General features: G+C 68.5%; 63 protein-coding genes and 2 tRNA genes (2 of these 65 cut by a window edge). 27 read left to right on the top strand and 38 right to left on the bottom strand.

Features of this window, described 5'->3' with window-relative positions:
• From KF941_RS00565 to KF941_RS00545, 5 genes are all read left to right on the top strand, one after another.
• Positions 1 to 1171: the 3' portion of an alpha-2-macroglobulin family protein gene (locus KF941_RS00565; RefSeq protein ID WP_214272296.1), read on the top strand. Its footprint begins 4331 nt before the window's first position; only the last 1171 of its 5502 coding nucleotides appear in the window; the start codon falls outside the window, past its left edge; it ends in the stop codon at positions 1169 to 1171.
• Between the two features lie 125 nt (positions 1172 to 1296).
• On the top strand, positions 1297 to 2295 hold the full coding sequence (locus tag KF941_RS00560; RefSeq protein ID WP_036757076.1) for a GAF domain-containing protein: 999 nt from the start codon (positions 1297 to 1299) through the stop codon (positions 2293 to 2295).
• Between the two features lie 106 nt (positions 2296 to 2401).
• Positions 2402 to 3928, top strand: a complete 1527-nt coding sequence (adh, locus tag KF941_RS00555; RefSeq protein WP_072461760.1) for an aldehyde dehydrogenase — start codon at positions 2402 to 2404, stop codon at positions 3926 to 3928.
• A 96-nt stretch (positions 3929 to 4024) separates the two neighbouring features.
• The gene (gene adhP, locus KF941_RS00550) at positions 4025 to 5059 is read left to right on the top strand and encodes an alcohol dehydrogenase AdhP (RefSeq protein WP_214272295.1); all 1035 of its coding nucleotides are present in this window, start codon (positions 4025 to 4027) and stop codon (positions 5057 to 5059) included.
• Between the two features lie 2 nt (positions 5060 to 5061).
• Positions 5062 to 5418, top strand: a complete 357-nt coding sequence (locus KF941_RS00545; RefSeq protein WP_036757070.1) for a DUF779 domain-containing protein — start codon at positions 5062 to 5064, stop codon at positions 5416 to 5418.
• Between the two features lie 275 nt (positions 5419 to 5693).
• Here the strand turns inward: KF941_RS00545 and KF941_RS00540 are convergent.
• The 5 genes from KF941_RS00540 to KF941_RS00520 all read right to left on the bottom strand — a co-directional run bounded on the left by KF941_RS00540 (position 5694) and on the right by KF941_RS00520 (position 7640).
• Positions 5694 to 5767 (bottom strand) — tRNA-Cys (locus tag KF941_RS00540).
• Positions 5768 to 5863: 96 nt separating this feature from the next.
• The gene (locus KF941_RS00535; RefSeq protein ID WP_214272294.1) at positions 5864 to 6883 is read right to left on the bottom strand and encodes a tyrosine-type recombinase/integrase; all 1020 of its coding nucleotides are present in this window, start codon (positions 6881 to 6883) and stop codon (positions 5864 to 5866) included.
• Positions 6880 to 7083, bottom strand: a complete 204-nt coding sequence (locus KF941_RS00530; protein WP_214272293.1) for a hypothetical protein — start codon at positions 7081 to 7083, stop codon at positions 6880 to 6882. Before KF941_RS00530 ends, KF941_RS00535 begins: the two co-directional genes overlap by 4 nt.
• A gap of 123 nt (positions 7084 to 7206) precedes the next feature.
• The gene (locus KF941_RS00525) at positions 7207 to 7413 is read right to left on the bottom strand and encodes a hypothetical protein (protein ID WP_214272292.1); all 207 of its coding nucleotides are present in this window, start codon (positions 7411 to 7413) and stop codon (positions 7207 to 7209) included.
• On the bottom strand, positions 7410 to 7640 hold the full coding sequence (locus tag KF941_RS00520) for a hypothetical protein (RefSeq protein ID WP_214272291.1): 231 nt from the start codon (positions 7638 to 7640) through the stop codon (positions 7410 to 7412). Before KF941_RS00520 ends, KF941_RS00525 begins: the two co-directional genes overlap by 4 nt.
• A gap of 333 nt (positions 7641 to 7973) precedes the next feature.
• Here KF941_RS00520 and KF941_RS28265 point away from each other — a divergent pair, with 333 nt between their 5' ends.
• Complete coding sequence (locus KF941_RS28265) at positions 7974 to 8318, top strand: Arc family DNA-binding protein (protein ID WP_214272289.1); 345 nt, start codon at positions 7974 to 7976, stop codon at positions 8316 to 8318.
• A 3-nt stretch (positions 8319 to 8321) separates the two neighbouring features.
• On the top strand, positions 8322 to 8555 hold the full coding sequence (locus KF941_RS00505; protein WP_104492729.1) for a hypothetical protein: 234 nt from the start codon (positions 8322 to 8324) through the stop codon (positions 8553 to 8555).
• 721 nt (positions 8556 to 9276) lie between these two features.
• On the opposite strand, the gene KF941_RS00500 is transcribed toward KF941_RS00505, so the two are convergent.
• The 22 genes from KF941_RS00500 to KF941_RS00395 form a co-directional block, all read right to left on the bottom strand.
• On the bottom strand, positions 9277 to 9792 hold the full coding sequence (locus tag KF941_RS00500; protein WP_214272288.1) for a hypothetical protein: 516 nt from the start codon (positions 9790 to 9792) through the stop codon (positions 9277 to 9279).
• Positions 9789 to 10142, bottom strand: a complete 354-nt coding sequence (locus KF941_RS00495) for a hypothetical protein (RefSeq protein WP_214272287.1) — start codon at positions 10140 to 10142, stop codon at positions 9789 to 9791. Before KF941_RS00495 ends, KF941_RS00500 begins: the two co-directional genes overlap by 4 nt.
• Entirely contained in the window at positions 10142 to 12574 is a 2433-nt protein-coding gene (locus KF941_RS00490) for a phage tail tape measure protein (RefSeq protein ID WP_214272286.1), read from the bottom strand. Before KF941_RS00490 ends, KF941_RS00495 begins: the two co-directional genes overlap by 1 nt.
• A 10-nt stretch (positions 12575 to 12584) precedes the next feature.
• Positions 12585 to 14189, bottom strand: coding sequence for a terminase TerL endonuclease subunit (locus KF941_RS00485; RefSeq protein ID WP_214272285.1), 1605 nt, complete (start codon positions 14187 to 14189; stop codon positions 12585 to 12587).
• Positions 14189 to 14623: a phage terminase small subunit P27 family gene (locus KF941_RS00480; protein WP_116223015.1), complete on the bottom strand. Its 435-nt coding sequence runs from the start codon at positions 14621 to 14623 to the stop codon at positions 14189 to 14191. Before KF941_RS00480 ends, KF941_RS00485 begins: the two co-directional genes overlap by 1 nt.
• Positions 14620 to 14937: a head-tail adaptor protein gene (locus tag KF941_RS00475; protein ID WP_214272284.1), complete on the bottom strand. Its 318-nt coding sequence runs from the start codon at positions 14935 to 14937 to the stop codon at positions 14620 to 14622. The genes KF941_RS00480 and KF941_RS00475 overlap by 4 nt, the downstream gene beginning before the upstream one ends.
• Positions 14934 to 15350: a DUF3168 domain-containing protein gene (locus tag KF941_RS00470; protein WP_214272283.1), complete on the bottom strand. Its 417-nt coding sequence runs from the start codon at positions 15348 to 15350 to the stop codon at positions 14934 to 14936. Before KF941_RS00470 ends, KF941_RS00475 begins: the two co-directional genes overlap by 4 nt.
• Positions 15347 to 15757, bottom strand: coding sequence for an HK97 gp10 family phage protein (locus tag KF941_RS00465; RefSeq protein ID WP_346428952.1), 411 nt, complete (start codon positions 15755 to 15757; stop codon positions 15347 to 15349). Before KF941_RS00465 ends, KF941_RS00470 begins: the two co-directional genes overlap by 4 nt.
• Positions 15758 to 15774: 17 nt before the next feature.
• Positions 15775 to 16083 (bottom strand): head-tail connector protein, encoded by a 309-nt coding sequence (locus KF941_RS00460; protein ID WP_214272281.1) that lies wholly within the window; start codon positions 16081 to 16083, stop codon positions 15775 to 15777.
• 1 nt (position 16084) lies between these two features.
• Positions 16085 to 16537, bottom strand: a complete 453-nt coding sequence (locus tag KF941_RS00455) for a hypothetical protein (RefSeq protein ID WP_214272280.1) — start codon at positions 16535 to 16537, stop codon at positions 16085 to 16087.
• A gap of 3 nt (positions 16538 to 16540) precedes the next feature.
• A complete protein-coding gene (locus KF941_RS00450; RefSeq protein WP_214272279.1) occupies positions 16541 to 17020 on the bottom strand; it encodes a hypothetical protein in 480 nt (159 codons plus the stop codon).
• Entirely contained in the window at positions 17017 to 17409 is a 393-nt protein-coding gene (locus KF941_RS00445) for an HNH endonuclease signature motif containing protein (protein ID WP_214272278.1), read from the bottom strand. Before KF941_RS00445 ends, KF941_RS00450 begins: the two co-directional genes overlap by 4 nt.
• Complete coding sequence (locus KF941_RS00440) at positions 17409 to 18560, bottom strand: phage major capsid protein (protein WP_104492716.1); 1152 nt, start codon at positions 18558 to 18560, stop codon at positions 17409 to 17411. Before KF941_RS00440 ends, KF941_RS00445 begins: the two co-directional genes overlap by 1 nt.
• Entirely contained in the window at positions 18560 to 19063 is a 504-nt protein-coding gene (locus KF941_RS00435) for an HK97 family phage prohead protease (RefSeq protein WP_214272277.1), read from the bottom strand. The genes KF941_RS00440 and KF941_RS00435 overlap by 1 nt, the downstream gene beginning before the upstream one ends.
• Positions 19063 to 19452, bottom strand: a complete 390-nt coding sequence (locus tag KF941_RS00430; protein WP_214272276.1) for a hypothetical protein — start codon at positions 19450 to 19452, stop codon at positions 19063 to 19065. The genes KF941_RS00435 and KF941_RS00430 overlap by 1 nt, the downstream gene beginning before the upstream one ends.
• Positions 19439 to 20641, bottom strand: coding sequence for a phage portal protein (locus tag KF941_RS00425; RefSeq protein WP_214272275.1), 1203 nt, complete (start codon positions 20639 to 20641; stop codon positions 19439 to 19441). Before KF941_RS00425 ends, KF941_RS00430 begins: the two co-directional genes overlap by 14 nt.
• Positions 20642 to 20723: 82 nt before the next feature.
• Positions 20724 to 20969 (bottom strand): DNA-binding protein, encoded by a 246-nt coding sequence (locus KF941_RS00420; protein ID WP_240540179.1) that lies wholly within the window; start codon positions 20967 to 20969, stop codon positions 20724 to 20726.
• Between the two features lie 134 nt (positions 20970 to 21103).
• Positions 21104 to 21364 carry a hypothetical protein gene (locus KF941_RS00415; RefSeq protein ID WP_104492713.1) on the bottom strand — a complete coding sequence of 87 codons (261 nt, stop codon included), beginning with the start codon at positions 21362 to 21364 and terminating at the stop codon, positions 21104 to 21106.
• Complete coding sequence (locus tag KF941_RS00410; protein WP_104492712.1) at positions 21361 to 21660, bottom strand: hypothetical protein; 300 nt, start codon at positions 21658 to 21660, stop codon at positions 21361 to 21363. The genes KF941_RS00415 and KF941_RS00410 overlap by 4 nt, the downstream gene beginning before the upstream one ends.
• A gap of 135 nt (positions 21661 to 21795) precedes the next feature.
• On the bottom strand, positions 21796 to 23286 hold the full coding sequence (locus KF941_RS00405) for a phage/plasmid primase, P4 family (RefSeq protein WP_214272274.1): 1491 nt from the start codon (positions 23284 to 23286) through the stop codon (positions 21796 to 21798).
• A gap of 263 nt (positions 23287 to 23549) precedes the next feature.
• Entirely contained in the window at positions 23550 to 24812 is a 1263-nt protein-coding gene (locus KF941_RS00400; RefSeq protein ID WP_214272273.1) for a class I SAM-dependent methyltransferase, read from the bottom strand.
• Positions 24813 to 25086: 274 nt separating this feature from the next.
• Positions 25087 to 25161, bottom strand: a tRNA-Gly gene (locus KF941_RS00395).
• 199 nt (positions 25162 to 25360) lie between these two features.
• Here KF941_RS00395 and KF941_RS00390 point away from each other — a divergent pair.
• Together KF941_RS00390 and KF941_RS00385 are read left to right on the top strand one after the other, a co-directional pair.
• Positions 25361 to 25981 carry a DUF5671 domain-containing protein gene (locus tag KF941_RS00390; RefSeq protein WP_072461738.1) on the top strand — a complete coding sequence of 207 codons (621 nt, stop codon included), beginning with the start codon at positions 25361 to 25363 and terminating at the stop codon, positions 25979 to 25981.
• Positions 25974 to 26408, top strand: coding sequence for a hypothetical protein (locus tag KF941_RS00385; protein ID WP_214272272.1), 435 nt, complete (start codon positions 25974 to 25976; stop codon positions 26406 to 26408). Before KF941_RS00390 ends, KF941_RS00385 begins: the two co-directional genes overlap by 8 nt.
• 5 nt (positions 26409 to 26413) lie before the next feature.
• Here the strand turns inward: KF941_RS00385 and KF941_RS00380 are convergent, their stop codons facing one another.
• Together KF941_RS00380 and KF941_RS00375 are read right to left on the bottom strand one after the other, a co-directional pair.
• Positions 26414 to 26878 carry a GNAT family N-acetyltransferase gene (locus KF941_RS00380; RefSeq protein ID WP_214272271.1) on the bottom strand — a complete coding sequence of 155 codons (465 nt, stop codon included), beginning with the start codon at positions 26876 to 26878 and terminating at the stop codon, positions 26414 to 26416.
• Positions 26879 to 26936: 58 nt separating this feature from the next.
• Positions 26937 to 28286, bottom strand: coding sequence for a condensation domain-containing protein (locus KF941_RS00375; RefSeq protein WP_214272270.1), 1350 nt, complete (start codon positions 28284 to 28286; stop codon positions 26937 to 26939).
• A 187-nt stretch (positions 28287 to 28473) separates the two neighbouring features.
• Between KF941_RS00375 and KF941_RS00370 the strand changes: the two genes are divergently transcribed.
• On the top strand, positions 28474 to 30096 hold the full coding sequence (locus tag KF941_RS00370; RefSeq protein WP_214272269.1) for a (2,3-dihydroxybenzoyl)adenylate synthase: 1623 nt from the start codon (positions 28474 to 28476) through the stop codon (positions 30094 to 30096).
• 8 nt (positions 30097 to 30104) lie between these two features.
• Positions 30105 to 30350 carry a phosphopantetheine-binding protein gene (locus tag KF941_RS00365; protein WP_036757053.1) on the top strand — a complete coding sequence of 82 codons (246 nt, stop codon included), beginning with the start codon at positions 30105 to 30107 and terminating at the stop codon, positions 30348 to 30350.
• Here the strand turns inward: KF941_RS00365 and KF941_RS00360 are convergent.
• The 3 genes from KF941_RS00360 to KF941_RS00350 are packed head-to-tail and all read right to left on the bottom strand — an operon-like array spanning position 30347 to position 32972.
• A complete protein-coding gene (locus tag KF941_RS00360; protein WP_214272268.1) occupies positions 30347 to 31117 on the bottom strand; it encodes an SDR family oxidoreductase in 771 nt (256 codons plus the stop codon). The genes KF941_RS00365 and KF941_RS00360 overlap by 4 nt on opposite strands.
• Entirely contained in the window at positions 31108 to 31764 is a 657-nt protein-coding gene (locus tag KF941_RS00355) for an isochorismatase family protein (RefSeq protein ID WP_214272267.1), read from the bottom strand. Before KF941_RS00355 ends, KF941_RS00360 begins: the two co-directional genes overlap by 10 nt.
• The gene (locus KF941_RS00350; protein WP_240540178.1) at positions 31764 to 32972 is read right to left on the bottom strand and encodes an isochorismate synthase; all 1209 of its coding nucleotides are present in this window, start codon (positions 32970 to 32972) and stop codon (positions 31764 to 31766) included. The genes KF941_RS00355 and KF941_RS00350 overlap by 1 nt, the downstream gene beginning before the upstream one ends.
• 377 nt (positions 32973 to 33349) lie before the next feature.
• Here KF941_RS00350 and KF941_RS00345 point away from each other — a divergent pair, with 377 nt between their 5' ends.
• Both KF941_RS00345 and KF941_RS00340 read left to right on the top strand, forming a co-directional pair.
• Positions 33350 to 34312, top strand: a complete 963-nt coding sequence (locus tag KF941_RS00345; protein WP_214272266.1) for a diacylglycerol kinase family protein — start codon at positions 33350 to 33352, stop codon at positions 34310 to 34312.
• Positions 34309 to 35097, top strand: a complete 789-nt coding sequence (locus KF941_RS00340; protein ID WP_116221983.1) for a metallophosphoesterase — start codon at positions 34309 to 34311, stop codon at positions 35095 to 35097. Before KF941_RS00345 ends, KF941_RS00340 begins: the two co-directional genes overlap by 4 nt.
• A gap of 90 nt (positions 35098 to 35187) precedes the next feature.
• On the opposite strand, the gene KF941_RS00335 is transcribed toward KF941_RS00340, so the two are convergent.
• Positions 35188 to 35985, bottom strand: coding sequence for a VOC family protein (locus tag KF941_RS00335; protein ID WP_240540177.1), 798 nt, complete (start codon positions 35983 to 35985; stop codon positions 35188 to 35190).
• Between the two features lie 161 nt (positions 35986 to 36146).
• Between KF941_RS00335 and KF941_RS00330 the strand changes: the two genes are divergently transcribed.
• Both KF941_RS00330 and KF941_RS00325 read left to right on the top strand, forming a co-directional pair.
• On the top strand, positions 36147 to 37346 hold the full coding sequence (locus KF941_RS00330; RefSeq protein WP_240540176.1) for a class I SAM-dependent RNA methyltransferase: 1200 nt from the start codon (positions 36147 to 36149) through the stop codon (positions 37344 to 37346).
• 97 nt (positions 37347 to 37443) lie between these two features.
• Positions 37444 to 38193 carry an SDR family NAD(P)-dependent oxidoreductase gene (locus KF941_RS00325; protein ID WP_214272265.1) on the top strand — a complete coding sequence of 250 codons (750 nt, stop codon included), beginning with the start codon at positions 37444 to 37446 and terminating at the stop codon, positions 38191 to 38193.
• Between the two features lie 22 nt (positions 38194 to 38215).
• Here KF941_RS00325 and KF941_RS00320 read toward each other — a convergent pair whose 3' ends face one another.
• Positions 38216 to 38752 carry a L,D-transpeptidase family protein gene (locus tag KF941_RS00320; protein ID WP_258551878.1) on the bottom strand — a complete coding sequence of 179 codons (537 nt, stop codon included), beginning with the start codon at positions 38750 to 38752 and terminating at the stop codon, positions 38216 to 38218.
• The gene (gene ribA / locus KF941_RS00315; protein ID WP_214272264.1) at positions 38749 to 39810 is read right to left on the bottom strand and encodes a GTP cyclohydrolase II; all 1062 of its coding nucleotides are present in this window, start codon (positions 39808 to 39810) and stop codon (positions 38749 to 38751) included. Before ribA ends, KF941_RS00320 begins: the two co-directional genes overlap by 4 nt.
• A 133-nt stretch (positions 39811 to 39943) precedes the next feature.
• Between ribA and KF941_RS00310 the strand changes: the two genes are divergently transcribed.
• The 9 genes from KF941_RS00310 (at position 39944) to der (ending at position 48435) form a co-directional block, all read left to right on the top strand.
• The gene (locus KF941_RS00310) at positions 39944 to 40630 is read left to right on the top strand and encodes a response regulator transcription factor (RefSeq protein ID WP_036757032.1); all 687 of its coding nucleotides are present in this window, start codon (positions 39944 to 39946) and stop codon (positions 40628 to 40630) included.
• A gap of 318 nt (positions 40631 to 40948) precedes the next feature.
• Complete coding sequence (locus tag KF941_RS00305; protein ID WP_214272263.1) at positions 40949 to 41734, top strand: exodeoxyribonuclease III; 786 nt, start codon at positions 40949 to 40951, stop codon at positions 41732 to 41734.
• A gap of 109 nt (positions 41735 to 41843) precedes the next feature.
• Positions 41844 to 42755 (top strand): co-chaperone YbbN, encoded by a 912-nt coding sequence (locus KF941_RS00300; protein ID WP_214272262.1) that lies wholly within the window; start codon positions 41844 to 41846, stop codon positions 42753 to 42755.
• 1 nt (position 42756) lies between these two features.
• Positions 42757 to 43395 carry an LON peptidase substrate-binding domain-containing protein gene (locus tag KF941_RS00295; protein WP_214272261.1) on the top strand — a complete coding sequence of 213 codons (639 nt, stop codon included), beginning with the start codon at positions 42757 to 42759 and terminating at the stop codon, positions 43393 to 43395.
• 35 nt (positions 43396 to 43430) lie between these two features.
• On the top strand, positions 43431 to 43586 hold the full coding sequence (locus KF941_RS00290) for a Trm112 family protein (protein ID WP_116171088.1): 156 nt from the start codon (positions 43431 to 43433) through the stop codon (positions 43584 to 43586).
• Positions 43587 to 43918: 332 nt separating this feature from the next.
• Positions 43919 to 44830 carry an EamA family transporter RarD gene (gene rarD, locus KF941_RS00285; RefSeq protein ID WP_072461725.1) on the top strand — a complete coding sequence of 304 codons (912 nt, stop codon included), beginning with the start codon at positions 43919 to 43921 and terminating at the stop codon, positions 44828 to 44830.
• Between the two features lie 41 nt (positions 44831 to 44871).
• Entirely contained in the window at positions 44872 to 45567 is a 696-nt protein-coding gene (locus KF941_RS00280) for a tetratricopeptide repeat protein (RefSeq protein WP_116221979.1), read from the top strand.
• An 82-nt stretch (positions 45568 to 45649) separates the two neighbouring features.
• The gene (locus KF941_RS00275; protein WP_116221978.1) at positions 45650 to 46972 is read left to right on the top strand and encodes a PQQ-binding-like beta-propeller repeat protein; all 1323 of its coding nucleotides are present in this window, start codon (positions 45650 to 45652) and stop codon (positions 46970 to 46972) included.
• Positions 46969 to 48435 carry a ribosome biogenesis GTPase Der gene (gene der / locus KF941_RS00270; protein WP_036757010.1) on the top strand — a complete coding sequence of 489 codons (1467 nt, stop codon included), beginning with the start codon at positions 46969 to 46971 and terminating at the stop codon, positions 48433 to 48435. Before KF941_RS00275 ends, der begins: the two co-directional genes overlap by 4 nt.
• A 15-nt stretch (positions 48436 to 48450) precedes the next feature.
• On the opposite strand, the gene KF941_RS00265 is transcribed toward der, so the two are convergent.
• From KF941_RS00265 to KF941_RS00255, 3 genes are all read right to left on the bottom strand, one after another.
• Positions 48451 to 49290 (bottom strand): hypothetical protein, encoded by an 840-nt coding sequence (locus KF941_RS00265; protein ID WP_240540175.1) that lies wholly within the window; start codon positions 49288 to 49290, stop codon positions 48451 to 48453.
• 77 nt (positions 49291 to 49367) lie between these two features.
• Positions 49368 to 50660 carry a serine--tRNA ligase gene (gene serS / locus KF941_RS00260; protein WP_214272259.1) on the bottom strand — a complete coding sequence of 431 codons (1293 nt, stop codon included), beginning with the start codon at positions 50658 to 50660 and terminating at the stop codon, positions 49368 to 49370.
• An 81-nt stretch (positions 50661 to 50741) separates the two neighbouring features.
• Positions 50742 to 51101 (bottom strand): SoxS protein, encoded by a 360-nt coding sequence (locus KF941_RS00255; RefSeq protein ID WP_214272258.1) that lies wholly within the window; start codon positions 51099 to 51101, stop codon positions 50742 to 50744.
• Positions 51102 to 51240: 139 nt separating this feature from the next.
• On the opposite strand from KF941_RS00255, the gene meaB reads away from it, so the two are divergent.
• From meaB to rpmB, 3 genes are all read left to right on the top strand, one after another.
• Positions 51241 to 52251, top strand: coding sequence for a methylmalonyl Co-A mutase-associated GTPase MeaB (gene meaB / locus KF941_RS00250; protein WP_214272257.1), 1011 nt, complete (start codon positions 51241 to 51243; stop codon positions 52249 to 52251).
• Entirely contained in the window at positions 52248 to 52838 is a 591-nt protein-coding gene (locus KF941_RS00245) for a methylated-DNA--[protein]-cysteine S-methyltransferase (protein WP_072461720.1), read from the top strand. The genes meaB and KF941_RS00245 overlap by 4 nt, the downstream gene beginning before the upstream one ends.
• Positions 52839 to 52993: 155 nt before the next feature.
• Positions 52994 to 53186 carry the 5' portion of a 50S ribosomal protein L28 gene (gene rpmB / locus KF941_RS00240; RefSeq protein ID WP_011748713.1) on the top strand. The gene runs 83 nt beyond the window's last position, so 193 of the gene's 276 nt are visible here — the first part of the coding sequence; its start codon is at positions 52994 to 52996; its stop codon lies off the right edge, out of view.

Below are 53186 nucleotides of genomic sequence, written 5' to 3'. Positions count from 1 at the left end.
TTCGGGCGACCTGTGGCTGGAAGCCTATGTCACCGACTTCCTGTCGCGGGCGCGGGCGGCGGGGCATCAGGTGCCCGAGACCGGCTTCCGCATGGCCATCGACAACCTGCGCAACCGCGCCAATTACGCCACCGAACCCGGCGCCGCCTCGGCCGAGGAAAACGCGGCGCTGGCCTATGCGCTGGCGGTGCTGGCGCGGGAGCGGGCGGCGACGGTGGGCGATTTGCGCTATTACGCCGATACCGCCGCCGGGTCGTTCTCGACGCCCATGGGCGCGGCCAGCCTGGGGGCGGCGCTGGCCTCGTACGGCGACCAGGGGCGGGCGGACCGGATGTTTGCGCAGGCGCGCAACCTGCTGAACCTGGGCGCGCCCGAGCCCCATGCCTTCCGCGCCGATTACGGCACCCGGCTGCGCGACGCGACCGCCGTGCTGGCGCTGGCGGCCGAGGCGAGGACGCAGGCCGTCGATGCCACCGACCTGACCAGCCAGATCGCCGAGCGCATCGCGCAGGCCCAAGAGGACGGCCGCAGCCTGTCCACGCAGGAATCGGTCTGGACGGTGCTGGCGGCGCAGTCGCTGTTCGGCGCGGCCCCGCCCGCGACGCTGAACGGGGTGGCCCTGGCCCAGCCGGTCGCCAGCCTGCCCCCCGATGCCAGCATCGCCAATACCGGCGAGGGCGCGCTGGAGGTGACGCTGACCGCGACCGGCAAGCCCTCGGGTCCGGTCGCGGCCGGAGGCAAGGGCTATGCCATCGCGCGGCGCTATTACAGCCTGCAGGGCGAGGCGCTGGACCCCGCGCAGCTGCCGCAGGGCACGCGCATGGTCGTGGTGCTGGAGATCGCGCCGCAATCCGAGGGCGGCGGCCGGCTGGTCGTCGCCGACCCCCTGCCCGCCGGGTGGGAGATCGACAACCCCAACCTGCTGCGCGCCGGCGACGTCTCGGCGCTGGACTGGCTGGAGGGCGAGACCGCGGCCGAGATGACCGAGTTCCGCGCCGACCGCTTTGCCGCGGCGCTGACCTGGACCTCGGCCGAAAGCTTCCGGCTGGCCTATATCGTCCGCGCGGTGACGCAGGGCGAGTTCCGCCACCCGGCCGCCAGCGTCGAGGACATGTATCGCCCCGAGTTCCGCGCCTGGTCGGACGGCGGCACCGTGACCGTCACGCCCTGAACCGTCGGCACCCCGGCCCCGAAGCGGCCGGGGTGTTTCGTCGCGGGCGCTTCACGAAAGCATTGCTTGCCCCGCAGCGCCGGGGCGGGCAATATCCCGCCATCGCGTAAGGAAGGGAGGACGCCTTGCCCGAGACCCGCCCGGCAACGCCCAGCGCAACCCGCCACGAAGATCGCGTGGTCCAGGCGTCGCAATCGCCCGGCGCCGTCACCCGGCTGGCGGCAAGCTGGCGCCGCTCGATGCTCAAGCACGGGCTGGACCCGACTCGCCCCCCCGACCCCCGCCGCCTGACCGAGCGCGAACTGTCCGAGCGGGTCGAGCGCATGGACCGCTTCATCGCCGTCGCCCGGCCGCAGCTGGACCAGCTGTTCCAGCTGGTCTGCCCGACCGGCTGCAACCTGCTGCTGACCGACGCGCAGGGCATCGTGCTGGAACACCGCGTGAGCCAGGGCGACGCCGCCACCTTCCGCGGCTGGGGGCTGTGGCGCGGCATGGACTGGTCCGAGGAGGTGCAGGGCACCAACGGCATCGGCACCTGCCTGGCCGAGGGGCGGCAGGTCACGATCCACCGCGACGAGCATTTCTATGCCCGCAACACCGGGCTGTCCTGCATGGACGCGCCGATCTGGGGCCCGGACGGGCGGCTGATCGCGGCGCTGGACATCAGCTCTGCCCGCGCCGACCATACCGAGCGGCTGAACGCGCTGATCGCGGCGCAGGTCGCGCATAGCGCGCGGGCGATCGAGGCCGCCTTCTTCCGCGTCTCGTTCCCCGGCGCCCGCATCGTCACCCCCGAGGCCGTGGGGACCGAGGACGGCACGCTCTTGCTCGCCGTGGACAAGGACGACCTGGCCATCGGCGCCAACCGCGCCGCCCGCCGCGCCTTCGGCCTTGAGAAAGAGGGGCAGTTGCGCCCGCGCCCGGCCTCGGACCTGCTGGGCCGGCAGGACGAGGCGACCGGCTTCGAGCGCGCCGAACGCGCCGCCGTGATTCGCGCCCTGGCCAGGGCCGAGGGCAATGTCTCGGCCGCCGCCCGCGCGCTGGGGGTGGGACGCGCCACGCTATACCGCCGCATGGCGCGGCTGGGCATCGACGAAAATCCCGGCAAACTGTCTCGCCCCTGAAACACATCGGCCCCGCGGCGCGAAACCCCGCGTTGACCCCAGGGGGCCTCAGGGCACAGGCTCTTGTGCAACCGGCTGGAGGAGCCGGGCTGACAGGAGGAACATCATGCCGAACGATCAGACGCATCCTTTCCGGGGCGTGAACGCGCTGCCCTTCGAGGAACGCTATGACAATTTCATCGGCGGCGAATGGGTGGCGCCCGTCTCGGGCAAGTATTTCACCAACACCACCCCGATCACCGGCGCCGAGATCGGCCAGATCGCGCGCTCGGAGGCCGGCGACATCGAACTGGCGCTGGACGCCGCCCATGCCGCCAAGGACAAATGGGGCGCGACCAGCCCGGCCGAGCGCGCCAACATCATGCTGAAGATCGCCGACCGGATGGAGCGGAACCTGGAGCTGCTGGCCACCGCCGAGACCTGGGACAACGGCAAGCCGATCCGCGAGACCATGGCCGCCGACCTGCCGCTGGCCATCGACCATTTCCGCTATTTCGCCGGCGTGCTGCGCGCGCAGGAAGGCTCGATCAGCCAGATCGACAACGACACCGTCGCCTATCACTTCCACGAGCCGCTGGGCGTGGTGGGCCAGATCATCCCCTGGAACTTCCCGCTGCTGATGGCCTGCTGGAAGCTGGCCCCCGCGATTGCCGCCGGCAATTGCGTGGTGCTGAAACCGGCCGAGCAGACCCCGGCCGGGATCATGGTCTGGGCCAACCTGATCGGCGACCTGCTGCCGCCGGGCGTGCTGAACATCGTCAACGGCTTCGGGCTCGAGGCCGGCAAGCCCCTGGCCTCCAGCAACCGCATCTCGAAGATCGCCTTCACCGGCGAGACGACGACCGGCCGCCTCATCATGCAATATGCCAGCGAGAACCTGATCCCGGTGACGCTGGAGCTGGGCGGCAAGTCGCCGAACATCTTCTTTGCCGACGTGGCGCGCGAAGACGACGATTTCTTCGACAAGGCGCTGGAAGGCTTTGCCATGTTCGCGTTGAACCAGGGCGAGGTCTGCACCTGCCCGTCGCGCGTGCTGATCCAGGAATCGATCTATGACCGCTTCATGGAACGCGCCGTCCAGCGCGTGCAGGCGATCAAGCAGGGCGACCCGCGCGAAAGCGACACCATGATCGGCGCCCAGGCGTCGAGCGAGCAGAAGGAAAAGATCCTCAGCTATCTCGACATCGGCAGGAAGGAAGGCGCCGAGGTTCTGACCGGCGGCAAGGCGGCCGACCTGGGCGGCGAGCTGTCGGGCGGCTATTACATCGAGCCGACGATCTTCCGCGGCCACAACAAGATGCGCATCTTCCAGGAGGAAATCTTCGGCCCCGTGGTCTCGGTCACGACCTTCAAGGACGAGGCCGAGGCGCTGGAGATCGCCAACGACACGCTTTACGGCCTGGGCGCCGGGGTGTGGTCGCGCGACGCCAACACCTGCTACCGGATGGGCCGCGGCATCAAGGCCGGCCGGGTCTGGACCAACTGCTACCACGCCTATCCGGCCCATGCGGCCTTCGGCGGCTACAAGCAGTCGGGCATCGGGCGCGAGACGCACAAGATGATGCTGGACCACTATCAGCAGACCAAGAACATGCTGGTCAGCTATTCCCCCAAGAAGCTGGGCTTCTTCTGAGGGAATGGCCGGGCGCGAGTCACCCCGCGCCCGGCACACCCCTTTCCTTCCCCTCCCCTTTCCTCCCCCAAGAGCAACTGCAAGGAGTTCCCTCTCATGGCCAAGACCATGAAAGCCGCCGTCGTGCGCGCATTCGGCAAGCCGCTGACCATCGACGAGGTGCCGGTCCCCGAACCCGGACCCGGCATGATCCAGGTGAAGATCCAGGCATCCGGCGTCTGCCACACCGACCTGCACGCCGCCGAGGGCGACTGGCCGGTCAAGCCGAACCCGCCCTTCATTCCGGGGCACGAGGGCGTGGGCTTCGTCTCGGCCGTGGGCGCCGGGGTCAAGCACGTCAAGGAGGGCGACCGCGTCGGCGTGCCCTGGCTCTACACCGCCTGCGGCCATTGCCGCCATTGCCTGGGCGGCTGGGAGACGCTGTGCGAAAGCCAGCTCAACACCGGCTATTCGGTGAACGGCGGCTTTGCCGAATATGTCGTGGCCGATCCGAACTATGTCGGCCACCTGCCGAAGAACGTCGATTTCGTCGAGATCGCCCCGGTGCTTTGCGCGGGCGTCACGGTCTACAAGGGGCTGAAGGTCACCGATACCAAGCCCGGAGACTGGGTGGTGATCTCGGGCATCGGCGGGCTGGGCCACATGGCGGTGCAATATGCCAAGGCCATGGGGATGAACGTGGCCGCCGTGGACATCGACGACGACAAGCTCGCGCTGGCGCGCAAGCTGGGCGCGACGGTGACGGTCAATGCCGCGACCGACCCCGACCCGGCCGCCGCGATCAAGCGCCAGACCGACGGCGGCGCACAGGGCGTGCTGGTCACCGCCGTGGGCCGCAAGGCGTTCGAGCAGGCCATCGGCATGGTCGCCCGCGGCGGCACCGTGGCGCTGAACGGCCTGCCGCCGGGCGACTTTCCGCTGGACATCTTCGGCATGGTGCTGAACGGCATCACCGTGCGCGGCTCGATCGTCGGCACCCGGCTGGACTTGCAGGAATCGCTGGATTTCGCCGGCGAGGGCAAGGTCAAGGCGACCGTGCATCGCGCCAAGCTCGAGGATATCAACGACATCTTCGGCCAGATGCACAAGGGCCAGATCGAGGGCCGCATGGTGCTGGACATGGCGGGCTGAACATGGAACCCGTCGCCAATCCCGAGGGGCTGGACCAGGTCGATGCCACCCCGGCCGCGCTGGCGCTTCTGGCCGAGATCGTCGCCGATCACGGGCCGGTGCTGTTCCACCAGTCCGGGGGCTGCTGCGACGGGTCTTCGCCCATGTGCTATCCGCAGGGCGATTTCCGCATCGGCCAGCATGACGTGAAGCTGGGCGAGATCGGCGGCATGCCGTTCTATATCTCGGCCAGCCAATACGAAGCCTGGAAGCACACCCGCCTGGTCATCGACGTGGTGCCCGGCCGCGGCGGCATGTTCAGCCTGGACAACGGGCGCGAGCGGCGCTTCCTGGTGCGGTCCGAGATCTGCCGGCTCTGACCGCGGCGCGGGCGCACGGCCTCCCCCAAGCCGTCCGTGCGCCCGCCCTGCCCCCCTGCCGCTTGCGGCAAGATCGGCAGCATGCAGGCACGCGCCCGCCCGTCCGGCGCCTGCGAATGTTCCATTCCTCCGGCCCAGGCCCGCCTTTTTCCGTCCCGGCCCCTGGGCGCTTGGCTGAAAGAAGGCGCGTTCGCGGCTGCGAAGGGGGCACCTTTCCGCGATGGCGGAAGGTGGCGCTTGCAGCAGCAAGAAAAACGCAAGAGCTTGAAAAGACTTGGAGGCGGGTACCGGAATCGAACCGGTCTTCACGGATTTGCAATCCGCTGCGTAACCTCTCCGCCAACCCGCCGGAGCCTTGCGTTTGCTAGGGTTTTCGCGGCGCGGGGTCAAGGGGGTTATCATTCCGGTTATCACTTTCTTGTTCTGGTCCCGTTCCGTTCCTTGGTCAGGAACGCTTCGCTCGCGCCTGCTTAGCGCGCATGATCTGCCGGGCTTCACCGGCGTATTTCCGCACCATGGCCTTGGTGCTGTGGCCGCTGTAGGACATGATCTCGTCGTCGTCACAGCCGGCCCAGGCAAGCTCCATCACGCCGCGATAGCGCAGGGCATGCAGGTCATAGGCCTCCAGCCCGAGGCGCCGCCGCTCGGTCAGCATCACCTCGGCCATGCGTCGGTAATCCATCTTGCTGCCGTCCTGCTTGGTGATGATGTGCCGGGACGGCAGAGGCGCGAAGGGCAGAGCGGCCTTCGCGGCATCCAGCGCGGCTTTCAGGGCCTCGGTGCAGGGCAGGACAAGCGGCTTGTCGCCCTTGTTCTGCCGCAGCCTTAGCGTTCCTGTGCCGGCCGGGTCATAGTCGCCCCAGGTGAAGCCAACCCAATCACCTGGCCGCTGAACGCTGCCCACGCCGATCTCGAAGATCAGGAGTTCCAGCGCCCCAGCCTCCTTTCGCCATTTGGCAACCGCTGTGTCCGGCCAGGGGATATGTGGTTGCTGGCGATGCTTTGGGACAGCCAATCGCTCAATGCCCTTGGCCGGGTTATCCGCCAGCCAGCGCCGGCGGATAACTTCCTTGGCGATCATGCTGATCGCGACGGGAATGTAGTTGGCAAAACGGACCCGATGCTTGTTCTTGTCCATCGCCTCGTAAATGTCGGCTTGCGTCAGCCTAGACACGTCTCGCTTGCCGATCTTCTCAATCAGATAGGTCAGGACCGGCTCAAGATCCTGTCGATATCGAGCCGATCTGGACGCCCACCGATCCGACTCTCGAAGGATCTGAATGGCGGCCGCCCAGGACCGCTTGGCTTCCATCGTCTTGCCGGTCCTGACCTCCCAATACTGGCGGTCAAATTCAGCGGTCCCCTCGGGTGCTGTGAAGCGATGCAGGTATTTCCCGCCTCTATAGAAGTAGACAAAACCCGGTTTCACCTCGCGAACGTAGGGCTTGCGGCCTGCTTTTCTCACCAGTCGATCCCCCCTTCGATGGCGTCACCGCGCCCGACGCTGCGCAGGGTCTCTGCGTCCCATCGCTCCAACCCAGGGGCGATTTCACGGCCTGGTGGAAGATGACCTGATCTGACCAGCGCGCGGAACTCGGCCGGCTTCATGTCCAGCAGTTCAGCCGCAGTCTTTTCGGAGGCAAGAAGCGGAGTTCGGTGCTTCATGCTAGCGGTCCTCCCTGCTACTGATACCCCAGACCTGCCGGGCCGTTCCAACCGGATCGAAAATCCAGTTGAGATCGAGCCCGAGCTTCCGCCCCAGCACCGCGATTTTCCACATGACGGGCTTCATGGCGCCACCTTCTCGATGTTGGTGATGTCAAGGGCGTTCTGCAGATCATGTGCCAGCGAACCCAGGAGGCCGGCAATTTCCGACGCCGCTTCCGTGCCGCCGAACCCGGCATCCAGCATGTTCTCCAACGCCCTTGCCGCGCAGCGAACTTTCAAGGCAAGGGATTGCTGTTCGGCAAGATAGGCTTCGAGCGCAGAGTTCATGCCGCATCACTCCTTGCCCAACGAATGCTTTCCGTGGCGCAATCCAGACGCGTTTCCAGCGACTCGATACCGCTGCGCAGCGCCGCGGCGCGCGGCTTGTCCAGCCCCTCCATCGCGAAGTGGATCAGCCGGCAGAGGTCGCGGGCGTGATCCAGTTCGTCCAGCGCATCGCTCAGATGATGCGCGTTGCGGGGATTGATTTCGTTCGACGTTTGCACCATGTTCATGGGCAAGATCCTTTTGTGAAGATTGGGATTGCATGAGACCGCCAGGGTGGCCGCCCTAGCGGTCTCTTTCTTTTTAGGATTGGGAAGCATGTGCATCACGCTCCGCCGCGAAAATCTGGCGCAGGTGAAACACAATCTCAGCGTTCATCGAACGACCGTTCTCTGCGGCGCGCCTCTTGATGGCATCGCGCATTCCATCTGGGAACCGCACAACATACTGATCAGCCGTCCTGCTGGGGTAAGTCTTCATATCAACCTCATAGTGGCTCATAGCCACTTGATGGCTTATAGCCACCACTTGCGTCAACATAAAAATGAAGGCTCATTGCCACTATGTCCGAACGATCCCCTCAGAACCAAGACAAGTTCGTGGTGCGCCTGCCCGACGGGATGCGAGAGCGCCTGAAGAAAGCCGCCGAGCGCAACAACAGAAGCATGAACGCCGAAATCGTCATGGCTCTGGAGTATTGGCTTGAAGCGGACCTGCCTTATGAACTTGCGGTCAGCGCGGGCGCAGGCCCTGAAGATGCTCGCAGGATGGGAATGGAAGACTGGACAGAGCGCAGCGAAATCATTGAGGATACGTTCAAGCAAGAGCTTGAACGATCAATAGATTTCCTTAACCAGCTTCGACGTAAGCTTAAGGTTCGACCAACTAGGCCCGACTCCGACGACTAACCCATGACCCTGATCCCCAACGAGCGCACGAAGCTGCTGGCGAACGCGCTGGACCGCGCCTCGACGGCCTGTTTCACGGTCGGCATCGCAACACCCGTTGCCGGATATATCTATAACATCAGCAACTTGCGCGAGAGCCTGCCCGCGTGGATCATGCTCGGGGGCGGAATCGGTTGGATTTCTGCCTGTGTCGCCTTACATTTGATGGCGAGACGCACCCTTGGAGGGCTGAAATGAGCGAGTTCGTCATTGCCTTCATCGCCATGCCGCTGACCGTGGTCGCCGTGGGCTACGTCGCCATGCGCCTCAACGAGCGCGCAGTGAAGCACGAGAAGCACCACCCGGCCGAGTGATCACCGCCCAAGCATCGCATCGAACCGCTCGGCCGTGAGACGCCGACGATATGGGCGCTTGGGGCGCATCTCGGCAAACATACGGTCAGCCAGCCTGGCGGTCAGCTTGCGCGGAAAATACCGCAAGACTCCGGTGGCGTGCTTGTGCTTCGCCACGCAGGACGGCGAACAGAACCGCTGTCGCGCCGAGGTGGCACGGAAGACCACGCCGCATTGAGCGCATGCAACCTCACCGTGCCGTTTCGTGGCCTCCACCGAACACTGATGGCAACAGAACCGGCGGCTTGGCTTGTCGGGCTTGAAGCTTTGACCGCAATGATCGCACAACCGCGGCTCCACCGTCGCTAGGCGCCGCCGAGTCTGCGCAGCAGATATGCATGCGGTGCTGCAATACCTCGCACCCTCACGCATGCTTTCGGGAAGAGTATCCCCACAGTTGGCGCATTTTCGGCCGGTTCTTCCGGCGCGCGGTGGCTTTCTGCTTAGCCCTCGTGCCAGGCGCTCCATGTCGGTGCGATCATCGGCCTTGCACTGCGGCGAACAAAACTTGCGGTTGCTTCGCGTCCCTGCCGGGAACGGCCCATTGCAGTATTCGCAGCGATGGGTCAGATCCAGCGTGTCGCTAGCATCACGGCCTTCTCTCCCTGCGCCCGCTTGCGCGTTGCAAGTCTTTGGTTGTACGAAGCCGCGCAGACTGTCCCGCAAAACTTGTGATGACCCTCGGGCAACGGCCCGTGACAGCGAGCGCAGCGGGTCCGCTCGATCAGCATTCCTGCGTGAATAGTCCATTCCGGCTGCCCTTCATCCCAACCCGGCCGCGTTGCCCGAACGGCGCGGAAAGCCTCCTCCAGCATTTCTCGCGCCATTGCATCGGCGCCCATCCAGCCCCAGCCCTGGCGACACAAATCCGCACGGATGCCGGCCCGCAAAGGCCCCTCCAGCCCAAACATCGATCCGATGACGCCTGCGTTGAATGCCACCCGGATCACCACGCCCAGCTGTTTCACCAGGAAGTCAAATCGCCCGGCCCCAAGGAGCCCGCGCCGCGCATCGCGTTCCTGCCGCGCCAGCTTTCTCCGGCGTGCCTGAGCGTTTCCGAAGTCTGCATGCTGAACCTTCATCCCATCACCGCATCCAGCAGCGCTGCGCTGATCGGGTGCTTCGAGACCGGCGGCAGGGTCTTCACGCCCTCGGGCGCCTTGGATGATGCGTAGGCTCGGCCGAGCCAGGCCTCATCCATGGCGAGGATGATCTCGACATGGTGAGGCCCCAGCGGCTGGCGCATGAGCCGGCACCAGGCGAGGATCTCCGAGGGCTGAATGGGGTTCGGCCCCTGCATGGAATAGGTCCGGGACCGGGAAAGCCGCTGAAAGGCATTCCAGAGGTCGCGCCCCGCCTCGGGTGGAACAACCTTCCCGCCGGCGAGAGAGGCCACCACGGCGGCGCACAGCTGCTTGCGGAGACGGTTCATCAGCGGCCACCCCTGAGATATTGCTGGTCCGACTGGCGGCGCGCGTTGGTTGCGACAACCCGCGCTGTCACCTTGCCGCTCACCTTTTCCACGAAGGCTTGCAGGTTGCCGTTCTGATCCACCGAGACCCGAACATCTACGGCCCCGCCCGATTGATCGGGACCGACCGGGCGGGTGCTTTTCGTGTGGTCAAACACCGTTTCGCGTGGGTGCATGACAGCGAGAAAACCGCCCTTGCCGTCGATGCCCCCAGATCTGGGCGCATTGCCGGTATAGCCGCCCCCGTCGAAGGACAGCGCCCCGCCGATCATGCTGGAAAGCGAACCCATGCCGGGCAGCCCCATGATGCCCTTGATCACCTGCGCCTTGGCAATCTCGGCCAGCAGCGAGGCCACCGCGTCCTTGGCCGAGGCCGATCCGTCGATGATGGACCCGAACATATCTTCCAGCGCATCCCTGCCGCGCTCGCTGGCGCCGCGGATCTGTTCCATCTTGTCGGCCGCGTCCTCGGCCGCCTGACCAGCCCGTGCATATCCGGCCGCCAGGGCATCGATCTCGGCTTCCAGTTCGGGCGTGATCTGCCGGCCTGCCTGCTGCGCCGCCGCGAGCAGGCGGGCCTTCTCTGTGGCATAGGCCATGGCATCGCCGTAATCCTCGCCTGAGATCGCGACGGCCGCGAGAACCTGCGCCTCGATCTGCAAGGCCTCGGTGCGCTCGCGGATCGACTTGGCATCCCGCTCGAACTCGTCGAGCTTTTCCTTGCCGCCGCGCCCCTTGCTCTTTCCGCCGCCCCGGCCGGCACGATCCGCCGCCGAACGGGCTTCATCGCCAGCGATGGACGCCTGGGCAAGCCGGGTCACCTCGGCATCGGTCAGGGTGGCGCCGGCCTCGCGCGCCCGCTTGCGCACCGCCTCCTCCTCGCGGGCCAGCCGCAGCCCTTCCGAGGTCGCGGCATTGCGCGCTTTTTCCGATTCGGTGAAACGCTCGTTGGCCTCGCGCATGGCATCGAGGGATTGCATGCTGGCCGCCTCGGCCGCGTGGCGCTGGCGCATGGCCTCGCCTGCCCTGGACGCGGGATCGACGCCGGCGGCCGCCGCCAGGGCGCCAACGAGGCCGCGCGCCAATGCCGTGACGCTGGAAATCACCCCGCCGAGCCGGGAAAGCTGATCCATGACCCCGGTGAACTGGATGCGGTCCCCGGCTTCCAGCGTGTCGAAGGCATCCTGCGCCCCGGCCTCGACCTCGCCGAGCCTGGATAGGAAATCCTCGCCGGTCATCTCGCCCCGGCGGAAGGCATTGACCAGCTCCTCCATCTCCAGGGACGCCTCGCGCAGCGCCTGGCCGGCCTCGGTATGGCCGAGGAACTCCAGGTCCGCCCCGGCCTCTTGCAGCGCCGGCACCAGCTGCGCCGCCGCGTCGGCAAGCGCGGCATATTCCTGATCGAGCTGGCGCACCGCCTGGGCATTCTCGTCCACCAGGTCGCGACTGCGATCAAGGGCATCATAGACCTCATCGCCCAGCACCGCCCGCGCAACACCCTCGTCGGGAAACACGGTCTCGATCCGTTCGCGCAGGTCGGTGAAGTCCACCACCGCCTCGGCAACGGCCACGCTGACCCGCTTGGCGAAGGCGCCGACCGTCGCGGTCAGCTGGTTGAACTTACGGTCCAGTTCGTCGGCACGGGCGATCAGATCGCTGTCGATCACCGCGCCCGCCTCATGGGCACGGCGAATGGTTTCTTCCAGCGCGCCCTGACCCTGTCCCAGCAGTTCCACGAAGCGTTCGCCGCCGGTGCCGCCGAATATCTCATCGGCGATACGGATCTGCGCCGCCTTGTCGAAACCCTCCAGCTTGCCGAGGATCTCGACCATCAGCGCCGAAGGGTCTTTCAGCTTGGCTTTCAGGTCCTGCGCCCTGAAGCCCAGGCGGGTGAAGGCCTCGGCCGCCGGCCCGACGCCGGTCACGATGAACTCATCGGCCCGCAGCGACAGTTCCTTGAACCCGTCCACCAAGGCATCGACGCTGATGCGGTTCTGTTCGGCGACGAACTTCCATTCCTGAAACGCCTGGGCCGAGATCCCGGCGCGCTTGGCCTCGTTGCCGATCTCGGCCAGCCCCTTGACCATCTGCCGGGTGCCATTGGCGATGCCAGCCACGCCGCCGGCGGCCAGCCCGCCGAGGATGCCCCCCGCCAGCCCCTTGCCGAAACTTCCGATGCTGCCGGTGATGCTCTTCAGCGTGGCGTTGATGCTGCCGGCCGCGCGGTTCATGTCGGCTTCCATCTGCCGGGTCGCGGATCGCGAGCCGCGCCGCAGGTTCTGATAGGTCCGGGTGCCGCGCCCTTCCGCCTGGCGCATCCGCTTCTCGAATTCCGAGATCCGGGCTTCCAGCATCACCACCAGGCGTTCAGCCGCCCCCACGCTCGCGTTCATCGCGGCCCCCTTATGCCATCCACATGTCTTCGGTGAACCAGCTGGCGCTGCTGGTGAATTGCTCCTCGCCGGCCGCCGCGCGGGCCACGGCCATCGCCGCCGCAACGGCGCCGTCGATCTTGTTGCCGGACTTGCCCTTGTGGAACATGCGGTTGCCGGCCTTGTCGGTCTCGACCTGAATGTTCGAGAAGTTCCAGCGCAGCACCGGATGGCCGCCATGTGCCAACCCGCCCGACAGGATGGCGCGTTCCAGCTCCTTCACCGCCGGCGCCATGCTGACCCAGCCCTGCCGGAATTCGACAGCGGGCAAGCCGTCCTCGTTCAGGTTCGCCATCATCGAGCGGCCGAAGGTCGGGTCGAAGGCCGATTCCTTCACGTTGAACCGGGCGAAAAGCTCGCGGATATGATCCTCGACCATGCGCAGATCGACCGTGTTGCCCGGGGTCGGGATGATGAACCCGTCCGCCGCCCATTGCAGGTAATCGACGCCATGCAACTCGCCCCGGGCCCGCAGGTTGTCCTCGGGGCAGAAGAACCACGGCCAGACCTGATAGCCGTTGCCATCGCGCCAGGCGGCCACGACGACGGTCAGATCCTCGTTCTTCGACAGGTCCACCCCGAGCCAGCAGGGCGCCTGGGTGATTTCCATCTCCTCCAGATCGACCTCGCGATTGCCCTGGTCGTAAACCTGCATCTCGACAAAGGGCGAGGTGGACTGGTCGAGCCAGCGGTTCAGGTTGAATTGCAGGAAGCTGTCGCGGTCGAAGGGCGAGTGCAGGGCTTTCTTCGCCTTGTCGCGATAGGCATCGAGGTCGGGATAGCCATGCGCCAGGCCGGGATTGACCGCGAACCAGAGATCCTCGTCCTGCCAATCGTCCTCGGGCTCGGCCATGAAGATCACCGGCAGGGTGGCGGGGTCGTCAATCTCGCCCTTCTGCACCTTCATGGCATATTCGACGGTCTTCCAGGCCAGGTTCTCCTGCCCGCGCCCCGAGGTGCTGGCGACGATCATCAGGGTGCCGGGCACCTTGACCAGCGCCGAATCCAGCGCCTCCCATTGCTTCAGGCCCGGCCGGCCTTCCCACGCATGGAGTTCGTCGGCGATGACCACGTTCGGGGTCTTGCCGTGCTGGGTCTTGCCGTCCGAGGCGATGGCGACATAGCGGGACGGAACCTTGGGGCAGGTAATGCGCGAGACGTATTCCCGAACCTGCAGGTGCTTTTCCAGACGCTTGTCGTTGTTGATGATCATCGCCGCTTCGTTGAACAGTTCCATCGCCTGTTCATGGGCCGAGGCCGCCGAGATGGTCAGCCCGCCCGCCTCGCGCTCGGTGCCGAGGAGATGCAGAAGCGTGATGCCGGCGCAAAGCGAGGTCTTGCGGTTGCCGCGCGGCAGAAGAAGCACCACGCGCCGCACCACGCGGGTGCCGTCAGGATGGCGCGGCCCATAGATGCGCCGGATGATCCGTTCCTGCCACGGGTCCAGCTGGAAGGCCCGGCCCGGAAGCTTACTTTTCGGGTGCTTGAGCATCCGCAGCCACTTCACCGCGGCCTCGCCCCGGCCCAGCGGATCGGGGATTTCGTCGTCATTGTCGATCCAGGACGGTCGCAGCATCAGCCCAACAACCCTGCCGTGAACAGATCGTCATTGCCCTCGCTGTCCTCGACCGTGGGCCGGGACCGTGAGACCGGGGTGCAACCGAGTTCCGCCGCCAGCAGGCGGGCGCGGGTCATGGCGTCGGACTGAATGGCCACGGCCGGGTTCTTGCGGGCACTGATCAGGCGCGAATTGCCGTCCTTGTCGATGCCGTAAATCTTCTGGACATGGCCGAGCTTGCGGATTTCGCGTTCCATCTCGCGAACCGTGCCCTGCGCAACGCAGTAGTTCTCGAAGGTGCCCAGATCGGCCTCGGTCAGGATGCGGCGCTGCGCCAGCATCGGCAGGATGCGCCGCCATTCTTCCTTGGCATCCTCGGAAAACCAGTCCGGCGCCGGCATATCCTCCAGCGCGTCCAGATCGGTCTTGATGTTCGGTTTCGCGCCCCTCATGGCATGATCCTCACGCAACGCAGTTCCACGCCCTTGCGCCGGCCGATGGGCGTCACCTGCTTGATGTTGAAGGCCTGTCCCCGCCAGACCGCCCGGTCGGCATTGGTGATCCCGTCGAAGAACCGGCAACGGAACATCACCAGCTCCTCATCGCTGGCGCCGTAGCCGCGAATGAATTCCTCGGTGGTCTGATCCACCCGCTCGGCCCGCAGCACGGCAAGGCGCGTCCAGGTCTCGACCGGGGTGCCGTAGTCATCGATCACGGTGCTGGCGCGGTCGATGCGGATGGTCTCGACAAGGCGCCCGGACTTCATGACGCCACCTCGGCGATCAGCGCCTCGACCACGACGACGCCATGGGAATGCTCGCCATCGGGATCGCGAAGGAAGCGCATCGAGGAGACGCGCACATCGGCGCAATGCATACCTGCGGGCATGGTGAGACGCCCGGCATGGATGGCGCGGCGAATCTCGCCGGCAATGGTCTTGACGCCTTTCATCGAGGCCTCGCTCTGCCAGACGTGCAGGCTGTGATAGACACGGGTATGGGTGCGGCGCAGGCTGGTGCCTTCGTCCACCGCCTGGCTGTCGCCCAGCAGGATTGCCGGCATGGCCGAGGGGCGCTGGAGCGTGTCGAGGATCTGCGCCGCAGGCACCAGGGCGAGAACGCCGCCCCAGGTGGTCAGGCGGGCGCGGATCGCTTTCTGAACTTCCAGATCGACGCTCATTTCGCCTCCCTGATCGCCTTGCCCACCGCGCGTTTGATACGGTCCAGGGCGGGCTTGCGGCCGAGCCGGAAGGACGGCCAGAAGAACGGATGCGGGGGCACGGTCGAGCCATGCAAACCACCGCCGTGGCCGTATTCGACCAGATGCGCATAGCGCACATCGGCATTGCCGGCGGTGACGGCCGCCGTCAGTTCCGGCACCACCATGCTGCCGCCCGGCTGCGAATAGGGCGGGGTCGAAAGGCCCGGCCCGGTGACCTTGATCGAATCCTTCAGGTCGCCATCGTCCACCGGCACCGTGACGCGCATCAGGTCCGCGATTTCCTCGGCTGACTTCTCCAGCGCCGGCACCACGGCGCGCCGCGCAGCCACGGGCACGGCCCGCATGCGCTTCTGGAACCGGGACAAGCCGCCATCATCCGCCATCAGAAGGTCCACTCCCTGAAGCCGTCCACGATGTCCCGGACACCGAACGGCAGTTCCCGCGTCAGGTCGGTCGCCGCCTCGCGGTTCTCGAACCACCAGGTGGCAAGTTGCATCACCGCTTCCCTGATCGCGGGCGGGATTTCCGGTTGGTCCTCGCCCCCGAAACGCTCCTCGATGACGAAGCCCAGCATGCGCTCGATATGGTTCTGCGCCGCCGCGATCTTCCCCTCGATCAGGGCATCGTCCGCGTCCTGATCGGGCGTCAGGCCGAGGTTGTCCTTCATGTCCTCAAGGGTGACGATAGCCATGTCAGGCATCCTCGCTGCGGAAGGTTTTCGAGGTGGGCAGAACATCGGCCTGCAGTTTCATGATGCTGTTCGCGGTATCGAAAACCTCGAAAAGCCCGGTCACGAGCCCGAACCATCCTCGCCAGTGCGCGCCGCCCGGGAAGACCAGCCGAAACGGATAATGCGCGCGGGACCGGGAAGCCGACCACAGGATCGCCTGTCCGGTATCTTCCGGGTCATTCCCGAGAATGATCTGCCAGGCGGGACGGCGTTCCAGGCTCTTTACGGTTTCAAGCTGCGGGTTGCCTTCTTCGCAATCCACATAGACCGCTTCTTCGGTGTCCCATTGCGAGCCCACCATGCCGATCGCCTCGGCTTCGCCGATCTCGATCCAGCCGGAAGCCGGAAGCGCCCCGGGCGTTTCCACGGGGGCGTTGGCGATGTAGAGGCGGCTTCCGGCGGTGGGGTAAAGCATGGATCAGGCCTCGGCCGCGTCCACCTTGACCACGTTGGAGTTGACCCAAAGCGTGGTGTTCAGCTTCATGACGTTGTTCGCCGTATCCAGCGCCTCGACCGCGCTTGCCACCTTCGCCACGAAATAGCGCGTGGACCCGGTGCCGCCGGGCGGGGCGTCGTTCAGCACCAAGCGGAAGGCATAATCATGCGGGGTCTTTTCGGCCGCGATGACGGCGATCTGCCCGGCATCCTCGTAATCGATGCCGCAGACCACCTCCATGGAACCGGCATTGCGGGTGCCCTTCAGGCGCCGGGTGCGCGAGGAAGCGATGCCGTCGAAGGTGATCTCGGCCGAGGTATCGCCCACCGATCCGAGGCCCTCGGTCTCGCCGATCTCGGTCCAGACCTGCGAGGTGAAGTCGGCCGCCACGAAATCCGTGGACTTCGCCGCGAGCTCGCCCCCAATGTAGAGCCGGGCGCCATTGGTCGCATAGATGGTCATTGCTGATCCTTTCGAGTGCTGCGCCGTTCCAGTCTCTGCTTGGCGCTGTTGTGATGATGGGCGCAGAGGCCCTGCCAGTTGCGGGGATCGTCCCGCAGCCTCGCATCGCCTTTGTGCGGGATGACGTGATCCACATGGGTGGCGAGCGCCGGCCCGCCCTTGTGGCCCAGGTCGCAGCCCGGCCATTTGCAGAAGCGGTTCTCGGGCCGGGCGAGGAAGACCTTGCGGGCCTTCTCCCAGCTGCGCCCATATCCCCGCTGGCTGCTGTTCGGCCGGGCCTTGTCGAACCGGGCCTTGCGCTCGGCATCGCGCTTCGCCTCGCACGGACAGCGGGCGCCCGAGGGCACCACCTTGCCGCAACCGCACAGGCGAGGCGCGCGCACCGGCATCAGACCGCCATCGCCAGCTTGCGGAAGGCGGTGGGACGCACCACCCCGGCACCGACACGGCGGCGGGCGTGATAGCGCATCAGGCCGTTGATCCGAACCGAATAGGGATCGGCCAGGATCGACAGCGACAGCCGGTCATAGATGCGATACCCGCGCTTGAAGTCGCCGAAGATGATCGGTTCTGCATCCTCGGCAATGTCGGGCATGTCCACCGCCTCGACCACCGGGCGGCCGAGGATCGTTTCCGGCTGACCGGCCTGATAGGAGGGCTGCCACAGGTAGTTGCCATGGCCGTCCTTCAGGGTGCGCACGGCCGCCAGCGTGTTGCCGTTCATCACCCAGGTGCCCGCCTGGCGATAGGTCGCCGGCAGCGAATACATCATCGCAATCAGGGCATCGGGATCGAGATTCGCGACATGACCATTGTCATGCGTCACGATATCGGCATTGGTCATGAAGCCCGAGGGCTCCAGCGCCGTGCTGCCGTTGACGAAGGCAAGGCTTTCCTTCTGGCCGAAGTCCTCGGCAAGGGCCATGTTGACCTCGGTCAGCACGTTGGCGCTGTCTTCCGCCAGCTGCAGCGAGATATCCACGAAGGTCGCCAGTTCGCGGATTTCGATATCGCCCTGATCGAAGGCCGGTTCGCTGCCGGTGCGGGTGGTGGTTTCGCCCACCCAGACCGCGTTTGTCACGCTGGTGCGCATCGGCAGGATCACCTTTGCGGCGCTGGTGCTGCGCACATCGGCGATGGTGCGGATCGGCGAGAACTCGACCAGGTTGCGGATGAAATCCGTCTCGATCTGTTCCGGGGCGAGGACATGGTTCGGGGTATCGCTGGCCGTGGTCAGGGCCTTGCCTTCGAGATCGCCCGTGCGCAGGTAATCGATGAAGGCCTTGCGCTCGGCCGCCTGTTCATCATCGCCGCCACCGTTGCCGCCGCCCGGCCGGTTCGCCTTGGCTTCCAGCTTGTCCAGCCGTGCGATCAGAGGCGCGACATCGGCCTTCTTTTCGATATCGGCCATCCGTTCATCCACGGTCTTGGTCAGGTCGGCCAGCGCCTTCGTGACGACGGCATCGGGTTCTTCGTCCTCCCCCTTGCGGATCAGGACGGCCGCGGAACCCAGCAGCGCGGTTTTGGACAGGTGTTTCATCAGTTCCTCTTGGAAAGCTGCGCCGCAGCGCGTTGCAGGGCCGCGGCAAGGCGCAGAGCGCCGACCGCGTCTTTGGCGGAAGTCACCTTCGCGCCGGGATGACAGGGCAGCGTCACCAGGGACGCCTCCATCAGGTCGAGGGCGGAAATCGTGCGGCCCTTGCCATGCCGAGCGGCCTTGCGGGCGACGAAGCCGATGGAGATGCCGCGCACGGCGCCGGCCTGCACCAGGGCGCGAACCTCGCGGGCGCGCGGCAGATCCTCGACCAGAAGCCGGCCTTTCAGATGCAGGCCATCGGGTTTCTCCTCGGCGTCCTCCCAAACCCCGACCGGGTCGTTCGGGTCGTGGCCGAACAGCATCGGGATGGGCATCCTGGCGGAAGCGAAGGCCCCCTTGGTGATCACGTCGCCCACGCGGTCGGGCGCGCCGAAGGGCCAGGCCAGCGCCGTGATGGCGCCGGTCTGGTCGGCCAGGACCTTGGTTTCGATGAAGCTGCGGTCCATCAGCGCGCCTCCATGAAGGCCGCGCGGTCGCCGGCCATGGCATCGACCTGCTGATGCACCCACTGCGCCGCCCGCAGGACGCGCAGCACGTTGGCATGGGTGAACGGGACCGGCTCGCCGTCCTCGGCGATCTCCCAGCCCAGGACGCAGCGGCCGAGGCTGTTCAGCCGGCACTTCTCGCGCGCCTCGGCCGAGACCCGGCCTTCGTCATCCGCCGCCGCCGCGAGGTCGTCGACCATCTTCAGCCGGGCGCGCGCCTGGGTGGCGCTGTCCGGGCCGGCGATCAGGAAGCGGATGCCGGTCGGCTTGCCGGTCACCGGGTCCAGCAGGTCGAACCAGCGGCCCCGGTCCTGATCCTCGGCATTCGACAGGATGTCATTCAGCTGCATCGGGCTTGTCCTCGGCAGGTTCGGGCGCGGGTGCCGCGCTGATGTTCGGGTTCAGGAACTCATTGCCGCCCTCGCGCGGCGGCAGGCCCAGCCATTGCCGACCCTCGTTCGGGTTGATGGTGCGGCTGGAAATCAGGCTGTTGATGGTGGTGGCGCGGGTCGCCAGATCGGCACGGGTCAGGTCGTCGCGGTCGAAGCGGATGACATGGTTGCCGCGCTCCTCGTCCGAGAACAGCGCCCGGCGCAGCGCGCCTTCCAGCCCGCGCAGCCACGGTTCCAGCGTGTAGGACAGGAATTCGCGGCCCTTCTGTTCCGAGTTCGACCAGGTGGCGCGGGACAGGTCGCCCACCATCGGCGCCGGGATGTTGAAGGCCCGGGCGATCTCCTCGATCTGGAACCGGCGGTTTTCGAGGAACTGCGCATCCGTGCTGTTGAAGGTGAACGGCTCGAAGGTCATGCCGTCATAGAGGATCGCCGTGCGGCCCTGGTCCTCGCCCTCATGCGCCAGCCGCCAGGCGGCCCGTGCCGCCTTCACGGCTTCTTCCTGCATGCCCTTGGGGATCAGCAGCGCGCCAGAGGGACGGGCGCCACGGGTGAACAGTTTGCCGGCGTGACGGTCCAGGGCAACGGCGATGCCGATGGCCTCGCGGGCGAGGGACAGCGGGCAACGGTCGAGGGGCGGCAGGAGGTGGATCACGTCGCGGGCCGGGACGGGCTGGTTGTTCAGCCGATAGCGGCGCTCGCCGGTATCAAGGTCGAGGTCGAATTGCAGGAAGGACTGGCGATAGCGGATGATCTCGCGCGGCTCGCCGTTCACCCGGTTGACCCAGGCCAGCCCGCCGGCGTCGTTCATCAGCGCGTCCCGGACGATTTGCCGGATCAACTCGAACCCCGTGGTCCAGTCGTTCGCCTCGTCCCGCAGCAGCGCCAGAAGCGGATGGTCGGGCACGTCCACCTCGTCCTGACCCTCGATCCGCTTCACGGTCACGTCGAGCGAGGCGACGGCTTCCGAGATCAGCTGGATCGCGTTCGCGACCACCGGCACCTTGAGCGCCTCGGCCTGGTTGACGACGATGCCGGCCGAGGTGGTTTCCGTCAGCCCGAAGAGCGACAGCAGCGCCGCATCGGGCGAGGCCAGCGACTTGCGCTCTGGCGTGAAGGCTTTGCGAAGATGGGTCCAGATGCTCATAGACCAGTTTATGCGCGCCGCCGCGCCGGTCTGATAAGCTGGCAAAACCTAGGAAATCATAGGAAGTCATGGGTTTTCGTGGTCAGCACTTGCCACGAAGCCAGGTCATGAGCTCGGATCGGAAGGCAAAATAGCTGCCCGATCCGGCCGGCCGGTAGATCGGGACCTCGGGCAGTTTTGCCAGGGCGCGGGCCTTGTCCACCGACACGCCCAACACTTCGGCGATCTGACCCAGCCCCCAGATCTTCCGCTCGGGGTCCAGCACGGCATCCGCGCGCCACCGATCCAGCGGCGGTTGTTCCATTTTTTCCTGTTTCGTCATCGTCATTCCCTGCCTTCCTGTCCTTCGCTTCTCTCATCTCTTTGAACTGAAATGAAAAAAGCCTATTTCCCGCAAATGTTGCGCTTGCCACCCCCCGCCGGTCCCCGCCAAAGGGCCAAAATCGGAAACCACCCCCGGGGTCACTCGACCACCCGGTCGAGGACCGGCACCCGCCAGTCGGCCGCGCACCGTTCCGCCTCAAGGATCGCCTCGGCATAGCTCGCACCGTCCCAAAGCACCGCCTGCCCGCCATCGTCCTCGATCAGCAGGACCATGAACCGAGCCGGGCAGGCCATCGGCACCCCGAGTGCGGCCAGCGCGCCGCGACGGGTGCGCAGCCCCCTTGCCGATCCGCCCACGATCTCGATCCGGTCAACGGCCGCAAAGGTCTGCCCGATCATCTGCCTTTCCTCTGCCGATACGGCCGAGGCCAGGCGCGAGCCGGTTGAGGAACCGGGGCGACAGGCGCGCAATCAATGCCGCGCTCGACCTCCATGTCGATGCGGAGGATGCGCAACTCGCGCTGTATCCGAAGCAGCACGTCCGAGGCCTTGGCGTTGAGCGGTGCCCGGCCCATGTTCGAGCCGCCGGTTCCGAGGGACATAAGCTCGTAATCGATGGCCTTGATCCGCTGGATGATGGCCTCGGCCTGCTCATCGCTGGTCGTTCTTCGGAAGAGTTTCGCTGGTCGCCTCATTCTCGCCACCTGTAACCTGTTGATTTGGCTATAGAGTGGCAAAAGTGGCAGATTTTATCTTATCGACCGTATACGCGCGCACCACACGCGCTTGCGCGCATACGTCTGATAAGGGAAATTTTGCCACTTTTGCCACTAACACTTAATTTTCAGTCCCTTAAGCCCACGCTTGCCGCCAGTCCCCTTCGCATCGGTGAACCCGCGCCCGCGCAACTCCTTCACCAGCGTGTTCTGTGTCCAGGCGCTCATGCCCTGCCTTTCGATCCACTGGGTGAAGCGCTGGTGCAGATCGGCCGAGCTTTCGAAGCCCCCGACCACAAGGTCGATCTCGTCAGCGATGAACTGCCCGACCGTGTCTTCGCTGTCGAAATACTCGGCCGATGCTGCTGCGATCCTGTCGGGCACATCCAGCCCGCGCCGCAGCCACATATCCACACCCTCGATGCACCAGCGCAGGATCGCCGGACCCTCGGCCTTGAGCTTGTCTGGCAGGCCCGTATCTCGCCGGTCGGGCGGGATGGTGACCGTGAAGGGCACCATGACCACGCGCGACCGGATAGCTTCGTCCACGCCCCGGAATGACGGCTGGGTGTTGCCAGCGATCATCAGGGTGAGTTGCGGGTCGAAATCGAAGAAGTCCTGCCGCATGAACCGGGCGCTCAGCTTATCGCCGCCGGTAAGGTCCTTGATGACGCTTTCATCCCATGTCTTGCCGCGCGGAAGCTCGCTGCCCATGACCAGGCGCGCGCCATGCAGGCCGGCGATATCGGTGGAATGACGCTCGACCTGCGAATTCAAAAACGTCTCCGCAGCCGCCTTCCGTGCATAGTCGTTCCACAGCCAGAACAGCGTGTTCAGGAACACGCTCTTGCCGTTCCGGCCCGTGCCGTAGAGGAACAGCAGCTTGTGTTCGTTCGTCATGCCCGTGAGCGCGTAGCCCGCGGCCCGCTGCATGAAATCGATGATCACATGGTCATTGTCGAAGATTTCATGCAGGAAGGTCAGCCAGCGCTCGGGCTCGGCCCCCTTCTCGGCCGGGGCCACCGCAGTCAGCTTCGTGATCATGTCCTCGCGCCGAGCCTGTCGCAATTCTCCGGTGCGAAGATCCACCGTGCCGCCCGGCGTTCCGAGCAACATCAGATCGGCATCGAACTGCGCCGCCAGCGATGCGCTGGGGCTGTTCGACTGGGCAAGGAACTCGACACTGGCGACCGTGGACTTGTGCCGCAGGGTCTCGGCCCGCGCCTTCGCCCAGGTCTTGAGCTTTTCGCCATCCTTCGGCCCGAGGCTTTTCGCCTTGCGGTCAGCCCAGCCCAGAACCTCATCGGCCTTCTGGCGCAGGAAACCCCGGACCTTGGTCATGTCCTCGCGAGACTCGTCCCGCCGCCAGCACACCCCATCCCAGAACAGCCACCTGCCCCAAAGGGCCACGTATCGGGCATTCTCATCCCAGCCGCGCCGGCCGATCTCAAGCGCCAGGGCATCGTGCGACAAGGCCACGCCATCGAAGCCGTCGCCTCCATCATCGGGCTCGAATTCCGACGACGCTGGAAGGTCGATCTCGACCGCCGCAGCCATCACGGACCGCACTTCATCGACTGCGGATTTCCTCTTGTGGGTGATCATTGTTCACCCACAAAATCAATGGCCCACGACCGAAAACCCGCGTTAGCAGGTTCTCTTTGCGTTCTTGATTTGTCTTGATAACGATTTTTACTGAAGTATTTGACTTCAGAGGATTTAAGCAGGGCTTTGCAATCCGCTGCGTAACCTCTCCGCCAACCCGCCGGAGCCTTGCGTTTGCTAGGGTTTCCAAGGCGCGGGGTCAAGGGGGTTATTGCTGCGGCCGCCGCTTTCCCCCTTCGCCTGCGACCGGATGACGGCCAGGATCAGCGATAGACATGGTCCCGGCGGAAGGGATAGGCGGATTGCGCCCCAGGCAGGTCCGGCGTCGCCAGCGCCGGGTCGGGATGGATCAGCAGGATCTGGTAAAGCGCCACCCAGCCCTGCTCGAAGGCCAGCGCGCAGCCTGCCAGATACAGCCGGTAGGCCTGCAACACCTCGGCCGCGCGATCGGGCGGCATCGAGCGCGCCAGCACTTGCTCGGCCTCGGGCAACTGCGCCTCCAGCGCGTCGGACCAGGCCCAGAGCGTGCGGGCGTAATGCGGGCGCAGGTTCTCGGTATCGACCATCTCCAGCCCGGATTGCGACAGGCTGCGGATGGCCTGGCTGACATGGACCAGCTCGCCGCCGGGAAAGATGTATTTCTCGATGAAATCGCCCAGGCCGCCGCCCACCATCGCGTCGTCCAAGCCCGAGGCGGCGATGCCGTGGTTCAGCGCCAGCCCGCCCGGCCGCAGCAGCCGACGCAGCGTGTCGCAATAGGTGCCCATCCGGGCGCGACCGACATGTTCGAACATGCCCACCGACGCCAGCTTGTCGAAGGGCTGGTCGGGCACGAGGTCGCGATAGTCGCACAGCCGGATGCGCACCCGGTCGCCCAGGCCCTCCTCGGCGATGATCCGGCCGACATGGTCGAACTGGTTCTGCGACAGGGTGATGCCGGTGGCATCGACGCCGTAATGGCGCGCGGCATGCAGCAAGAGCCCGCCCCAGCCGGCGCCGATGTCGACGAAGCGCTCGCCGGGGCGCAGGTCCAGCTTGCGGCAGATCAGGTCCAGCTTGGCCTCTTGCGCCTGCGCCAGCGTCATCTGCGGCTCGGCGAAATAGGCGCAGGAATAGACCCGCCGCGGGTCGAGCCAGAGCGCATAGAACTCGTCCGAGACATCGTAATGCGCGCGGATCTGCCTTGCATCGCGGTCGCGGCTGTGGCGCAGCAGCGAATGCACGTGATAGAGCAGCCGCTGCCAGGGCTTGGGCTGGATCGGCTGGCCGTCGCTGGGCACCAGCGCCGCCACGATCCGCATCAGGTCGCGCATCGAGCCCTCGATCCGGGCGCGGCCGCGGACGATCTCGTCCCCCAGCCGGCCCAGCCGGGCCGAGGCCAGCGGCGCCAGCGCGCCCATGTCCTTGAAGGCGATGGTCACGCGCGCATCGGGCGGGCCCAGTTGCCGCCCCGAGGGCAGGCGGACCGCCAGCGGCACCGAGAGCTGTTGCAGTTTCCGTTCGATCAGAGCTTCCAGAGCCGGCATGATCACCTCACGCTTGGGCTGGCCGCGGTTCGGGGGATGCGTGGTTGCGAGGCGCGGCAGCTTGTTCCTGACGACTGTCCCGGACCTGGCTGCCGGGGCAACTCCGGTTGCCATACTAGCGCCGATTCGCCGAAAATGGCCAGAGGCAGGGTGAAGGGTCTGCCGCAGGTTGATCGCGCAGGGCCTTGGCCGGGCAAAGCTTTGGCCCGAAAAGCCGCCCGAAAAGCCGAAAGCGGCCCGAAGGCCGCTTTTCGCTGTTCCCGAAGGAAGATTTTGGAGCGGGCGATGAGATTCGAACTCACGACCCTAACCTTGGCAAGGTTATGCTCTACCCCTGAGCTACGCCCGCGCTCCGTCCCGATGGCGCTTCGCCTTCGGTGAGGCGTCATTTATGGGAGCGCGCCGGGGGGTGCAAGGGGAAAAATCGCGCCGCCGGGAAAATTTTCGCAGGCGAGGCCCGGCGGGGAAAATTGCGCCCGGCTGCGGCCTTGGCGGGCTTGACCGCGCCGCCGGCTTGCCGAAACCTGCCGGCCAGACAGGGGGTGCCGATGAAACCGTCCGACCAGCTTTCCGAATATGTCCGCCGCGCCCTGGCACAGGGCGGCGAGCGCGAGGGCATCGCCCAGGCGCTGGCCCATGCCGGCTGGTCCGCGCCCGAGATCGACGAGGCGCTGGGGGGCTGGGAAACCGCGCCGGGCCTGCCGCCGGTGCCGCGGCCCCGCCCCTATGCCTCGGCGCAGGAGGCGCTGCTTTACGGCCTGCTGTTCCTGTCGCTGGGCATGATCGGCTGGCATGTCTGCGAATTGGGCATGGTGCTGATCGAGCGGCTGATCCCCGACCCGGCCGACAGCCGCTATTACGGACCGGGCAGCTCGACGCGCTGGTCCATCGCCTCGCTGATCGCCTTCGTGCCGCTGTTCGTGATCCTCAACCGCAAGGTGGCGCGGATGAGCCTGGGCGACGGCGGCCGACGGCGGTCGCTGGTGCGCAAGTGGTTCGCCTCGGTGACTTTGCTGGTGGTGGCGCTGGTGTTCCTGGCGGACGGGATCTATGTCATCTACACGCTGCTCAACGGCGAGCTGACGGCGCGTTTCGCCGCCAAGGCGGCGCTGGTCGCCGGGGTCGCGGGACTGGTCTTTGCCTATTACCGGGACGAGCTGAATGATTAAGGGCTGGGCCACCATCGCCATCGCGCTGCTGGCCGCGGCGGCGGTCGTCGCCGGGCTGGCGCTGACCGGCGGCCCCGGCCATGCCCGCAAGGAGCGCCGCGACCGCGAGCGGGAAAGCGACCTGGCCAACCTGGCCCGGCTGGTGGTCTGCCTGGCGCGCGAGAACGGCGACCGCCTGCCCGAGACGCTGGCGACCACGCCGCAATGCGACTGGCAGGTGCGGCTGGCCGATCCCTTTACCGGCGCGCCCTATCGCTACGAGGTCACGGGGCCGCGCAGCTATCGGCTCTGCGCCGGGTTCGAACTGCCGCAGCCCCCGCGGTCCGGTCCTTGGGATCGCGACGCGGCGGGTTGCAGCACGCGCAGCTTCATCCCGACCGGGTCGCAGCGGCCGGGGGCCGAGGCGACGATTCCCTATCGCGACTAGGGCCCCTATCGCGACGAGGGCACGGCTTTTTCCATATAGATGCGGTGCAGCCCGGCTTCGATCACCCGGCGGGTCTCGGCATAGCCGAGCCGGGCATAGATCGCCTGATTCTCGACCATGGCCACATGGGTGTAAAGCCGCAGCCGGGGCAGGCCAGCCGCGCGGGCGCGGGTTTCGGCGAAATCCATCAGCCGCCGGCCAAGCCCCAGCCCCTGCGCGGCGGGCGAGACGGCGACATTCTCGACCAGCAGCGCATCGGGCTGAGGGATCAGCACGATCAGGCCCAGCATCGCGCCATCCCGTTCCAGCAGATGCGTCTGCCCGGCCGCGATGCGCGCGGCATGGTCGTCCAGCATCGGTCCCGGCTTGCGGCCGATGCGGGCGGTGTAATGCGCATAGGCGCTGTTCACCACTTCCTCGACCACGGCTAGGTCGCCGGCCGTGGCAAGGCGTATCACGTCGCTGTCCATCCCATCCCCTCCTGTCCGGCGCAGGTTGCGCCGGGGGAAAGGGACCGGCAAGGGCATGTCAGCCCGGCAGGTCCGACAGCGGGCGCGACAGGTTCTCGGGCGCCATCGCCGCGGCCAGGAAAAGCGGCAGGCCCCGGGCCAGCGCGGCAAAATCCTCGGGCGGGGTCAGGGTCGGGTCGGCCTCGACCAGCAGCTCCAGCCCGCAGGCCTCGCCATCGCCGCGGATGGTGATGTTGAACCCGTCGCCCGGCCCGTTCGACAGCACGTGCCGCGTCGTCTCGCAGCCGGCGAATCGCGCCTCGTCAAAGGGCAGCACGTTGATCAGCGGCGAGAAGAAGAAGCGGCTGCGCGGCTCCATGCCGTAATCCTCGGCGATCTGCTCGATGCGGTAGCGGCCATGGCGGCGCAGCTGGCGCAGCCGCCCGCCGAGCCGGGCCAGCGCCTCGCCCAGCGGCTCGCCCGGATGCAGCGTCACGTCCAGCGGCAGGATGTTCACCACCAGCGCCGGGACCGAGACGGCGACGCTGCCCATGCGGCTCATGTAGGGCAGCCAGACCGGCATCGCGATCCGGCCGCGGTCGTCGCACAGATGCGCAGCCGAGCCGTCGCGCAGATGCAAGGCCGCCCAGGCCGCGCAGATCACGGTCAGCAGGTCCGGCCAGCCCATGCCCGCCGCCTGCGCCTGCCGCATCAGCGCCAGGCGCAGGGCGGCAAGGTCGTGGGCGGCGCAAAGCGCCTCGGCCGGATAGTCCTCGGACCCCTTGCGCAGCACGCGCGGGCGGGGTTCGGCCGCCAGCACCCCGGCCCAATGGCGCGCGTCGGCGGCATGGCGCGGGCTGGCGCGATAGTCGGTTTCCTCGTTCAGATAGGCGGCCAGCGGGCGCAGCGGCTGGCCGGGATCGGCGCCCTCGGCCAGCGCGGCGTAAAGCTGGGCGCAGCGGCGTTCGACCAGGCCCATGGCATAGCCGTCCAGCGCGATGTGATGGCCGCGGTTGAACCACAGGTAATGCCCCTCGGCCAGCCGGACCAGCCATTGCGCCGCGATGGGCTGCTCCAGCAGGTCCAGCGCCGCATCGACATCCGCCTGCATCAGCGCAAAGGCATGTGCGCGCGCATCCGTGCGGTCCGACAGGTCGATGCGGCGCAGCGCGGGCCGCTCAGCGGGATCGACCCGCTGCACCGGCCGGCCGTCGGCGCCAAGGCCGAAGCGCAGCGCCATGATGTCGGTTTCGGCGATGGTGGCCTTTATGGCGCGGGCCAGCGCCTCGGGATCGGCAAGGCCGCGCAATTCGATGGCATGGGCGACGGTCGAGACCGCCTCGCCGGGATGGAACCGGAACTCTTCCCAGAAATCCAGCTGGGCCAGCGTCAGGGGCAGCCACAACCCCTCGGCTTGATGATGCGTCATGAAATCCTTGTCCCTGTCGCAGGGTCTGGCATTCTGAACGAGAGAGGGCTGGCTTGGTTGCATCCGGGTGGGGACGCGGCTGGCTTGCTTCGAGAGAGAAAGCGGGATAAAAATACTCAACTATTGTCATCCGTCAAGGTGCCGCAAGCGCCTTGGGCGGCTCATTGCCGTAAAAGCAGGTATCCGCATGATTGAATTCAGCCCTTGGCCGCAAGACCTCGCCCGACGCTATCGCGAGGCCGGTTACTGGATCGACCAGCCGCTGACGCATATCCTGGACGCGCAGCTGGCCGCCAACCCCGAGGCCGAGGCGCTGGTCTGCGGTTCGCGCCGCTTCAGCTATGGCGACCTGGACCGGCTGTCGCGCAACCTGGCCGCGCGCCTGGCGCGGCAGGGGCTGGGCCATGGCGATACGGCGGTGGTGCAATTGCCCAACGTGGCCGAGTTCTTCATCGCCTTCTTCGCGCTGTTGCGAATCGGGGTGGCGCCGGTGAACGCGCTCTACAGCCATCGCCGGCTGGAGCTGACCGAATATGTCCGCCAGATCGCGCCGCGGGTGGTCATCGCCGCGCGCGACCACGAACTGTTCCGCGACGACGCCTTTGCCGACGCGCTGCGCGCCGGCGGCGTCGCGCATCTGCTGCTTCTGGGCGAGGACGATCCCGCCCGCAGCCTGGCCCATTGGCTGACCCCGGACGGCGACCTGCCCGAGGGCGCGGGGCCGACGCCTGCCGACCAGGTCGCCTTCTTCCAGCTGTCGGGCGGCAGCACCGGCACGCCCAAGCTGATCCCGCGCACGCATAACGATTACGACTACAGCATCCGCGCCAGCGTCCAGATCAGCGGCGTGACCTCGGCCACGCGGTTCCTGTGCGCCCTGCCGGCGGGGCACAACTTCACCATGAGTTCGCCCGGCACGCTGGGGGTGTTCCATGCCGGCGGCACCGTGGTCATGGCCCCCAGCCCCGAGCCTCTGGGCTGTTTCCAGATCGTCGCGCGCGAGCGGATCACCATGGCGCCGCTGGTGCCGCCCGCCGTGGCCCTGTGGCTGCGCGCAGTCGAAGAAGATCCCGCCCGCCGCGCCATGCTGGACAGCCTGGAGCTGATGCTGGTCGGCGGCGCCAGCTTTGCCGAGGCGACCGCGCAGCGCGTGCCGGAACTGCTGGGCTGCCGCTTGCAACAGGTCTTCGGCATGGCCGAGGGGCTGGTGAACTATACCCGGCTGGACGATCCCCCCGAGGTGGTCTTCACCACCCAGGGCCGGCCGATCAGCCCCGACGACGAAGTGCGCATCGTCGACGAGGACGGCAACGACGTTCCCGACGGCACGCCCGGCGCGCTGGCGACGCGCGGCCCCTATACCTTCCGCGGCTATTACCGCAGCCCGGAACACAACGCGAAAGCCTTCGACGCCGAGGGGTTCTATTACTCGGGCGACGTGGTGGTGCGGCAGGGCGGCAACCTGCGCGTCGTGGGCCGCATCAAGGACCAGATCAACCGGGGCGGCGAAAAGATCGCCGCCGAGGAGATCGAGAACCTGCTGGTGCGCCATCCAGACATCACCCATGCCGCGCTGGTCGCCGCGCCGGACGCCCATCTGGGCGAGAAAAGCTGCGCCTTCCTGGTGCTGCGCGAGGGGGCGGGCAAGCTTTCGCCGCCGGCGCTGCGCCGGCACCTGCTGGAGCTGGGCGTGGCCGAATACAAGCTGCCCGACCGCTTCCGCTTCGTGCCCGAACTGCCCTTGACGGCGGTGGGCAAGATCGACAAGCGCCGCCTGCGCGACAGCCTCGTGGCCGAAACCGCCGCCTGAAAGGACGAATGATGGATATTGCCGAAAAGACCGATCTCAGCCCCGAATGGCTGGCCGCCCGCGTGCGGAAGATGATCGAGGACGATTGCGAGATCGAGCCCGCCGAGAACCTCGTCCTCTACGGGCTCGACTCGATCGCGGTGATGACCTTTTCGTCCGAGCTGAAGCAGATGGGCGTCGAGGCCAGTTTCGAGGAACTGGCCCGCGAGCCGACGCTGGACAATTGGTGGGCGCTGATCGCGTCCCGGATCTAGGCGCGCAGCGTCGCGCCACCGTCGACGTAAAGGTCGGCCATGGTGACATGGCCCGCCTGGTCGGACAGCATGAACATCACCGCGCCGGCGATGTCCTCGGGCGTCGCCAGCTTCTTCAGCGGGATGCCGGTGCGATAGGCGTCCAGGCTGCCCTCGATCACCGCGCGCTCGCCGGCGCCGCCGTCCTCGGTCCACATGCCGGTCTGCATCGGCGTCAGGGTCGAGCCGGGGGCGACGATGTTGCAGCGCACCCCCTGCGCGGCAAGCTCCAGCCCCAGGCAGCGCACCAGCATGGTCGCCGCCGCCTTGGAGGCGGCATAGGCGCCCATGTTCAGCCGCGGAATCCCCGCCGCGTTCGAACTGACCGCGACGATGGCGCCGCCTGCGTTCCGCACCATGGCGCGGCCGAAAGCGCGGGTAACGTTGAAGGTGCCGCGGGCGTTGACGCCCATCACCCGCTCCCATTCCTCGGGCGCGAGGTCCAGCAGCGGCCCGATGGCCAGCACGCCGGCCGTATGGACGCCAAGGCCCAGCGGGCCATGCGTCGCCTCGACCTCGGCCACCAGCGCCTCGACGGCATCGCCGTCGCGCACGTCCAGCACCCGGTTCTCGGCCCCCGCGACGGGGTTGCCGGCCAGCGCGGATTCGGTGTCGGTGGCGACGACCCTGGCGCCCGCCTCCAGCAGCGCCGCGACCACGGCGCGGCCGATGCCGCCCGCCGCGCCGGTGACGATGGCGGTCCGGTCGCGGAATCCGGTCAGGCGCATGATTTCATCTCCTGCCCGCCAAGCGCCGCCAGCGCCTGCCGGGTGGACAGGGCCACGCCGCAGGTGGCGGCGATCCAGCCCATGGCCATGTCCTGCTTCTCGCGCGAGAAATCGGCCTGCGCATCGGCCACGGCAAAGGCCTCGATGTCGCGCTGGAACGCCTCGACGGCGGTGGCGAGGCAGCCGATATGGGCATAGACGCCGCAGATCATCAGCTGGTCGCGGCCGCGCGCCCGCATCAGATGCTCGAGGTTCGAGCGCTGGAAGGCGCTGTAGCGATGCTTCAGCAGCACGATGTCGCCCGTCGCCGGGGCCAGCTCGGGCAGGATCTCCTCATGCTCGGGGATGGCGCTCATTCCCGGCCCCCACAGGTCGGCCTGAAGCCCGCGATCCGGGCGGAACTGGTCGCCCTTCTGCGCGGTGTAAAAGACCGGAACGCCCGCCGCCCGCGCCGCGCCGATCAGCCGCGCGATATTGCCGACCACCGGCGCCAGGGGCGCGCCCTCGGGATAGATGCGGCAGAAATAGCGCTGCATGTCGTGGACCAGCAGCGCCAGCCGGTCGCGGCGGGGCTGCCAGGGACCGCGCGCCTTGGGCAGCTCGGCCTCGGTCGGGGGGGCATAGGGGGCGATACCGGGCAGGGCCATCAGGTCTCTCCGTTGCAGGGCACGCCCTGCAGGGCCGCATCCTGCGGCAGGCCAAGGGCGGCCAGAAGCGCGCCGAACTTGGCGCCGGTCTCGGCGGCCTCGGCCATCGGGTCCGAGCCGGGGACGATCCCCGCGCCCGCGTATAGCCGCGCCCGCCGGCCGCTGATCTCGGCGCAGCGGATGGCGACATGCCAGGCGCCGTCCCCGCTTGCGTCGCACCAGCCGACCGCGCCGGCATAGAAATCCCGCGCCACGGGTTCAAGGGCCTTGATGAAGCCGGCCGCCCGCGCCATCGGCACGCCGCAGACCGCCGGCGTCGGATGCAGCGCCGAGGCCAGCACGACCGACGGCGTGTCCTCGTCCTTCAGCCGCCCCTCGATCCGGGTGCCCAGGTGCCACATGCTGCGGGTCGAGGTGATGCAGGTGCCCTCGGGGCAGCCCAGTTCGCGGCAATAGGGGGCCAGGATGTCCAGGATCGACTCGACCACCAGCGCATGTTCGCGGTGGTCCTTGGCCGAGCCGGACAGGGCCTGGGCGGCGGCGCGGTCGGCGGCCGCATCGGCCAGCCGCCGGGCCGAACCCGCCAGCGGATGCGAGGCGATGCGCCGGCCGCGCTTCTCGACCAGCAGCTCGGGCGTGGCGCCGCAAAGCGCGCGGCCCTGCGGATGCTCGGGCCCGGCGGGCAGCGCCACGCGAAAGGCGGTCACGCTGCGGTCGGCATGCAGCCGCGCCATCAGCGCCTCGACCGGGATCGGCGCGGTGGATTCGACCAGCAGCGTGCGGGCCAGCACGATCTTTTCCAGCGCGTCGCGGCCCCCGGCCTCCTCGGCCATGATGCCAAGCGCGCGGGCGACGGCGCCGGCATAGTCGCGCGCGGCAGGCTCGGCCGTCAGGCGCCAGTCCGGCAGCGGCAGGCCCTGCGGCGCGGCGCCGCCGGACGCGGGCGCATCGCTGCGCCGGCATTGCCACAGGCAATCCCCGGCCTCGCGGTCAAAGGGCAAGGCGCCGCCGATCATCTCGTCCGGCGCCGCCCCGGCAAGGGCCGCGGCCACGCGCGTCTCCAGCGTCGCGGCGCTGCCGGCGGCGATCCGCCGCGCGGGGCCGCGCCCCAGGATGCGCCCCGAAGGGCCGTCGAAACCGAAAAGAACCGGATCAGGCACGGGCGACGCCGTCTTGCTGGGCGCCTCGGAAAGGCGGATGTTCATCATGCATCTCGTTTCAAAGGAATTTCGTCCCCGATCCCGGCGGCGGCCAGCGGCTTTGGAACTGGCGCTGGCTGTGCAGACATGGATGATGCTGCGATCGTATCCGGGGCAGAACTCTCCTGCGCAGGGTTTGGCAACTGATGTCTCGGGTGGCGAACCGCCGCAATCCCCAAGGGGCACGGCCGGTCGGGCGGCGGTCTGGAAATCCCGCCCTTCAGCTTCCCGCCGGCAATCTGTCAAAGCGGGTCCAGAAAGGCAAGTAAAAAGATCAGGATTAGCGCCGGCCGGCGAATTGTCGCAACCCCGGCCCCGGCGGGAACCGGAACCGGGCGCCGGGGCCGCGGGTTCGGGGGGCGTGGCAATGCGGAAAGGACCAGGACATGAACGGCCAGGACGAGCCGGCAGCAAGCCCCGATTTCGACCTGGCCAGGGCGCGGGTCTGCGCCATCGTGAACATGGGCTCGGGGCGCGAGGCGGGCGACGACATCGCGGGCAAGCTGCGCGCGGCCTTGCAGGGCCGGGTGGCCGAGCTTCGGTTCCGCGGCACCGGCAAGGGTGCCGACCTGCCCGCCATGGCCCGCGAGGCGGTGGCCGAGGGGTTCGACCTGATCGTCGCCGCCGGCGGCGACGGCACCCAGGCGGCCGTGGCCGGCGCGGTCGCCGGCACCCCGGCGGCGATGGCGGTGATCCCCGGCGGCACCTTCAACTATTTCGCCCGCGACCTCGGCTCGGGCGAGACGGTCGAGGCGGCGCTGGCGATCTTCGACGCCCCCCGCATCCGCCGCGTCCATGTCGGCGAGATGAACGGCATGATCTTCCTGAACAATATCAGCTTCGGCGCCTATCCCGAGATCCTGCGGCGCCGCGAAAGCATCTATCGGCGCTGGGGCCGGTCGCGGCTGGCGGCCTATTGGTCGGCGGTGGCGGCGCTGTGGACGCTGCGCCGCCCGCTGCACCTGACCGTGCGCGCGAACGGCGAAGAGCGGCGCTTCACCACCGCCCTGGCCTTCGTGGCGAAAAGCGCCTACCAGCTCGACACCTTCGGGCTGGAAGGGGCCGATTGCGTGCGCCAGGGCCAGATGGCGCTGCTGCTGGCGCGGGCGAAGCGGCCGGGGCCGCTGGTGCGCTCGGCGCTGCGGCTGGCCCTGGGCAAGACGGCGCGCTATGCCGATTTCGACCTGATCTGCGCCGATGAATTCGAGCTGGAGACCGTGCCGCGCCATGAATATGTCGCCCATGACGGCGAAAAGACCTGGATGGATTCGCCCTTTCGCATCCGCGTGCGCCGGGGCGCGCTGAAGGTGCTGGTTCCGGCCGATAGCGGCGGGCGGGATGCCGGATGACGCGCATCCTGCATCTCTCGGACCTGCATTTCGGGCTGGAGCGCAAGCCGCTGGTCGAGCCGCTGATCGACCGCATCAACGCCGCCCGCGCCGATCTGGTGGTGGTGACGGGCGACCTGACCCATCGCGGCCGCTCGGCGCAATTCGCGCAGGCCGCGGCCTTCCTGCGCCGGATCGAGGCGCCGCTGCTGGCGGTGCCCGGCAACCACGACATCCCGCTCTACAAGCTGGCGGACCGGATGATGCGCCCCTGGCGGCGCTGGCGGCGCGCCATCGCCCAGAACCTCGAGCCCGTGGGCCATGTCGGCAACCTGCGGGTGCAGGGCATCAACAGCGTGGACCCGATGTCCTGGCAGCGCGGCATCGTCACGCCCGCGCAGGTGGCGCGGGTGATCGCCGGGCTGGACCCCGCCTGCATCAACATCGTCGCGCTGCACCACCCGATGCAGCAGCGCCCGCAGGTGGACAAGGCGCTGATGCAGGGCGCCGCCCCGGCGCTGGCCGGCTTCCAGGCCGAGGGCGTGCAGCTGGTCCTGACCGGCCACCTGCACCTGTGGTCGATCGGCGCCTTCCTGGGCGAACGGGGGCGGCCGATCCTGCAAGTCCAGGCCGGCACCGCGCTGTGCGACCGGCCCGGCGACCGGCAGAACGAATTCGCCGTGCTGGAGTTCGCCGGCCCCGACCTGCTGGTCGAGCGCCACGTCGCGCCCATGACCGAGCCCGGCTTCCGACCGCCCGAACAGCTGCGCTTCACCCGCCGCGAGGGGCTCTGGCGCCCGGCCTGATCTTCTTCGTTGCATAAATACCCTGGGGGAGCGCCTCCCGGACCCCATCGAGGGGTCCGGGAGGCACGGGGGCAAAGCCCCCGGCCCCGCTCAACCCTTGGGCTCGACGCGGAAGACGGTGCCCCAGGGATCGCGCAATGCCGCCGCCCCCAGCCCCCGCAGCCGGTCGGGATCGGCGGCCAGCACCACCTCGGCCAGCCCGGCCGAACCGGGGCTGCGCAACCCCGCGCCGCGGCTGTTCCAGACATTGCCTGCCAGATGGTGATGATAGCCGCCGGTGGCAAAGAAGCTCGCGCCAAAGCGATGCGCCATCCGCTCCATGCCCAGGCGGTTCATGCAGAAATCCTCGGCCGCGGCCACGTCGCCCACCTGCAGGTGGACATGGCCCACCACGCTTCCCTCCGGCGCGCCGGTCCAGGCGCCCGCATCCGCCGCCAGCAGGTCCGCCATGTCCAGCGCCAGCGTGTCCATCCGCACCTCGGCCCCGTCATGCTGCCAGGCGCTGCGGGGACGGTCGGCATAGACCTCGATGCCGTTGCCCTCGGGGTCGCGCAGATAGAGCGCCTCGCTGACCAGATGGTCCGAGGCCCCGTCGAGCCCGATCCCGCGCCCGGCAACGAAGCGCAGCCAGCGTCCCAGCGCCGCGCGGTCGGGCAGAAGGAAGGCGGTATGGAACAGCCCCGCCTCTTGCGGCCGCGGGCGGGCGGCCCGGTCGCGGCGCAGCTCCAGCAGCGGCTTGTCGCCCGCGCCCAGCACCAGCTCTTCGCCGCTGCCGGAAATCCGCTCCAGCCCGATCACCGAGCGGTAGAAATCCCCGACCCGGTCCAGGTCGTTGACGATCAGGGCCACCCGGCCGATCTGGATGGGGGCGTCACTCGTGGCCATCATGCTCTCCTTATATCCTGTTGCGCCCAAGATAGGGGCGATGCGCATGGCACGGAATGGCGCCAATCGGGGAATACTGACGCCGCAACGGCGACAATGGCCACGGATTGCCTTCGCCCGCGCCCCGGCGCATGATGCGGGGCCCTTTCGCCAGCCGGAACCCGATGAAGCCCCGCACCACCAAGACCCAACCCGCCAAGACCCGATCCGCCAAGACCCCGCCCCGGCCGCAGCCTGACGCCGCGCCGCTGGCCGCCGATCCGGCGCGGATGGAGATCTTCCTGGTCGCCACCCCCGGCCTTGAAGAACCGCTGGCGGCGGAAGCCCGCGCGCTCGGCTGGGACGCGCAGGCCCAGCCCGGCGGCGTCACGTTCACCGGCGGCTGGGCGGATGTCTGGCGGGCGAACCTGGAAATCCGCGGCGCGACCCGCGTCCTCGCACGCATCGGCGCCTTTCGCGCCCTGCATCCGGCGCAGCTCGACAAGCGCGCGCGCCGCTTTCCCTGGGCCGACTGGCTGCGCCCGGACGTGCCCATCCGCATCGAGGCCAGCAGCCGCAAGTCCCGCATCTATCACGCCGGCGCCATCACCCAGCGCATCGAGGCCGCGATCCGCGACAGCCTGGGCGCCCCCGTGGCCGAGGACGCGCCGGTCACGCTGAAGATCCGCATCGAGGATGACCTTTGCACCATCAGCCTGGACACATCGGGCGAATCGCTGCACCGGCGCGGCCACAAGCAGGCGGTGGGCAAGGCGCCGATGCGCGAGACCATGGCGGCGATGTTCCTGCGCCAATGCGGCTTCGACGGGGCCGAGCCGGTGCTGGACCCGATGTGCGGCTCGGGCACCTTCGTCATCGAGGCGGCCGAGATCGCGGCGGGCCTCAGCCCCGGACGGATGCGGCCTTTCGCCTTCGAACGGCTGCCAAGCTTCGACGCGCAGGCATGGCAGGCGATGCGCAACGCCCCTGCCCCGCCCGCGCCGGCCGAGCCCCGCTACCACGGCAGCGACCGCGACCCCGGCGCGATCCGCATGAGCCGCGAAAACGCCGCCCGCGCCGGGCTGGACGGCTGGACCAGCTTCGAAAACCGCGCCATCGGCGATCTCCTCCGCCCCGAAGGCCCGCCGGGCCTGGTCATGGTCAACCCGCCCTATGGCGCGCGCATCGGCAACAAGGGTCCGCTTTTCGGCCTGCACGCGACGCTGGGCGAGGTGCTGCGCGAACGCTTCCGCGGCTGGCGCGTCGGCCTTGTCACCAGCGAGGCGCCGTTGGCCCGCGCCACCGGCCTGCCCTTTCGCGAACCGGGCCCCTACGTCGCTCATGGCGGGCTGAAGATCCGGCTGTGGCAGACCGGGCCGCTGTAACGGGAACCCAGGCCGCCGCCGCGCATTGATACGGTTGGTCGCAGGGACGGGTTCCCGGCGGATGATATGCTGTCCCGGAACCGCGCAGGAGAATCGCATGGATATTCGTTTCGACAACCAGATCGCCCTTGTCACCGGCGCCGGTTCGGGGCTGGGCGAGGCGATCGCGCTGGAACTGGCCGCCTCGGGCGCCACGGTGGTGGCGGCCGACCTGCATGAAGCGACGGCCCGCGCCACCGCCGAGCGGATCGTCGCCGCGGGCGGCCGGGCCGAGGCCGTGGCGGGCGACGTCTCTGACCCCGAGCAGGTGCGCAAGGCCGTCGAGGTCGCCAAGGGGCTGGGCGGGCTGCACCTGCTGGTGAACAATGCCGGCATCGGCGGCCCCAGCGCGCCGGTCGGGGAATACCCGCTGGACGGCTGGCAAAAGGTGATCGACGTCAACCTGAACGCGGTCTTCTATGGCATGCGCTACGGCATTCCGGCCATGCTGGAATCGGCCGGCGGGGCGATCGTGAACATGGCCTCGATCCTCGGCTCGGTCGGGTTCAACGGGGCCGGGGCCTATGTCTCGGCCAAGCATGCCGTGGTGGGCATGACCAAGAACGCGGCGCTGGAATATGCGGCGCAGGGCATCCGGGTGAACTCGGTCGGCCCGGCCTTCATCGACACGCCGCTGCTCGACCAGCTGGACCCGGAGGTCAAGCAGGCGCTGGTCGCCCGCCATCCCGTCGGCCGGCTGGGCCGGGCGGACGAGGTGGCGGGGCTTGTCCTGTTCCTGCTTTCGGAGCGCGCCAGCTTCATCACCGGCAGCTATCACCTGGTGGACGGCGGCTATACGGCGCTCTGACGCGCCTCAGCCCTTGCCGTCCTCAGTCCTTGCCGTGCCGCACCGTGGCCTTGCGCCCCGGCCAGCGCGGCAGGGCGGGGATGTCCAGCACATCCCCCGGCGCGACGGCCGAGGCGAGCCAGGCCAGGTCGCGCCGCGCCATGGCGATGCAGCCCGCGGTCGGAAACCCCGGCCGGCGCCATTGGTGCAGGAAGATCGCGGACCCCGCGCCCGGCCGGGCATCGGGCCAGTTCCAATCCGTCACCAGCACGATGTCGTAAAGCGGATCAGAGCGCCGCATCGCCTCGTGGCTGGGGCCGAAGGGCGCGCGCACCGGATGGTTATAGGCCGGATGGTCTGATGCATCGCACCACAGGTCGCCCGGCAGGATCGGCCGCGCCCAGGCCGCCGGCCGCGTCACCCGGTCGGGACGATAGAGCAGCCCGACGATGCGGTGCCGGCCCACGGGCGTCGCGCCGTCGCCTTCGCGCTTGTCGGTACGGATGCCGCCGCGCCCCACCGCGCAGGGAATGACCCGCGACCCCGCCCGCAGCCCCATGGGCGTCAGCAGCAGCCTCACAGCAGATGGCCCGATTTCGCGGCCTTCACGTCCAGGTAGCCGGTATTGTGGCGGTTGCGCGGCGTGATCAGCGGCACGCGCTCGGCCACGCGGATGCCGTGGCCCTCCAGCATGGCGACCTTTTTCGGATTGTTGGTCATCAGCCGCACCGCGCCGAAGCCCATCTTCTTCAGGATGCCGGCACCGATGCGGAAATCGCGCTCGTCATCCTCGAACCCCAGGCGGTGATTGGCCTCGACCGTGTCGAAACCCTGGTTCTGCAGGGCATAGGCGCGCATCTTGTTGGCCAGGCCGATGCCGCGCCCCTCCTGGTTCAGGTAAAGCAGCACCCCTTCGCCCGCCTGGCCCATGGCGGCCAGGGCGGCATGCAACTGCGGCCCGCAATCGCATTTCAGGCTGCCCAGCACGTCGCCGGTGAAGCAGGCCGAATGCAGCCGCGCCAGCACCGGCGCCGCGCGCGAGGGGGCGCCGATCTCGACGGCGTAATGCTCGGCCTCGCCGGTATCGGGGCGGAAGATGTGCAGCTTGGAATTCTCGGCCGCCAGCAGCGGCAGGCGCGCGGCGGCGACGGGGGCCATCGCGGCCTCGGTCGCCATCTGCGCCAGCGCGGGACCGGGCGACAGCCGCGTCAGCCCCTCGGCCGGCCCGGCCACGGGCACCACCAGCACGGCGGGCAGAAGCTGCGCCGATTTCGCCAGCGCGATGCCGGCGCGATGGGCGTCCACATCGCCGCCGCGCGGGCTGCGGAAGGGGCCCTTCATCGGCGTCATCAGGTCGCCCGCCGGATCGGCCACCGCGCGCAGCCAGGCCAGATCGGCATCGCCCGGCACCTCGATCCGCGCCAGGTCGCCGTCATAGACCCGGACCTTCAGCGTCTCGGCGCGCGGGCCGGTGATGGCCAGCACGGCCGGGCCAAACGCGCGCATCGCCTCCAGCCGGGGGGCGGCCAGCGTCTCGGCCGCCGCGACAAGCTGGTCGCCGATCACCACGGGCAGGCCGATGCGCAGATCCGCGCGGGCGCGCGACAGGGTCTCGGTCAGGGTCGGGATCAGGGTCATCGGGCCAGCATGGTTGAAACAATCTGAAACATAGGGCGGATTTCCGACAACTCCATGTGAGAATTGCTGCAAACCGCTGGACGCCTGCCGCGCCGCGCCACAGTTTTCCGCCATAACGCCAAAGGAGGCAAGAATGGCCGGACTGAAAAAGATCCTGCTGGTCGATGACGAGGATGACCTGCGCGAGGCGCTGGCCGAGCAATTGGTCGCCACCGAGGATTTCGAGGTGTTCGAAGCGGGCTCGGGCCATGAGGCGGTCGAAAGGACCAAGGGCGCGATCTTCGACCTCGTGGTGCTGGACGTGGGCCTGCCCGATACCGACGGGCGCGAGCTGTGCAAGCGGCTGCGCAAGCAGGGGGTGAAATGCCCCATCGTCATGCTGACCGGCCACGACACCGATGCCGACACCATCCTGGGCCTGGATTCGGGGGCGAACGACTATATCACCAAGCCGTTCAAGTTCCCGGTGCTGCTGGCGCGGCTGCGCGCGCAGCTGCGCACGCATGAGCAGTCCGAGGACGCGATCTTCCAGCTTGGCCCCTATACGTTCAAGCCGGCGATGAAGATGCTGATCGACCAGAAGGACCGCAAGATCCGGCTGACGGAAAAGGAAACCAACATCCTGAAATTCCTGTATCGCGCCCAGGACGGGGTGGTGCCGCGCGACGTGCTCTTGCACGAGGTCTGGGGCTACAATGCCGGCGTGACCACGCATACGCTGGAAACCCATATCTACCGCCTGCGCCAGAAGATCGAGCCCGACCCCTCGAACGCGCGCCTGCTGGTCACGGAATCGGGCGGCTATCGCCTGGTCGCCTGATCCGCACCGATCGGCGGAACCCGCACGCGGCTTGCGGGTTCTGCTTGCGAAGCCCGGTGGTCGGAGGATGCGGCCACATGATGACCCGGCCCCGGCCCAGCCCGGCGGCCGGGTTTTCCATGGGCGCCGTCCCGCGGGGGCGCTTCGCCCCCCGCACCCCCAGAGGATATTTTTCCACGAAAGAAGCAGCCTCTCGGTGCTGTTCTTCTGTGTCCAAATATCCCACGGGGGTCCGGGGGTGTGAAACCCCCGGTCCGGCAGCGATGGACAAGCCGGGCCTTGCCCCCTAGGGTCGCGCCCGGAATAAGGAGCCTGCCCGTGTTCACCATCGCCACCTGGAACATCAACTCGGTCCGCCTGCGCGAGGGCCTCGTCGCCCGCCTGCTGGCCGAGGAAGCCCCGGACATCCTGTGCCTGCAGGAGACCAAGAGCCCGGTCGAGAAGATCCCGCTGGAGGCGTTCCGGGCACTGGGCTACCACCATTTCGTCGCGCGCGGGCAGAAGGGCTACAACGGCGTCGCCATCCTGTCGAAGCTGCCGATCGAGGATGCGGGCGACCGCGACTATGCCAGGCTCGGCCATGCCCGCCATGTCGCCGCGCAGCTGGAAAACGGCGTCACCATCCACAATTTCTATGTCCCGGCGGGCGGCGACATTCCCGACCGCGAGCAGAACGTCAAGTTCGGCCAGAAGCTGGATTTCCTGACCGAGATGCGCGACGTCTTCCATGCCGACCGGCCCGCGCGCTCGATCATGGTGGGCGACCTGAACATCGCCCCGCGCGAGGACGACGTCTGGAACCACAAGGCGCTGCTGAAGATCGTCAGCCACACGCCCGTCGAGGTCGAGCACCTGGGCGCGGCGCAGGATGCCGGCAAATGGGTGGACATCACCCGCAAGGACATCCCGCAGGGCCTGCTCTACAGCTGGTGGAGCTATCGCGCGCGCGACTGGGACGCGGCCGACAAGGGCCGGCGGCTGGACCATATCTGGGCCACGCCCGACATCGCCAATGCCGGCCACGACAGCCGCATCCTGCGGCCCCTGCGCGGCTGGCAGCAGCCCAGCGACCACGTCCCGGTGCTGGCCAGCTTCGATCTCTGACCCCTCCGCTGCGGCGCATCGCCGCAGGGGCGCGCGGGGCGCGGCCAATCTTGCATCGCGCCGGTCGCTGCGCCATCTAGGAGGCGACCCTTTCGCATGAGGATACCCGATGCTCGAGCTTGGCTCCGCCCCCAAAGATGCCGCCCCTGCCGATTTCATCAAGGACGTGTCCGAGGCGACCTTCATGGCCGAGGTGGTCGAAGCCTCGATGCAGGTGCCGGTCATCGTCGATTTCTGGGCGCCCTGGTGCGGCCCCTGCAAGACGCTTGGCCCGCAGCTGGAGGTCGAGGTCGCCCGCCACAAGGGCCGCGTCCGCATGGCCAAGGTCAATGTGGACGAGAACCAGATGATCGCCGGCCAGTTGCGCGTGCAGTCGATCCCGACCGTCTATGCCTTCTTCCAGGGCCAGCCGGTCGACGGTTTCCAGGGCGCGATCCCGCAAAGCCAGATCAAGCAGTTCGTCGAGAAGCTGGTGGCGCTTGGCGGCGATGACGGCGGGCTGGCCGAGGCGCTGGATGCCGCCGAGGCGATGATCGCCGAAGGCGCGGCCGAGGATGCCGCCGAGACCTTCTCGGCCATCCTGGGCGAGGAGCCCGAGAACGCCGCCGCCTGGGGCGGGCTGATCCGCGCCCATCTGGCCGCCGGCCATGCCGACCGGGCCGAGGAAGCCCTGGCGCAGGTGCCCGCCGCCATCGCCAGTGCCGCGCCCGTCGAGGCGGCGCGCGCGCAGCTGCAGCTGGCGCGGCAGGCCGCGAGCGCCGGCCCTCTGGACGAGCTGCGCCAGAAGGTCGAGGCCGATCCCGCCGACCAGCAGGCGCGCTTCGACTATGCCACCGCGCTGCATGCCGCGGGCGACGTCGAGGAGGCGATCGACCAGCTTCTGGAGGCCTTCCGCCGCGACCGCGACTGGAACGAGGGCGCGGCCAAGGCGCAGCTTCTGACCATCTTCGATGCGATGAAGCCCACCGATCCGCTGGCGCAGAAGGGGCGTCGCCGCCTGTCCTCGCTGATCTTCGCCTGACATGGCGCGCGGCATCGACCTGCCCGAGACCGTCCCGCTGTTCCCGCTGCCGGGCGCGGTGCTGATGCCCCGCACCCGCCTGCCCCTGCAGATCTTCGAGCCGCGCTACCTGCAGATGGTCGAGGACGTGCTGAAGACCCCCTCGCGGCTGATCGGCATGATCCAGCCGGCCGAGGGCGGGCTCGATTCGCTGGCCTCGGTCGGCTGCGCGGGCCGGATCGTGGCCTTTTCCGAGCTGGACGACGGCCGGCTGATGATTTCGCTTCGGGCGCGTTCGCGGTTTCGGCTGAACGAGGTGCGGCCCGGCTTCACCCCCTATCTGCGCGGCCAGGTGGACTGGTCGGGCTATGAGGGCGACCTGGCCCTCCAGCCCGAGGAAGACCCGCGTTTCGACCGCAAGGGCTTCATGGCGCGGCTGGGCCGCTACATGGAGCAGCGCGGCCTGTCCACCGACTGGGATGCCGCCGAGGCTTCGGAGGCGGAGACGCTGGTCAATTCGCTGTCCATGCTGCTGCCCTTTGCCCCCGAGGAAAAGCAGGCCCTGCTGGAGGCGCCGGCGCTTGCCGGCCGCCGCGAACTGCTGGAGGGGCTGCTGGAATACGCCCTGCACGGCGGCGACAACGAGGAGACGATCCAGTGACCGACGACACCTCCGAACGCGGCTACGACCGCCACATGCTCGAGGCGCTGGTCTGCCCGGTGACGCATACGACGCTGCGTTATGACGCGCAGGCGCAGGAGCTGGTCTCGGAAGCGGCCGGGCTGGCCTTTCCGATCCGGGGCGGCATCCCGATCATGCTGCTGAACGAGGCGCGCCAGATCCGCGCCTGAGGGAAAGCCCGCGCGGCCGGCTGGCTGCGTGTCCCCTGGGCCTCGCAACCGTGGATCGGGCCGGGCCTCGGCCTCCCTCCCTCGCGCCCGGCGAAGGCCGCGTGGCCTTGCGGGGCCAAGGCCCGGCGGGAAGCCAGGGGAACCGGCCCCGCGCACCCTTGCCCATGCGCTGCGGCCGCGGCGTCGGCCACCGTCCGGCCAAGGCCCGGCGGAAGGCCAGGGGAACCGGCCTCTTGCCCATCGGCGCGGCCGGCCCTGGCCGGATCGTGGGGGCCCGGCCTTGCCCTTGCCGCGAATCGGACGCATGGCTGGCGGGACGAAAGGAATCACGCATGAGCGAATGGACCAAGGGCTTCTGGGCGATGATCGCGGTCTGCGTGACCTGGGGCCTGTCGCCGATCTATTATCGCGCGCTGGCCGGCGTGCCCACCGTCGAGGTGCTGGCGCATCGCACCATCTGGTCGCTGGCGCTGTTCCTGGCCATCCTGGGTGTCCAGGGCCGGTTGGGCCAGCTGCGCGCCGCCCTGAGCGGTCGCCAGCTGGGGCGGATCGCCTTTGCGGCGCTGACCGTCTCGACCAACTGGGGCATGTTCATCTGGGCGGTGCAGTCCGGCCACGTCGTGCAAAGCTCGCTTGGCTATTACATCTTTCCCCTGGCCGCGGTGGTGATGGGGGTGCTGTTCTTCGGCGAAAGCCTGACCCGCGTGCAGGCGCTGGCGGTCCTGCTGGCGGCGCTGGCGGTGGCGCTGCTGACCTGGGGCCTGGGCGTCGCCCCCTGGATCAGCCTGGGGCTGGCGCTGACCTTCGTCCTCTACGGCGCGGTCAAGAAGGCGCTGCCGCTGGGGCCGGTGCTTTCCGTCGCGGCCGAGGTCGCGCTGCTGGCGCCGCTGGCGCTTGGCTGGCTGGTCGCCCAGTCGCTGGGCGCGATGCCCGCGCCTCTGGCCGAGCCGCTGGGCTTCGGCGCGAATCTGCCGGACACGCTGCTGCTGGTCGCCTCGGGCGCGGTGACGGCGGTGCCGCTGATCCTGTTCAGCTATGCCGCGCGGCGGGTGGGCATGGCCACGCTGGGGCTGATGTTCTACCTGAACCCGACGCTGCAATTCCTGTGCGCCGTGCTGCTTTTCGGCGAACCCTTCACCGGCTGGCACATGATCGCCTTTGCGATGATCTGGGCGGCGCTGGCGATCTATTCCGCCTCGGCCCTGCGCCAGTCCCGCCACGCCCCGCCATTGGCAAACGGGTGAAACCGCGTATAGAACAGCGCGAAAGAACATCCGGGGGCGACATGGCCAATCAGAACGACAGCTTCATCGACGAGGTCACCGAGGATCTGCGCCGCGACCGGCTGTTCGCGCTGTTCCGCCGCTATGGCTGGATCGCGCTCCTGGTGATCCTGGGCATCGTCGGCGGCGCCGCCTGGCGGGAATATTCCGGCAGCCAGGCCGAAAGCCGGGCCGAGGCCTGGGGCGACGCCGTCCTGGCCGCGCGCCAGGGCCAGGATCCGATCGCCGCGCTTTCCACCGTCGATCCCGCCGGCTCGGCCGGCCGCAAGCTGCTGGCCGAGATGCTGGCCGCCGGCGCAGAGGCCGAGGCCGGCCTGCCGCAGAAGGCCGCCGAGCGGCTGAAGGCCGCGGCCGAGGGGCTGCGCAACGATGCGGTGCTGCGCGATCTTGCGCTGCTCAAGGCGGTGATGGTGGCGGGCCCGGCGATGGATGCGGCCGAACGCGACCGGCTGCTGGCGGATCTCTCCAAGCCCGGCGCGCCCTTCGAGCTGCTGGCGCTGGAGCAGAAGGCGGTGGCGCTGATCGGCGCCGGCCGCACCGAGGATGCGGTGATGCTGATCGGCCAGATCCAGCAAAAGGACGGGCTGTCCGAGCCCTTGCGCCGCCGCCTGTCCGAGATGATGATCACCCTGGGGGTCGAGCCCGAGCCCGCCGAAGGCCCCGTGCCCCAGACCATGCCGGCCCCCGCCGCGAACTGATGGCCGGTCCCGCCGGCAAACCGAACCAACGCGCCCGCGGCCGAAACCCGATGTCACCCCGGCCCGGATAAAGGAGAAAGCGATGACGAGGCTGTCCCTGATCGCCGCTCTGGCTGGCCTGACCGCCCTTTCGGCCTGCGCCGAGCGCGACACCATCCTGCCCGGCGAACGGCTGGACCCGCGCGCCGTGCTGTCCCCCGACAGCCCCGCGACCGAGGGCGCGCAGGCGCCGACCACCGCCGCCCTGTCGCTGCCGCCGGTGCGCGCCAATGCCGACTGGCCGCAGCGCGCCGGCAATGCCGCCCATGCGCCGGGCAATGCCGCGCTTGGCGCCGGCACGCAGCGGATCTGGGCCGCACCCATCGGCGCGGCCTCGGACAAGCGCCACCGCATCACCGCCGACCCGGTGGTCGCGGGCGGGCTGGTCTTTGCGCTGGACAGCCAGTCCACCGTCACCGCCACCACCACCGGCGGCGGCCGGGTCTGGAGCGTGGACCTGCGCCCGGCCGGCGAAAGCGACCGCAGCGTCTCGGGCGGCGGGCTGGCCTTCGAGGGCAACCGCGTCTTCGCCTCGACCGGCTATGGCGAGCTGGTGGCGCTGGATGCCCGCACCGGCGGCGTCGCCTGGCGGCAGAAGGTCGGCTCGACCATCGGCGGCGCGCCCACGGTCGCGAATGGCGTGGTCTATGTGATGGACCGCGAACAGACCGGCTGGGCGGTGCGCGCCAATGACGGCAAGGTGCTGTGGCGCAGCTTCGGCAACAAGGACATGGCCGGGGTGATGGGCGCCCCCTCGCCCGCGGTTTCGGGCGGCACGGTGGTCTTTCCGTCGAACACCGGCGCGCTGGCGGGCGTCGACGCCGGCGACGGCAGCCAGCTTTGGGTCGCCAATGTCGGCGGCACCCGGCTGGGCCGCGCGGTCAGCTATTTCCGCGACATGACCGGCGACCCGGTCATCCTGGGCAATACGCTTTATGCCGGCACCAGCGCCGGCGGCGTCGGCGCCTATGACCTGACCACCGGCACGATGAAATGGCACGCGCGCGAGGGCGCGGCCAGCCCGGTGCTGGCCGCCGGCAACTCGGTCTTCCTGGTCAACGACCAGGCGCAGCTGATCCGGCTGGACGCGGCCAACGGCGGCCGGGTCTGGGCGCAGAAGCTGCCCTATTTCACCGAACAGGTCATCCGCAAGCAGGACCGGGTCTGGAACCATTACGGCCCGGTGCTGGCCGGTTCCAAGCTTTACCTTGCCTCGTCGGACGGCTATCTGCGCGTCTTCGATCCCGCCTCGGGCGCGCTGATCGGCACCGCCCAGATCCCCGGCGGCGCCGCGGCAGGCCCGGCCGTCGCGGGCCAGACCCTTTACGTCGTCACCCATGACGGCCAGTTGATCGCATACAGATGAGCTTTACCCTCGCCATTGTCGGGCGCCCCAATGTCGGCAAGTCCACGCTGTTCAACCGCCTTGTCGGCAAGCGCCTGGCATTGGTCGACGACCAGCCCGGCGTGACCCGCGACCTGCGCGAGGGCGCGGGACGGCTGGGCGACCTGCGCTTCATCGTGGTCGATTCGGCCGGGCTGGAGATCGCCGAGGACGACAGCCTGCAAGGCCGCATGCGCCGCCTGACCGAGCGCGCGGTGGACGAGGCCGATGTCTGCCTGTTCGTGATCGACGCCCGCGTCGGCGTGACCGCGGCCGACGAATATTTCGCCGACATCCTGCGCAAGCGCGCGAAGCACGTCATCCTGGCCGCCAACAAGGCCGAGGGCCGCGCCGGCGAGGCGGGCGCGATGGAGGCCTATGCGCTTGGCCTGGGCGAGCCCCTGCGCATCTCGGCCGAGCATGGCGAGGGCATGGACGACCTCTACCGCGCGCTCTTGCCCCTGGCCGAGCAGTTCGAGGCGCAGAACGTCCAGCAGGCGCCGGAAACCGATGTCGCCGTCGAGGATGGCGACGAGGACGAGGACTGGCGCCCCAGCCCGCAGAAACCCTTGCAGATCGCGGTGATCGGCCGGCCGAATGCCGGCAAGTCGACGCTCATCAACAAGATCCTGGGCGAGGACCGGCTGCTGACCGGCCCCGAGGCCGGCATCACCCGCGATTCGATCAGCGTCAGCACGAATTTCATGGGCACGCCGGTCCGCATCTTCGACACCGCCGGCATGCGCAAGAAGGCGCGCGTGACCGACAAGGTGGAAAAGCTTTCCGTCGCCGACGGCCTGCGCGCCGTGCGCTTTGCCGAGGTGGTGGTGGTGCTTCTGGACGTCGGCATCCCCTTCGAGCAGCAAGACCTGCGCATCGCCGATTTCGCCGAGACCGAGGGCCGCGCCGTGGTCGTCGCCGCGAACAAATGGGATCTGGAAGAGGACAAGCCCGAAAAGCTCAAGGAACTGCGCGAGGCCTTCGAGCGGCTCTTGCCGCAGCTGAAGGGCGCGCCCCTGGTCACGGTCTCGGCCCGCACCGGCAAGGGGCTGGACCGGCTGCACAACGCCATCCTGAAGGCGCATGAGGTCTGGAACCGCCGCATCCCCACCGCCCGGCTGAACCAGTGGCTTTCCGCCATGACCGAGGCGCATCCGCCGCCCGCGCCCGGCGGCCGCCGCATCCGCCTGCGCTATATCACCCAGGTCAAGACCCGGCCGCCGGCCTTCGTGGTCATGGCGACCCATACCGACAAGCTGCCCGACAGCTACCAGCGCTATCTCGTCAACGGGCTGCGGGCCGATTTCGACATGCCGGGCACGCCGATCCGGCTGACCTTCCGCGACCAGGGGACCAAGAACCCCTACAAGGACAAGGCCAGCAAGATCAGCCAGTCCGGCGCGCTCTCCAAGCACAGGCAGCGGCAAAAGCCCAAGGGCAGCTAGGCGGGCGGCCGCCGCCTAGGTCAACACCCGCACCAGCGCCACGGCAATGATGGCGATGGCGATGACGGTCATGGTGGCAATGGCCGCGGCGCTGGTGACGGTGGCCGCGGCGATGCCGATCAGCCCCCAGATCAGCGCCACGCTGAAGCCGATCCGCCGTCCCAGCCGCAACTGCACGCTGACGGCGGCGACCGAGCCGATCAGCAGCGCGACCACGGCCGCCACCTCCTGCGGCACGCCCAGCCGGTCGCGCAGCAGCCCGGCAAAGACGGCAAAGCTGACCAGCAGCCCCCAGCCCGCCACGAAGCCCAGCGCCGAGCTGCGCTGCACCAGGCTGCCGACCCGGACCCCCCGCAGCGCCGCCGCCAGGAAGCCCGCCAGCATGGCCGCCGACAGCAGGAAGGCGGCGACGGGATGGCTGCGCAGCAGCCAGGGCCAGACCGCGCCCGCCAGCAGCCCGACGATCAGCGGCGCATGTTCGGCCAGGCTGTCGTCATGGCGATGCAGCCGCAGCAGGTGGCCGGCGGTCGGCGGGCCCAGGCTTTGCGGCGGCAGCTCGCCCCCCTCGTCTGGCGCCGCCGCCTGCGCCAGGCGCATCCGCCGCAGCTCAAGCCAGCGCCGCCCGGCGTGATAGGCCAGCGCCAGCCAGGTCATGCCCAGCAACCCGGCCATGCCGGGGCCCCGAGGCTGCAGGAACAGCGCCGACAGATCGACCGAAGGGGCGGAAAAATCGCCCAGGCCATGCCAGGGCGACAGGCCGTAGCCCCCATCCGCCAGGGCCGGCATCGGCGGGCCGGGCTGGACCGCATGCAGCAGCGTGCTGGCAATGAAGACCAGCACTGCCAGGATCAGCAACAGGGCGCCCGCGCGAGACATGGGCAGGAAACGCCGCCCGCTCGCGGCGGGTTTCGCGCGATCTATCTTTTGTTAATTCACGCCAGCACGCCGTCCGCGCCCAGCCGCGTCCGGCCGCCCAGATAGGGATGCAGCGCCTCGGGCAGCAGGACCGAGCCGTCCGCCTGCTGGCCGTTCTCCAGCACCGCGATCAGCGTGCGCCCCACCGCCAGGCCCGAGCCGTTCAGCGTATGGACGAACTCGGGCTTGCCGCCGCCGGCCGGGCGATAGCGCGCATTCATCCGCCGCGCCTGGAAATCGCCGCAATAGCTGACCGAGGAAATCTCGCGATACCGACCCTGCCCCGGCAGCCAGACTTCCAGGTCATGGGTGATGCGGGCGCCGAAGCCCATGTCGCCGCCGCACAGCACGATGGTGCGATAGGGCAGGCCCAGCCGCTCCAGCACCGTCTCGGCACAGCGGGTCATGCGGGCATGTTCCGCCACCCCCGATTCCGCATCGGTGATCGAGACCATCTCGACCTTCTCGAACTGGTGCTGGCGCAGCATTCCCGCGGTGTCGCGCCCGGCACTGCCGGCCTCGGACCGGAAGCACTGGCTATGCGCCACCAGGCGCCGCGGCAGGCTGGCATGATCGACCAGGTCGCCGTTCACGGTATTGGTCAGCGTGACCTCGGATGTCGGGATCAGCCACCAGCCTTCGCGGGTCTGATAGCTGTCCTCGCCGAATTTCGGCAATTGCCCGGTGCCCTCCATCATCTCGGACAGGACCAGCACCGGCGCCCAGGTCTCTTCCAGCCCATGCTCGGCGACATGCAGGTCCAGCATGAACTGCGCCAGCGCGCGATGGATGCGGGCGACGCCGCCCTTCAGCACCACGAAACGCGCGCCCGAAAGCTTGGCGGCGGTCTCGAAATCCATGCCGGGGCGGACACCCGCGATCTCGAAATGCTCGCGCGGGGCAAAGTCGAAGGCACGCGGCTCGCCCCAGCGCCGGATCTCGACATTGTCATCCTCGTCCTGGCCCGCCGGCACGCTCTCCAGGGGCAGGTTCGGAACGGCCAGCAACAACTCGCGCAGTTTCGCGTCCAGCGCCGCGGCCTCGGCCTGCAACCGGGAGGTCTCGTCCTTCTTGGCGCTCACCAGGGCGCGCAGCCGCTGGAACTCGGCATCATCGCCGCGGCCCTTGGCGGCGCCGGCCTCCTTGCTGGCCCGGTTCTGCTCGGCCTGGGCGGTCTCGGCGGCGGCGATGCGGGACCGGCGGTCGGCATCCAGCGACAGGATCTCGGGCGAAACCGGGGCCATGTTGCGCAAGCCAAGCGCAGCGTCGAAGGCGGTGGGGTTTTCGCGGATGGCGCGGATGTCGTGCATGGCTGACCCGTGTTAAGTAAGTGCTTACTGTAGGCCCGGATAACCCAAAGCGGCGCAAGGCGAAAGCCTCAGCCCGCCCCCTCAACCCGCCGCAGCCAGCATGTCGCGCAAGACCCCGAAGAACCGCTCCCGCCCCGGATAGCCCTCGACGCGCACCTGCTCGACCCCGCCTTGCAGCAGGATGAAGGTGGGCGTCAGCCAGGGCCGCCGCGCCAGCACCAGCCCGTCGGGCCAGGGCCCGTCCCGGTCGACCATCAGCAGCGGCGCCGCCCGCCCCTCGGGATGCCGCCCGTAGACCGGAGCGATCTCGCGATCCCATTGCGCGCAATAGACGCAGCCCCGGCGCCGCACCATCAGCAACTGCAACCCGGCCGCCGCCGCCACCGGCCCCGCCGCCATCGCCGCCGCCATCCCGGCCAGAATCGCCCGCCGTGTCAGCATGACCCGCTCCGTTTCCCGCGCCAGACCTACCCCACACACCCTTCCACCACAACGGCCCGGCGTTTACATGTCTTCCGTGTGGAAATATCCACGGGGGTGCGGGGGCAGTCGGCCCCCGCGTCGCAAGGATGCAGCCGGGATGGGCATGGACGAACTGACCGAACCCCTGACGCAGGGCAATCGCCGCGCGCTGTCCCGCGCGATCACGCTGATCGAAAGCACCCGCCCCGACCACCGCGCCCGCGCCGTCGCGCTGCTGGCCGCGCTGCCCGAGCGGCAGGCCCTGCGCATCGGCCTGTCGGGCACGCCGGGGGTCGGCAAGTCCACCTTCATCGAGGCCTTCGGCAAGATGCTGACCGCGCAGGGCCTCAAGGTCGCGGTCCTGGCCGTCGACCCCAGTTCGGCGCGCTCGGGCGGCTCGATCCTGGGCGACAAGACCCGGATGGAAACGCTCTCGCGCGACCCGAACGCCTTCATCCGCCCCTCGCCCTCGCGCGCCGAACTCGGCGGCGTCGCCCGGCGCACCCGCGAAACCGTGCGGCTCTGCGAGGCGGCCGGTTTCGACGTGGTGCTGATCGAGACGGTGGGCGTCGGGCAAAGCGAAACCCTGGTGGCCGAGATGTCGGACCTGTTCATCCTGCTGCTCGCCCCCGCCGGAGGCGACGAGCTGCAGGGCGTCAAGCGCGGCATCATGGAGATCGCCGACATCATCCTGGTCAACAAGGCCGACGGCGATCTGCGCGAGACCGCGATGCGCACGGTGGCCGATTACGCCGGCGCGCTGCGGCTCTTGCGCAAGCGCCCCTACGACCCCGAGGGGTTCCCCAAGGCGCTGCCGGTTTCCGCCTATACCGGCGAGGGGCTGGAAAAGGCCTGGGCCAACATGACCTGGCTGGCCGACTGGCGGCGCGAGCACGGGCATTTCGACGCCCGCCGGGCCGAGCAGGCGCGGCACTGGTTCCTGTCCGAGCTGCGCGCCGGGCTCCTGGCGCGGCTCGACCGGCCCGAGGTGCGCGCCCGGCTGCGCGAGATGGGCGACGCGGTGGCGCGGGGCGAAAGCGACCCCGATTCGGCGGCGGCGCAGATTCTGGACTGGCTGGCCGCGCCCGAGGCCGGATCGACCCGCCCCCGGTCGCTGCAAGGCGCATGAGCGCCGCGCTGGAAGACGCGCAGGATTTCCGCCAGGCCCTGCCGGCGCTGCTGGGCCAGGCCCCGGCGCCGGATGCCCGGCTGCTGGCGGGCTGGATCGACACGCCCCTGGGCGGCATGGTCGCCCTGGCCGACGACACGCACCTGCACCTGCTGGAATTTGCCGACCCCGCCCGGCTCGGGGCGGGGCTGCGCCGGGCGGCGCGGCACGCGAGGGCCGCGATCGGCTGCGGCCGCACCGCCGTCACCGACCGCGCCCAGGCGCAGCTTTCGGCCTATTTCTCGGGCCGTTGCGCCGGGTTCGAGCTGCCGCTGGCGCTGTCCGGCACCCCTTTCCAGAACCGGGTCTGGCAGGATCTGCAACAGATCCCCGCAGGCCGGACCATCAGCTATGCCGAGCTGGCGCGGCGCATCGGCCGGCCCACGGCCATCCGCGCCGTGGCGCGGGCCAATGGCGCCAACCCCTTCGCGGTGGTGATTCCCTGCCACCGGGTGATCGGCTCGGACGGCGCCCTGACCGGCTATGGTGGCGGGCTGTGGCGCAAGCAGGCGCTGATCGCGCATGAATCCACGCATTTCGCCGCATGAAGCGCCTCGACGGCAGCGGACGGCCCGGCGAAAACGCTTGACGCGCCCCCCGTCTCGCTTTATTCCGCGCAAACGGATTTCCGGGCGCTGCCACGCGGCGCCCTTTCATATTGCGGGCAGCCGCCCGTGCAGGATCGAATCGAAGGAACAAGATCATGTCGCGCGTTTGCGAACTGACCGGCAAGGGCCCGATGAGCGGCAACAACGTCTCCCACGCCAACAACAAGACCCGCCGCCGGTTTCTGCCCAACCTGAACGAAGTCTCGCTGCTGTCGGAAAAGCTGGGCCGCAGCTACCAGCTGCGCATCTCGGCCGCGGCCCTGCGCTCGGTCGATCACCGCGGCGGCC

The organism is Paracoccus sp. pheM1 (assembly GCF_018499825.1).
GTDB lineage: Bacteria > Pseudomonadota > Alphaproteobacteria > Rhodobacterales > Rhodobacteraceae > Paracoccus > Paracoccus versutus.
The sequence above is the reverse complement of the archived record's forward strand: the minus strand, read 5'-3'. Positions and strand labels throughout refer to the sequence as shown.

What these genes read in the sequence shown, in the direction of transcription:
- serS (WP_214272259.1), bottom strand. Translation starts at nt 50,660, where the DNA reads ATGCACGACATCCGCGCCATCCGCGAAAACCCCACCGCCTTCGACGCT.
- der (WP_036757010.1), top strand. Translation starts at nt 46,969, where the DNA reads ATGAGCTTTACCCTCGCCATTGTCGGGCGCCCCAATGTCGGCAAGTCC.
- KF941_RS00400 (WP_214272273.1), bottom strand. Translation starts at nt 24,812, where the DNA reads ATGCCGGCTCTGGAAGCTCTGATCGAACGGAAACTGCAACAGCTCTCG.
- KF941_RS00530 (WP_214272293.1), bottom strand. Translation starts at nt 7,083, where the DNA reads ATGAAGCACCGAACTCCGCTTCTTGCCTCCGAAAAGACTGCGGCTGAA.
- KF941_RS00470 (WP_214272283.1), bottom strand. Translation starts at nt 15,350, where the DNA reads ATGAGCGTCGATCTGGAAGTTCAGAAAGCGATCCGCGCCCGCCTGACC.
- KF941_RS00290 (WP_116171088.1), top strand. Translation starts at nt 43,431, where the DNA reads ATGCTCGAGGCGCTGGTCTGCCCGGTGACGCATACGACGCTGCGTTAT.
- KF941_RS00325 (WP_214272265.1), top strand. Translation starts at nt 37,444, where the DNA reads ATGGATATTCGTTTCGACAACCAGATCGCCCTTGTCACCGGCGCCGGT.
- KF941_RS00475 (WP_214272284.1), bottom strand. Translation starts at nt 14,937, where the DNA reads ATGAAGTCCGGGCGCCTTGTCGAGACCATCCGCATCGACCGCGCCAGC.
- ribA (WP_214272264.1), bottom strand. Translation starts at nt 39,810, where the DNA reads ATGACCCTGATCCCGACCCTGACCGAGACCCTGTCGCGCGCCCGCGCG.
- KF941_RS00345 (WP_214272266.1), top strand. Translation starts at nt 33,350, where the DNA reads ATGAACGGCCAGGACGAGCCGGCAGCAAGCCCCGATTTCGACCTGGCC.
- KF941_RS00495 (WP_214272287.1), bottom strand. Translation starts at nt 10,142, where the DNA reads ATGAACCGTCTCCGCAAGCAGCTGTGCGCCGCCGTGGTGGCCTCTCTC.
- KF941_RS00490 (WP_214272286.1), bottom strand. Translation starts at nt 12,574, where the DNA reads ATGAACGCGAGCGTGGGGGCGGCTGAACGCCTGGTGGTGATGCTGGAA.
- KF941_RS00280 (WP_116221979.1), top strand. Translation starts at nt 44,872, where the DNA reads ATGGCCAATCAGAACGACAGCTTCATCGACGAGGTCACCGAGGATCTG.
- KF941_RS00435 (WP_214272277.1), bottom strand. Translation starts at nt 19,063, where the DNA reads ATGGACCGCAGCTTCATCGAAACCAAGGTCCTGGCCGACCAGACCGGC.
- KF941_RS00385 (WP_214272272.1), top strand. Translation starts at nt 25,974, where the DNA reads ATGATTAAGGGCTGGGCCACCATCGCCATCGCGCTGCTGGCCGCGGCG.
- KF941_RS00520 (WP_214272291.1), bottom strand. Translation starts at nt 7,640, where the DNA reads ATGAACATGGTGCAAACGTCGAACGAAATCAATCCCCGCAACGCGCAT.
- KF941_RS00410 (WP_104492712.1), bottom strand. Translation starts at nt 21,660, where the DNA reads ATGAGGCGACCAGCGAAACTCTTCCGAAGAACGACCAGCGATGAGCAG.
- KF941_RS00365 (WP_036757053.1), top strand. Translation starts at nt 30,105, where the DNA reads ATGATGGATATTGCCGAAAAGACCGATCTCAGCCCCGAATGGCTGGCC.
- KF941_RS00295 (WP_214272261.1), top strand. Translation starts at nt 42,757, where the DNA reads ATGGCGCGCGGCATCGACCTGCCCGAGACCGTCCCGCTGTTCCCGCTG.
- KF941_RS00420 (WP_240540179.1), bottom strand. Translation starts at nt 20,969, where the DNA reads ATGACGATGACGAAACAGGAAAAAATGGAACAACCGCCGCTGGATCGG.
- KF941_RS00425 (WP_214272275.1), bottom strand. Translation starts at nt 20,641, where the DNA reads ATGAGCATCTGGACCCATCTTCGCAAAGCCTTCACGCCAGAGCGCAAG.
- KF941_RS00350 (WP_240540178.1), bottom strand. Translation starts at nt 32,972, where the DNA reads ATGATGAACATCCGCCTTTCCGAGGCGCCCAGCAAGACGGCGTCGCCC.
- KF941_RS00390 (WP_072461738.1), top strand. Translation starts at nt 25,361, where the DNA reads ATGAAACCGTCCGACCAGCTTTCCGAATATGTCCGCCGCGCCCTGGCA.
- KF941_RS00450 (WP_214272279.1), bottom strand. Translation starts at nt 17,020, where the DNA reads ATGACCATCTATGCGACCAATGGCGCCCGGCTCTACATTGGGGGCGAG.
- KF941_RS00500 (WP_214272288.1), bottom strand. Translation starts at nt 9,792, where the DNA reads ATGAAGGTTCAGCATGCAGACTTCGGAAACGCTCAGGCACGCCGGAGA.
- KF941_RS00375 (WP_214272270.1), bottom strand. Translation starts at nt 28,286, where the DNA reads ATGACGCATCATCAAGCCGAGGGGTTGTGGCTGCCCCTGACGCTGGCC.
- KF941_RS00545 (WP_036757070.1), top strand. Translation starts at nt 5,062, where the DNA reads ATGGAACCCGTCGCCAATCCCGAGGGGCTGGACCAGGTCGATGCCACC.
- KF941_RS00380 (WP_214272271.1), bottom strand. Translation starts at nt 26,878, where the DNA reads ATGGACAGCGACGTGATACGCCTTGCCACGGCCGGCGACCTAGCCGTG.
- KF941_RS00300 (WP_214272262.1), top strand. Translation starts at nt 41,844, where the DNA reads ATGCTCGAGCTTGGCTCCGCCCCCAAAGATGCCGCCCCTGCCGATTTC.
- KF941_RS00455 (WP_214272280.1), bottom strand. Translation starts at nt 16,537, where the DNA reads ATGCTTTACCCCACCGCCGGAAGCCGCCTCTACATCGCCAACGCCCCC.
- KF941_RS00480 (WP_116223015.1), bottom strand. Translation starts at nt 14,623, where the DNA reads ATGAGGGGCGCGAAACCGAACATCAAGACCGATCTGGACGCGCTGGAG.
- KF941_RS00505 (WP_104492729.1), top strand. Translation starts at nt 8,322, where the DNA reads ATGACCCTGATCCCCAACGAGCGCACGAAGCTGCTGGCGAACGCGCTG.
- KF941_RS00460 (WP_214272281.1), bottom strand. Translation starts at nt 16,083, where the DNA reads ATGGCTATCGTCACCCTTGAGGACATGAAGGACAACCTCGGCCTGACG.
- KF941_RS00330 (WP_240540176.1), top strand. Translation starts at nt 36,147, where the DNA reads ATGAAGCCCCGCACCACCAAGACCCAACCCGCCAAGACCCGATCCGCC.
- KF941_RS00360 (WP_214272268.1), bottom strand. Translation starts at nt 31,117, where the DNA reads ATGCGCCTGACCGGATTCCGCGACCGGACCGCCATCGTCACCGGCGCG.
- KF941_RS28265 (WP_214272289.1), top strand. Translation starts at nt 7,974, where the DNA reads ATGTCCGAACGATCCCCTCAGAACCAAGACAAGTTCGTGGTGCGCCTG.
- rarD (WP_072461725.1), top strand. Translation starts at nt 43,919, where the DNA reads ATGAGCGAATGGACCAAGGGCTTCTGGGCGATGATCGCGGTCTGCGTG.
- KF941_RS00335 (WP_240540177.1), bottom strand. Translation starts at nt 35,985, where the DNA reads ATGATGGCCACGAGTGACGCCCCCATCCAGATCGGCCGGGTGGCCCTG.
- KF941_RS00485 (WP_214272285.1), bottom strand. Translation starts at nt 14,189, where the DNA reads ATGCTGCGACCGTCCTGGATCGACAATGACGACGAAATCCCCGATCCG.
- KF941_RS00245 (WP_072461720.1), top strand. Translation starts at nt 52,248, where the DNA reads ATGAGCGCCGCGCTGGAAGACGCGCAGGATTTCCGCCAGGCCCTGCCG.
- KF941_RS00405 (WP_214272274.1), bottom strand. Translation starts at nt 23,286, where the DNA reads ATGATCACCCACAAGAGGAAATCCGCAGTCGATGAAGTGCGGTCCGTG.
- KF941_RS00370 (WP_214272269.1), top strand. Translation starts at nt 28,474, where the DNA reads ATGATTGAATTCAGCCCTTGGCCGCAAGACCTCGCCCGACGCTATCGC.
- KF941_RS00255 (WP_214272258.1), bottom strand. Translation starts at nt 51,101, where the DNA reads ATGCTGACACGGCGGGCGATTCTGGCCGGGATGGCGGCGGCGATGGCG.
- KF941_RS00355 (WP_214272267.1), bottom strand. Translation starts at nt 31,764, where the DNA reads ATGGCCCTGCCCGGTATCGCCCCCTATGCCCCCCCGACCGAGGCCGAG.
- KF941_RS00340 (WP_116221983.1), top strand. Translation starts at nt 34,309, where the DNA reads ATGACGCGCATCCTGCATCTCTCGGACCTGCATTTCGGGCTGGAGCGC.
- KF941_RS00445 (WP_214272278.1), bottom strand. Translation starts at nt 17,409, where the DNA reads ATGCCGGTGCGCGCGCCTCGCCTGTGCGGTTGCGGCAAGGTGGTGCCC.
- KF941_RS00525 (WP_214272292.1), bottom strand. Translation starts at nt 7,413, where the DNA reads ATGAACTCTGCGCTCGAAGCCTATCTTGCCGAACAGCAATCCCTTGCC.
- adh (WP_072461760.1), top strand. Translation starts at nt 2,402, where the DNA reads ATGCCGAACGATCAGACGCATCCTTTCCGGGGCGTGAACGCGCTGCCC.
- KF941_RS00310 (WP_036757032.1), top strand. Translation starts at nt 39,944, where the DNA reads ATGGCCGGACTGAAAAAGATCCTGCTGGTCGATGACGAGGATGACCTG.
- KF941_RS00440 (WP_104492716.1), bottom strand. Translation starts at nt 18,560, where the DNA reads ATGAAACACCTGTCCAAAACCGCGCTGCTGGGTTCCGCGGCCGTCCTG.
- KF941_RS00275 (WP_116221978.1), top strand. Translation starts at nt 45,650, where the DNA reads ATGACGAGGCTGTCCCTGATCGCCGCTCTGGCTGGCCTGACCGCCCTT.
- KF941_RS00430 (WP_214272276.1), bottom strand. Translation starts at nt 19,452, where the DNA reads ATGCAGCTGAATGACATCCTGTCGAATGCCGAGGATCAGGACCGGGGC.
- meaB (WP_214272257.1), top strand. Translation starts at nt 51,241, where the DNA reads ATGGGCATGGACGAACTGACCGAACCCCTGACGCAGGGCAATCGCCGC.
- KF941_RS00415 (WP_104492713.1), bottom strand. Translation starts at nt 21,364, where the DNA reads ATGATCGGGCAGACCTTTGCGGCCGTTGACCGGATCGAGATCGTGGGC.
- adhP (WP_214272295.1), top strand. Translation starts at nt 4,025, where the DNA reads ATGGCCAAGACCATGAAAGCCGCCGTCGTGCGCGCATTCGGCAAGCCG.